The following is a 55969-nucleotide window of genomic DNA, read 5'->3' as shown; positions in this document are numbered from 1 at the left end:
GGGGACTGTGCGGGCCGATAATCCTTCTCTTAATGTGCGGGGTTTCGGCGTTTCACATCAGCCCGTCCGCGTTGTCATCAGTGAGACCCTGCAGGGTATGGCGCATAGCGATGTGCAAAACGGGGGTTGGTTTGTTCACCCGAAAACAGCGGATGTGAATGAGCTGTCGTCGAATGCGCGATCTGTCCCTTATCAAGGCAGCCTGACCGACGCGCTGCGGGCGCTTGCAGCGCAGGGGCTTACGCGTGTTTTTTGTGAAGGGGGCGGCGGACTCGCCGCGTCTTTATTGAGCGAAAACCTCGTGGATGATCTGGTGTGCATGACGGCTGGTGTTGTTATCGGAAGTGACGGATTGGGCGCCGTCGCACCATTTGATCAACGTGTTTTGGCAGATGCCCCGCGCTGGACGCTTGTTGACTGTCGTTCAATTGGCGGTGACGTGTTGCACCGGTGGCGCCGCGCTTAACGCCAAAGATGTGCGTAACTTGAAAGCACGCCTTGTGCTTTAGCCAACAGACGCAAACCCAGTCCACTATAATTGGCTTTAGACATGGCTAAACGGTCAACCGCAACTTCGGCGGGGCAGGGGCAACCTGTCTCAGGGTCGTAATAGCGTGGGTATTCAATCAAAGTTGCATGTGTGAATTGATCAAGGTTTGGGCGTGCGGTGCGGCGGTCAGGGGTGTCTACTATATCAGTTGTCAGCCCCCATCCCGCATAGAACGGCGCCCCTAAGCAGGTGACAGGCACACCGCGCAAAAGCGCCTCAAACCCGAGTGTTGAGGTCATCGTCCAAACACTATCGATGCGGGCGAGTAGGTCCAAAGCATCCGCGTTCGTGGCTATGATATCCGCGACTTCTGCGGCCTCATTACTTAAGCCGCCTTTGCGCAAACCTGCCTCTACGTCGGGGTGCGGTTTGTAGATCAGGATGGCATCGGGGTTTGCGCGGCGTGTCTCAATTAACAAATCGCTGTTGATCTGCCATTTCGACGTGCCAAGCTTGATGGAAGCATGATCTTCCACTTGCCCCGGTACCAAAATGCAATGGCCTTTGGGGAGCGATGGTAAATCAGTTTTGATCCCAAGGTTATATTTGCTCACGCCGCTCTCGATGATTTTTTGGCGTAAGGCTTCGGTCCGAAGTAATGCCGCCGGCTCCAGAGTAAGTGACTGGCCTATTAGCTTTTCAACGCGGCTTTCTCGGGTTGGGTCATAGTAAATACCAAGGTTATCAAGAACCAGCGATAGGGGCGGGACCAAGTTAGCACCAAGGCCCTTTGAACGGAGAAATCCGTCTTCTACGGTTGCTTCATGGCTGTCATGTGCTCCCCACTGCATGACGCGCCGCGTATCTATGTTGCCCCCGAATTTTACAGGTCGTACGCTGCCAAAGAATGCTTGTGTGTGCTTGCGTTTCCATAGGCGCATATCTGGTACAGCCCAGCCATTATGATCTTCACGCCAAGTACGACTAAGCGCTTCGAGGGTGCTGAGCGCCTCTTCAAAGCTACAGAGCGTATCGCGGTAGGGGTCATACCACGTAGGATATAAGATCATCGCACCTGCAAAAAGTTGTGCGCGGGTTAACGTGCGGCTGCGTCGATCAATAGGTGCACGGTCTTCGCTTAGCCCCCAACCGGCATAAAAAGGTTGTCCATACAGGATTGGTTTGTGACCAGCCATTATAGCCTCAAAACACATTTGCGAGCTGACGGCGTAGACTTTAATCGCGCCGTCAAGCAAGCGGTGCGGGTTGGTGCTTTGATCCAACACAACCACGTTGCCACCAATGTCTGCAGGGCCAAAATGACCGCCTTTGCGACCGGTTTGGGTTTCGGGATGTGTCTTCAGCACAATCGTTGCGTGCGGGTTTTCAAGCCGCGCATCCAGTAGCATCTCGCGGAACGTATCTGCATCTGCGCCCGAATGTGTGATGGAGGCATCGCCTGCAGTTTGATCAATCACAAGGACATAACCGGCGTCTGGAATGTCCTTTGGAAAGGGGGCCTCAGGAACGAAGTTATTGTATTTCGAAAGCGCACTTCGCTTCATGCGCGCCATGCCACCGCGTGCACGGTCAAGCAGGGCTGTGTCATCAAGGGGGTGCGTGGCAAGCAGGACCTCAAGGTCACTTGGCGCGCTGCGATCAAATTGTAACCGCGTGTGTCAATGTTGAGCCCCATGGGCAGATCACCGCCGCTGGCAGGATGCACTGACCTCAAAAAGGGGTCTTCTACGCGCAGAAGCTTTGCATTGGTGCGGGCTGCAATCTTTTCGCCGCGGCGCGCGGTTGGTGATTTCCCCCAAACACCGATCAAATCCGCTTCTGACGGCATGCCCAGGCGGATGTCATAGCCTTTTAACGCAAGAATACGGCGCACGCGTTTTTGACGCAAAAACCCACCATTATAGACAAACAGCCGCTGACGGGTTGGGTCAGCGGCCGAAAGTGGAGCCGTCATCAGGCTTAGTTACCGGCCAGTGGGTTCAAGGTATTCACAGAGTTAAGCGATCCTGTGAGTGCCGCGATTGTTTTGTTCCACTGCACGAATGGTGCCTCGGTCACATAGACCGTATCGTCATCACGTACGGCGAAATCACGTGCGTTGAACATGCCATTAGGCTCGGTCAGATCAAGCACATAGGCCACGCGCTGCGCCCCCTGTAGATCATCGCGGCCCATCACTTGATTGGTAATTTCGGCGGGTTCATTGCGGAACACAAAAACGCCCGTTGGATCTGCTACGTTACTGCTTAAGCCGCCCACTTGTGCAAGTGCCTCAATGGCAGAGATCGTGCGTGTGGTGAATTCAACGCGGTTTTGGCTGCCAGTGGCGCCCAAAACGGTATAGGCGCGGGTGTCTCTTTCGACTAAAATGCGGTCTCCGCCGCGCAGGGCGATGTCAAAGCGCGGGTCTTGATAAAGATCTTGGAACCAAACCTGCCCGCGATGTGTACCACGAATAACGGTAATTTGTGCAACTTCTGCTTCAAGTCCCACGCCGCCTGCACGGGCAAGCATCGAAGAAAGCGTGCGGGTCGGTCGCTCAATCGCGTAGACGCCTTGTGCGCCAACCGCGCCAACCACAGTGACTGTGGCGCCATCACCGGCTACGCGGCGAACCTGCACTTGGGGGTCCGGTGTTTGTTCGTTCAGGCGCGTGGTGATCAGACGGCGTAGCGCTTCTGGAGATTTGCCAGATGCCTTCAAAGTGCCGGCGTAGGGAACGAAAATATTGCCGTTTCCGTCTACCTGCACTTCGTCAAGAATGGTGGCGTTTTGCCCCGCACCGGCAAGCAGGCCGTCATCTACGTTTTCCCAGACAGTCAGCCCCAACACATCGCCAGGACGGATCACGTCAGAGCCAACAACACCCGCGTTGATGAACGTATCCGAAAAACCAAACGCAGGCGTTACTGCTGTGGCGCGGGTCACGCGGTCGTTGACAGAGACGATGAATGCATCGCCTTCACGCAAAACGGATCCTTGAAAAATCTCGGCTTTGTTGGGGCCTACACGCGGCAGACCGCATGCAGAAACAGTCGCAACGAGGCTTAGCAAGGCAATGCCTTTTACCACAGGGGACACATTAATTTTCACTGCTCTGGTCCTTTCGACCTTATAGAACTGCCTCAAGTTTTCCTTTTAGCTTACTGGAATCCCTCACAGAAAGCTACCGCTAGGGTTTGTGGTTGTTAGGGAATGACACGCAACTGTCGCCGTGGGGCCGCTTTGCCAACCTCAAGTGCTTCGTAGGGATCGTGGGGGTCTAACATCAGATCAACGACTTGTCGCAAAAGCTGTCTGCGGCCTTTGGCGGCATAAAACCCACCGGCAATCTGGCTGGTCTCAAGCAAGAAGCGCCGGTAATCGCGGTAGGCGGCAGTGTCCGGTGTTGTGGGTAAGCTAAAGAATTCATGGAGCGGCTGAGACGACACAAACTCTGGTTTGTTATAGACCGCCGTGCCAAAAACCTTCAGTGGGATCCCGCGCCAAAGCACTTGTTGCCCGGCGGTTGTATTGACCGTCACCGCACTTCGGGCATGGTCCAAAAGCTGGGCCAGTTTGCCGCCACGTACATAGTGGCACCGCCCCTCAACGCTGTGCTGACGGGCTAGGTTTTTGATCAAACGGCGGATGCTTGTCTGACCGTTTTCAAGCGGGTGCGCCTTTAATACCAGATGGTGATGCGCTGGTGCCCCTTTGGTAAAACCTTCGATGATTACCTCGATGAACTCGTCGATTTTGGTGAACGGAGAGTGGGCTTGAAAGCTGGCGTCATGCTCAAGTTGCAGCAGCGCAATATGGTAGGGATACCCTTCGCGCTTGATGCGCAGTGTGGAAAACACGCGGCTTAGCCAATAAAACGGCATTCCTAAACGGCGCATGAAATACAGAGCAAATTCGGTTTTTACATCAAGGGCGCGGTGGCGTTGCATCTTGCGGTAGTGGCCGTTTCGAAACATCACAAACCAATGATAAAGCGCGCCGTAAAACACGTGCTGGCGCATGTCGCCCCAGTGTGCTGGTGCTTGCGGAATGTCTAAATCGGCGTCTGCCAAAGTCTCGCGCATCTGACCCACGCTAAGCTGTATGAGCGCGGAGTTTCCGTTGGAGCCATCACGCTCGTAGCTGACCCAATAGGGCCGCAGATAACCTTCTTCGAATACATGCGTCCGGATGCCCAACTGCCGCGCCAGTTCTGCCGCTTGGGCGTGAACAGGCCGCGTGTCACCGTATAGCACAATGTCCGTGATTGATTTGGTGTGAAGGGTCTGACGTAGGGCTTCTGCCCAGTCGTCTAGGCTGCCGCGATACCCGATGTAGTTTTTTGGCGAGAACCAAAAGGCGCGATCACCTGCATTGAAACCGACCCGCCAGACCTGTGCGCCAGCGCGCTCTAGCATCTGCCCGAGGCGCCAGAAAAACGGACCATGCGGGCCTTGCAGAAACAGAAAACGCGTATTTTCGCCGGTAATGAGCGCCATTTGACATGCCGTGTGCTTAGGTTTTGCACAGATCAGCGCAGGATCGCGAGTGGGGTAGCCTGAATTATTGGCGAAAATGTGACCTGCATTATGATTGAGGCGATGTGCGAAAAGCTATCACTGGAATGGGCGCCAAAGCCCTTGTCCGGATGGGTGCGCCGTTATAGGTGGTTTGCAACACGAAATTCGGGACGAGATTTATGTTCACTGGGATTATCACAGACGTTGGTCATATCGCGCAACTGGAACAGCGCGGTGATTTGCGGGCGCGCATTTCAACGCGTTACGATATGAGCGGAGTCGATATGGGTGCTTCCATTGCCTGCGACGGTGTTTGCCTGACTGTTGTTGGCAAAGGTCTAGCCGAAGGCGATCAGCTCGGATGGTTTGATGTGGATGTGTCTGCAGAGACCGTCAGCAAGACAAATCTTGATACATGGTCCGCAGGGCGGCGCATCAATCTGGAGCGTGCCTTGAAAGTGGGCGATGAGTTGGGTGGACATATCGTGTCCGGTCACGTCGATGGCTTGGCCAAGATTGTCGCGATGCATGATGAGGGCGATAGCACTCGGGTCACGCTTGAAGCGCCAGAGGCACTTGCAAAGTTCATCGCGCCCAAAGGCTCGGTTACGCTTAATGGCACGTCTTTGACTGTGAATGATGTTGAGGGTACTGCCTTCGGGATCAACTTTATTCCGCACACAAAAAGCGTCACCACATGGGGTGATGCAGCTGTTGGTGACGCGGTGAACCTCGAAATTGATACAATGGCCCGCTACGTGGCCCGATTGCAGGAGTGGGCGTAATGAGCGCTGAAAGCATGTTTGAAAAGCCCGGTCCTGTTGAGGAAAACCTCTCGGATGTGATCAGCCCGATTGAAGACATCATTGATGATGCGCGTAATGGTCGGATGTTTATTCTGGTGGATCACGAAGACCGCGAGAACGAGGGTGATCTTGTTATTCCCGCGCAAATGGCCACGCCTGATGCGATTAACTTTATGGCGACCCACGGGCGTGGCTTGATTTGTCTGACGCTTCCGTCTGACCGGATTGATGCGCTTGGCCTGCCATTGATGGCGACGCAGAACTCATCGCGACATGAGACTGCCTTTACCGTTTCGATTGAGGCGCGCGAAGGCGTTACCACCGGTATTTCGGCGGCTGACCGCGCGCGCACAGTTGCTGTGGCGATTGATAGCAAAGCAACCTCAGCGGATATCGCAACGCCGGGGCATGTTTTCCCACTACGTGCGCGAGACGGCGGTGTGCTGGTACGCGCTGGGCACACTGAGGCGGCCGTTGACGTATCACGGCTTGCGGGCTTGAACCCTTCTGGCGTGATCTGTGAGATCATGAACGACGATGGCACCATGTCACGCTTGCCGGACCTTGTTGGCTTTGCGCAGCTGCACGGGCTTAAAATTGGGACGATTTCTGACCTGATCAAATACCGCCGCCGCCATGACAATTTGGTGCGCGTGCGTAGCACAGACACAATCCAGTCCGAGTTTGGTGGCGAATGGGATATGCGTGTCTACACCGATGAGACCCAAGGCGCAGAGCATATCGTTTTGATCAAAGGCGATATTTCGGGCGATGAGCCTGTGCTTGTTCGTATGCACGCCATGGATCCGATGCTTGACGTGATTGGCACAGGCGGTACGGGTCGTGCTGCGGAATTTGGCGATGCGATGAAGCTGATCGCTGACCACGGGCGCGGTGCGCTGGTGCTGCTGCGTGATCTTACCATGAAAATTGCGCGCGATGATGAGGTCAGCCCGCAGACGCTTCGCCAATACGGTTTGGGCGCACAGATTTTGTCATCTTTGAACCTGTCGAAAATTGTTCTTCTGACCAATTCACCTGCGCCAAAAGTTGTTGGGCTGGACGCGTATGGTCTGGAGATTGTGGACACGATGAAAATTTCGGAGATCGGATAATGGCTGGCGCTTCTCACTACATAATGGATACACCACGCTTCGAGGACGCTCCGAAAATTCTGATTGTGCGGTCCCCGTATTACAAAGACATCGCTGATAATTTAGTTGCCGGTGCCGTTGCCGCTCTTGAGGCAGCTGGTGCAACCCATGAAATGATCGATGTGCCCGGGGCGCTTGAAATACCCACTGCAATTGGCATCGCTGAGCGTATGTCTAATTTCGATGGCTATGTAGCACTGGGCTGCGTGGTGCGCGGCGAGACAACCCACTATGAAACAGTGTGCAACGACAGCAGTCGTGCACTGCAATTACTGGGCCTTCAGGGGCTTTGTATTGGTAACGGTATCCTGACTGTAGAGAACCGCAAACAGGCCGAAGTACGTGCAGATCCTGCAGACCAAAACAAAGGTGGCGGCGCCGCTGCGGCAGCCTTGCACTTGATCGCTATCGCTCGTAAGTGGGGCCGCGCGGATAAGGGCGTTGGATTTACCAGCGACATCCTGCTTGCAGGCGGTACACACAAAGCATGACTGAACTTTCAAATAACCAAAAACGCAAAATGAAATCAGCGGCGCGGCTTTATGCTGTGCAAGCGTTGTTTCAGATGGAACACTCGTCGCAATCAGTCGATGTTGTCATGCGTGAGTTTGAAGACCATCGTTTTGGTGCGACCTATGAGGGGAGTGAAATGATGGAAGGCGATATCGATGTATTCCGCATGCTGGCCCAAGATGCGGTTGAGCATCAGCGCCCCATCGACCAAATGACCGACCGTGCTTTGGTTGTAAAGTGGCCGATCGCGCGCATTGACCCCACTATTCGCGCGCTTTTCCGTGCTGCTGGTGCGGAATTGCTGGGTAAAGTGACGCCGCCCCGCGTTGTCATTAAAGAATTCGTTGACGTTGCTGGCGCGTTTTTCCCTGAGGGTGATGAAACGCATTTTGTGAACGGTGTTCTTGATCATATGGCGCGCGAAGTTCAGCCCGACGCATTCTGATCTGATTTCCCAAAACTACTGTTGGCCTAAACGCTGAACCGAAAGCGGCGTGTCATAACCCGTGGGTTTGCCACGGGAGCATATTGGCTGCACGCCTCAACAGGTCGGCATCTGGAAAAATGGGTGGCGGGCCCGCAGCGACCGTTGGACGATTATTCCCGAGGACCTGTATATACAGGTGGGCGCCAGATAACGCGGCCAGGACCGTGACAGAGCCAACTCCCTCGGATTTGCTTAAGGCCACTGGAATGTATCGACCAGCTTACGTGAAGAGCAGCACCCGCCACTGCATCATCTATGGCGCTTGGTAAGGTCTGACAAGAGCGTTTGCAGGTTTGTTTGAGTTTCCCTTGCCTTTTGTTTCCGTTTTGTTCACTCCTTGCTCATGCAACATAATCCAACGCTACCTTTGCGCGCGGGCGATGTTTTGGCCCGCGGCGTGTGCCGGCATCTTTTGAGCCATAACTTTGTCTCTGTCACAGAACTTGTGCCGACGCGTGGACTGCGCGTTGATGTGATGGCGCTTGGGCCTAAGGGAGAGATTTGGATTGTTGAGTTCAAATCTAGCCGCGAAGATTTTACCTCAGATTAGAAGTGGCAGGGCTATCTTGAGTGGTGTGATCGATATTTTTGGGCGGTGGACGAGACGTTCCCAACTGATCTTTTGCCTGATGAAACGGGTCTCATCATCGCCGATGGATATGATGCAGAGATCATTCGAATGCCGGATGAGGTTCGGTTAGCCGGTGCGCGGCGAAAAGCGATGGTGCAAAAATTTGCCCGCCATGCGGCACTGCGTGCTCATGCAGCGCGCGATCCCGCCGCAACGCAATAATGCTTTCATAAGGTCGTAAGCTGTCGAGGATGCCTTAGCCGATAACTTTGGCCGCCGCCGCAATTTCTTCTGCAATTTCGAGCGCTTCTTCAGGAGTGAAATCCATTGGAATTTCCACGCCATTGGCCTCAACGAAGATGCGCACCATGCCTTGATCGGTTGGGCCGATTTGCAAGTTGGCTTCGATATCGCGCTCGCTGTTGATCCCCATGGGTGCATCCTTTGCTATGACTGTTATGGCAATTACAGGGCAGGGCGCATCAAGACAAGGGGTTGTGGGCGTGGTCGGTTTTCCTTCACAGGCGGTTCGTTTCTTGTCAGACTTTCGAATATATTTGTCCGTGTAAGAGACATTCAACGAGTGTGAGAGTAGTGATGCCCCTACGGCCTATAAGAAACCTAACTAAGAATCCGCATGTGGCGATTTTGGAACGCCTCATGGGTGCAACACCCCACATAATTTGGGTGCGTTCATGACTGTCTAAGCAGAGCATTTGATTGCGCAGCATGAGTTGAATTTTGGTAAGGTTTTCTCTCAGCAATATGTGCTGAGCAAAGAAGCCGGTTTTGCGGTGACTAGCTTTGCACCCCGTACCTTGCAAAACGGTTGGGTGCTTCATGTCGGGCGTGGCTTACAAACGGCGCTGGCAACGGATGGGCGCGCGGGTATTTCTGTGGCCGTACTGGGACTTGCGGTGGATGCAAACGGATTTTTCATCGACACGCCGCATCTACAGTTGCTGCTGGACCGCGCAAAAAGCCGCGGCGCACTTGCTGATACGCTTGAGATGGCTGCGGGACGCTATATCTTTGTGATCACCGCGCCTGATTTCAACCGCGTCTACCTTGATCCAAGTGCGATGATCCCCGCTGTTTACAATCGTGAAACAGGGCGCGTTGCGACCAGACTCTATCTGGCCATTGATGATGCTCCGGTTATTGAGCGTGAGTATTCGCTGGCAGAAAATGCGGGCTCTGGCGGTGGTGCGCGCTTGGCGTTCGGGTATACGCCTGATGCCCGTGTGCGCCGTGTGATGGCCAATCACTACTTTGATCTTGATGCACAGCAAACGGTTCGGCACTGGCCAAAAGCGGATTGCGACTGGCGTATAGAGGTGACGGAGCACGGGATACGCGAACGATTGGACCGCGTTGTGCAGCGCCATAGGCAAGTGATGAAGCCGCTTATATCACGGCAAAGCCCCAGTACTTTGCCCATTACAGGTGGTGCGGATTCACGTTTGTTGCTGGCTTTTGCGAAAGAACTTTGGGGCGATATTGATCTGTTTTGCGTGCACGCGAACAATGCCAACACCTGCCGTGATAGTGGCATCGCAGCTCAGCTCGCTGATATCGCTGGCCTTGATTTGGTCCGCTATAACCTGCCCAAAGACAAATCGTTACAAAAACGCCCCAAGTTGATCCGGCGGGTAGATATTTCAGAACGGATAGCAGAGGGCATGATCGGTGATCCCGAGCCGCAGGTACCTTTGAAAATACTCGAGCGGCTTGCACTGCCTGCTGGTGGGGTCCTCATTCGCGGACAGGTGACGTCCATTAGCAAAGCGGTGTGGTGGCGCCAGATTGGCATCAACGAATTCAAGCGGACACAAGGCACCGAACAATCCGCAAAGATTGGTGTGAAACTTCTGATGCTGAATAACCCGCCGATGACGTCGGACCCGTTTTATCTCGATCATTACGATGAGTGGGTGCAGACAATTCCCGCAGGCGCACGGTGCAGGGCGCTTGATTTGATGGGGTTGGAGCATTTTTATTCACACGGCACCGGTCCGCTCTTCAGTGGTTTTTATCACAATTTTTATATGTCACCCAGTTGTGACCGGCTGATCATTGAAAACCTGTCGCAAATACCCCCGCAACTTCGGGCGGATTTCTACGTAAATGACCTTTTGATGGAGGCGACTGCGCCGGAATTGCGAGATGTTGAGTACACCCGCGCTATCGATAACGAGATACGCATGAGGCGCGCGCCGCTTGCCGAAGCGATGGCGCAGCTCAAAGGCCCTCAATAATCGCGCATTTACAGACAAAAGAGGCTTGCAATGCCGGTCGCGCTTTCGTAAGCCGAGCTTGTTGCCGCCTTAGCTCAGCTGGTTAGAGCGCTGGTTTGTGGTACCAGAGGTCGGTGGTTCGAACCCACCAGGCGGTACCATCCTTGGTATCAACCCACATCGTTAGCAGTGATTGCCGTACCGGTGCTATCTGGCGCTATTTTAAGGTTATGCGTTTGATCATCTGACCGGTGGTTCGGTTATACACCAAGATTTCGTTTTCTTCGGTCACAATCGCGAAATATTCTGCCGTTTGGGTGAAGGCGGTAGCTGTAGCGCCATCAGGAAGTGTGATTGCGTCAGGGAACGTGACACTCGGTGCCTGTAAGCGCATGACAAGCAATGTAATGATCGTTATCAGGCCGATAATCATTGTGGCCGTCAACACGGTTACGAGCAATCTCAGGAACCTCAAGTTAGCGGGTTCTGGTACTTGATCCGGGGGATTTTGGTCCATGTCAGCCGTCACTTTTTCTATCGCGGAAGCCCCGCCGTCGCGCCTTGATAAGGCCTTGGCCCGCGATGTGCCAGTCACCGCGAACCTTTCACGCTCGCGGCTTGGCAAATTGATTGCACAAGGCGCGGTTGAGGTGGATGGGACTGTCGTGACAGACATCAAGGCGCGTGCGGCCGAGGGAATGCAGATAAGCATCACTGTGCCCGAAGCCACCGAAAGCCATATGTTGCCAGAAGACATTCCGCTGAATGTGATTTTTGAAGATGATGATTTGATCGTGATCAACAAGCCTGTGGGCATGGTCGTACATCCTGCGCCGGGCACGCCATCTGGCACGTTGGTCAATGCGTTGATGCACCACTGCGGTGAAAGCCTGTCCGGTGTGGGCGGTGAAAAGCGCCCCGGAATTGTCCATCGTATCGACAAAGACACATCGGGAATTTTGGTGGTTGCTAAGTCTGATCAGGCGCACCACGGGCTTGCGGCGCAATTTGAGGCCCATACGGTTGAGCGGTATTACCGCGCCGTCTGTTATGGTGTGCCGGACGCGAACGATCCCCGCCTGCGCGGTATTCGCGGTACGTCCTTTGAGCCGGGTAATATTTTGAAGCTTAATACTCACCTTGCCCGCCACAAAACGGACAGACAGCGTCAAGCCGTGCTGTTTGACGGTGGCCGTCACGCTGTAACGCGCGCGCGGTTGGTCGAGCGTTTTGGCCAGCCCGAGACCCTCGCCCTTATTGAATGTTGGCTTGAAACCGGTCGGACGCACCAAATCCGCGTGCACTTGGCCCATGTGGGTCATGGTTTGGTGGGGGATCCAACTTACGGTGGGCGGCGCAAACTGCCCCCCAAAGCGCTGAGTGCCGGTGCCCATGCAGCAGTGGCTGCGTTTAATCGACAGGCGTTGCATGCGGCGGTTTTGGGGTTTGAGCATCCTGTTAGCGGCGAAATGATGCGTTTTGAGGCCCCGTTGCCGGAAGATATGGCAACGATGATCCAAGCGTTGCGCGGATAATTATTCTATTCATGAGTTGGTAACAGTTTCGCGAGGATGCCCTTGCGAGGGCGCATTCGCGCACCCATATTTATTTCAACGCGGGCAACTCCGCTGACTTTGAGCACGAGGGGCTTACAATGGCGAACTACACAACTCTGCCTGCACCCACACCCGAGGGCGGGCTTAACCGTTACATGCAAGAAATCCGGAAGTTTCCGATGTTGGAGCCGGAAGAAGAATACATGCTGGCCAAGCGTTATTTGGACCACGATGACAGCGGTGCGGCCCATAAGCTCGTGACATCGCACCTGCGTTTGGCGGCTAAGATTGCCATGGGATATCGCGGCTATGGCCTGCCGCAAGCCGAAGTAATTTCAGAAGCTAACGTGGGCCTGATGCAGGCTGTGAAGCGATTTGATCCTGAAAAAGGGTTTCGCTTGGCGACCTATGCGATGTGGTGGATCCGCGCGTCCATTCAGGAATACGTTCTGCGGTCATGGAGCCTTGTGAAGCTGGGCACGACATCCGCGCAAAAGAAATTGTTCTTCAACTTGCGAAAAGCCAAGAAGAAGATTGGTGCGCTTGAAGATGGCGATCTGCGTCCTGAAAACGTCGCACGGATCGCACAAGAACTCAGCGTGACAGAGGACGAAGTTGTGTCCATGAACCGCCGTTTGTCGGGTGGAGATGCATCGCTAAACGCGATGGTGTCTAACGACGGTGAAGGCGCGATGGAATGGCAAGATTGGCTTGAGGATGAAGATGCAACCCAAGCGGATGACTACGCCGAAAAGGACGAGTTGGATACGCGCCGCGCGTTGTTGAGCGAGGCAATGGTGGTGCTGAACGATCGCGAGAAAGATATCTTGACGCAGCGCCGGTTGGCCGAAAAGCCAGCCACGCTTGAAGATTTGAGCGGTCAGTATTCTGTTAGCCGCGAGCGGATCAGGCAGATTGAAGTGCGCGCGTTTGAGAAGCTGCAGAACAAAATGCGCGAACTTGCTGGTGCCAAGGGTTTGTTGGAAGAGGCGTGAGCCAGAGGAAAACGTGTGATTTGAAGCCAAGTAATACGTTGATTATCCCCGTCGGTGCCTCCGGCGGGGATATTTTTTAACAAAAGAAGAGTTTAGGATTTATATTTTGTAAGCCAGCCAAGTGTGGGTGGCGTTGGACCATTGGGCTTATATTCTGCGCCAAGCGGGGCGTCATAACCAAGTGACGTCAAATGCGCGAAGATGTGGTCATAGGACAGCTCACCACGGTCCGGCGTGTTGCGGTCTGGCACAGAAGCGAACTGAATGTGGCCAATGATGCTTTGCAGCTTTGTCAGGCGGTTGGTGACATCGCCTTCCATCAGTTGCACGTGATAGCAGTCGAACATCAGCTTTAGATTGGGCGCACCTACTTCAGTGATGATTTTCTGTGCTTGGGATGTGGTCGACAAAAAATATCCCGGTGCATCGTAGTGATTAAGCGGTTCAATTACGATCCCAATGCCGTGCGGGGCAGCTTTTGCGCAGGCGTATTTCAGATTTTCACAAAACACATCGTGCGCCTCAGCACCTTGGGCAAACCCGGCCATTGTATGGATATTTTCAGTGCTGGTGATGCGTGCATACTCAATAGCTTGGTCGATCGCAGCGCGCGCCTCAGTCATTCGGTTGGGCAGGGCATTTAGACCGTTTTCCCCCTTTGAAAGATCACCGCGGATAGTGTTGAGGCCCAGCATGTTGAGCCCTGTGTCTGTCAGTGCCTGCGCAACATCTTCGGCGGGTGTGTCGTATGGCCAGTGGCATTCGACCGCATCAAAGCCGGCCACTTTCGCGGCGTGGATGGCATCTGTCAGGGGCAACTCGCTCCATAAAAAGCCCAGGTTGGCCGAAAACTTCACGACGGCGTTCCCTTTGGCAGGGTTAGCCCCGCTTGGGCGGCGTAGACTTTTGCGACGGCTGCATCGTCTTCAAGCCCTAAACCTGCTTCAACTGCTTTTGCATATTGTGCCAGCGCCGTTTTGGTTATGGGAGCGTCAAAATCTGCCTGATCCGCAATATCCAGAACAATGCCGAGGTCTTTGGGCCAGATGTTAACCGATGAGCGCGGCGTGTAATCGCCGTCTGCAATATGCGGTGCGCGGTTTTCCAGCATCCAAGACGTGCCGGCACATTTTGAGATAACATCGATGAACGACGTAGGGCTAACACCTTGGGTCATGCCGAAGGTGATGGCTTCGGCCATGGCTGCAATATGGACGCCTGCCAACATCTGGTTCACGGCTTTCATTGCTGATCCCGCACCGGCTTTATCACCCAATGGAAAAACCGTTTCGGCAATGCTGTCCATAACGTCTTTCGCCCCTTCAAATGCGTCTGCGCTGCCCGATGCCATGACGGAAAGCGCGCCGTTTGCGGCTTTTGCGGCCCCACCCGAAATTGGCGCGTCTAAATAATGCAACCCGAGCGTTTGAGCGCGGGCTTCCATGTCGCGGGCAAACTCCGGTGGCACAGTAGCGCAAGCAATGACGGTAGCACCCTTGCGCATTTGCGCTGCAATACCGTTTTGGCCGAACAGAACATCCTCTGTTTGCGCCGCGTTCAGAACAACCAACACTGCCACATCAATGTCAGCGTAATTGGGCAGACTTGCCTGACCACCTTCCGTGATGAATTTGGCTGTGGTGGCCTCAACGACGTCACGCCCCCACACTTTATGACCACCGCGCAGGGCAGATTGTGCGATGCCGTATCCCATTGAACCAAGGCCGATAACGGCAACATTCTTGGCGCTCATATTAGGCGTCCTCCATCGCTTCAAGCTCGTCGATCATTGCGCTGATCATCGACAGGCCCTTATCCCAGAACGCCGGATCAGATGCATCAAGGCCAAATGGGGCAAGCAATTCTTTGTGGTGCTTTGATCCGCCCGCGCGCAGCATATCGAAGTATTTGTCCTGAAACTCTGCGCCACTTTCCTCAAAGACCGCATAGAGTGCGTTCACCAGGCCGTCGCCGAAGGCGTATGCATAGACGTAGAAAGGCGAGTGAACGAAGTGCGGAATATAGGCCCAAAATGTCTCGTAGCCGTCTTGAAATTCAAACACGGGTCCAAGTGAGGCCGCTTGCACGGACATCCAAAGCGCGTTGATGTCATCTGGCGTCAATTCGCCTTCGGCGCGGGCAGCGTGCAGCTTGCACTCAAAGTCGTAGAACGCAATTTGCCGCACAACGGTGTTGATCATGTCTTCGACTTTGCCCGCCAGCAAGGTTTTGCGCTCGGCTTGGGTTTTCGCCGCGTCTAGCAATTTACGGAATGTGAGCATTTCGCCGAACACAGAGGCAGTCTCGGCTAGCGTAAGCGGCGTCGAGGATAGTAGCTCGCCTTGCTCTGCCGCAAGAAGTTGGTGAACACCGTGCCCTAGCTCATGGGCGAGGGTCATGACATCGCGCGGTTTACCAAGGTAGTTCAGCATTACATATGGGTGCGCATCAGTAACCGTTGGGTGAGCAAAAGCACCGGGTGCTTTTCCCGGCTTCACGGCCGCATCAATCCACCCTTTTGTAAAGAACGGCTCAGCCATATCAGCCATGCGCGGGTCAAAATCAGCATAGGCTTCCATGACGGTTCGCTGTGCTGTTTCCCAGTTAACCGGTGTTGGATCATCTTGGGGCAGGGGTGCGTTTCGGTCCCATGTTTGCATTTTTTCAAGCCCAAGCCACTTGGCTTTCAAGGCATAGTAGCGGTGGCTCAGTTTGGGATAGGCGGCAACAACCGCATCGCGAAGGGCTTCCACCACTTCGGGTTCCACGTGGTTTGATAGATGGCGTCCGGTTTGCGGCGTCTCCATCCCGCGCCACTTATCCTCGACCGATTTTTCTTTGGCCAATGTGTTGTGGATGCGCGCGAAGGTGCGAATGTTTTTGTCAAATACGCGGGCAAGTTCGCGGGAGGCCGCTTCGCGTTTCGCGCCGTCTGGGTCGGTCAACAGGTTCAACGCGCTTTCGATGTTGACGGTTTCGCCCTCTATTTCGAATTCCAAACCTGCGATGGTTTCATCAAACAACCGGTTCCATGCGGCAGACCCCACAACGGACTGATCGTGTAGAAACTTCTCCAACTCGTCTGACAGCTGGTAGGGCTTCATCGCGCGCATGCGGTCAAAGACTGGTTTATAGCGCGCCAAGTCAGCGTTTTGTGCAATCAAGCCTGCAAGATGTGCATCATCAAGGCGATTAAACTCAAGACCATAAAACACCAGCGGTGTGGTGAAGTTGGTGATGCTGTCTTGGCAGTTTGACATAAACTGCGCGCGTTCACCGTCTGTGGTGTTTTGGTAATAGCGCAACCCAGCGAACGACATGATGCGGCCTGCGATCATGTCAATCTTCTCATAGCGACGCACGGCATTTAGCAATTCAGCTGCGCTTAAGTCAGCCAACTTGCCTTCATAGCTTGTGGCGAAATCAGCGCATTCGGCTTCAAGCCAAGCCATGTCTTTGTGCAACTGATCCGCGTCAGAGCTTTCATAGAGATCAGACAAATCCCAGTTGGGCAGGTCACCGAAATCGGTTTGGGTCGTTGGTGCATCAAGCATGTCGGCGTCCTTTTGTGATTTGTTATAGCGAACTTATGGCCGCAGGGGGCGGGTTGAAAGAGCACGCAGATGGAATTTTGAAAAAACAAAGCCTATCCGAATTGGCGCAGCATTTCTTGGAGGTCCTCAAGTGTGTTGATCTCGTCCAGCGGCTTGTCCTGGCGCCACCGCAGCATGCGCGGGAAGCGAAGCGCGATCCCCGATTTATGGCGCGGCGAGGCTTGGATGCCTTCAAAAGCGATCTCAAACACATGTTGCGGTGTGACTTGGCGCACAGGTCCAAAACGTTGCAATGTGTTCTTCTTGACCCATGATGTGATCTGTTTGAATTCCGCATCCGTCAGGCCCGAATAGGCTTTGGTGAAAGGCACTAATTCGTTGCCGCTTTTGACCGCAAATGTGTAGTCCGTAAACAAGGTGGCGCGGCGTCCGTGACCCGCTTGGGCATAGATCATTACGGCATCAATCGTGAGCGGGTCGACTTTCCATTTCCACCAATTGCCCTTTTTGCGCCCTGCCAGATAAGGGCTTGAAAGACGTTTCAGCATCAACCCTTCGGCATTCACCTCTCGTGCGGTTTCACGGGCCTCTGCCAGCGTATCCCATAAAATTGCAGGTACCTGTTTAGACAGTGTAATTGGTAAATCTGTTGGAAGATTTTCAATCAAGCTTGCGAGTAAATGCCGCCGCTCTGACAAGGGTTTCTCACGAATATCAGTGCCGTGCCATTCCAGTAGATCATAGGCTTGCAAAATTACGGGTGCCTCGATCAGCATCTTTTTGGGCACCGTTTTGCGACCAATCCGTTTTTGCAAAACGTTGAACGACAACGGCACGCCGTTTTGAAAAGCTAGGACTTCACCGTCGATAACAGTACCGTCGGGAAGAAAATCGCGCAGCTGTGCAAACTCTGGGAAGCGATCTGTCATCAACTCTTCCCCGCGCGACCAAAGGTGATGTGCACCGCCGCGTTTGATAAGTTGCCCACGGATGCCGTCCCACTTTAGCTCTGCGCACCAATCACTTACGGGTCCAAGCTGATCTATGTCATCAACTCCGTGGGCTAAGTAAAACGGGTAGGGTTTGGATAAATCTGCCTCTGGGTCGTCTTGCAGAACCAGTTGGTCAAATGTGATGCTGTCAGGTGTCCAACTGCCCATTAACTTATGGGTAAGGGCGGCTTCATCTTGGTCAGTGCATTGCGCAAGCGCGCGGGTCACCAGCTTTTGTGATACGCCTACCCGAAAGCCGCCCGTCAGTAGTTTGTTGAACAAAAAGCGTTCAGTCGTATTGAGCCGGTCCCACGCGTCCAGAATGATTTTTTTGCGTGCAGCCTCTTCAAGGGAGGCGATTGACTGTACGGTTTTAATCCAATGGGTCAACGGCTGATCATCGTGTTGCTTTGCAGGGGGCAGGACGAGGGCGATGGTTTCCGCCAAGTCGCCCACGATCGGGTAGCATTCCTCAAAAAGCCAAAGGGGGATGCCCGCAAGCTCTGCGGCCCATTCCCGCAGCAGGGTTGTTGTGACTGCACGTTTAGGGCGACGACCTGAAAACAGTGCGATGCACCAGAGTTTGTCGCTGTCTAAGGCCGCCTCGAAAAAAGCGCGCAGGGCTGCCACTTTGCTTGTAGTTTTGGTGGTTTGGTCGAGGGTGGTGAAAAGCGTCGCGAAATCCTGCATTAGACTGCCGCACCCGCGTCGTGAGTATCCCGTTGCGGGGCGTCACTGTCATCTGCCTCATCGCCGCCGTAGTCTGTGCTGACTACATGGGCATCATAACCTTGATCGCGTAGCCAGTTGGTGAACACGGAGGTATAGCCGTGGGTGACGAAAATGCGCTCGGCGCCTGTTTCAGCGATGGCGCTGTTCAGTTCGGTCCAATCGGCGTGATCAGATATGATGAAGCCTCTTTCGGCGGCGCGGCGGCGCTTAACCCCGCGAAGGGCCATCCAGCCGCTTGCGAAGGCTTGCGATTGGGGGCCGAATTTCTTGGACCATGGGCCAAACGCAGAAGGGGGGCAGATGACCAGTGCGCCGGGGTATTTCTTGAGGTCCGTCTCGGCTGTAACACGCACCGTGTCGGGTAGGTGCAATGCTTGGGCGCGCAGAATATCGTTGGTGTTTTCGATCGATGCATGGGTCAAGATAGGCCCGATTGAGGCGTCAACACAGGACATCAAACGCTGTGCTTTGCCTAATGCATAAGCGCCAAGAATGGACGCTTTACCTTCGGCGCGGTTTGCGACCCACCACGCGTTGATCTGATCGGCCACCACTTGTTGTGGCTGCCATTTGAAAATGGGCAGCCCAAATGTGCTTTCAGTAATGAATGCATGGCAGCGCACAGGCTCAAAGGGTTCAGAAAAGCCGTCATTCGTTGTTTTGTAGTCCCCCGAGGCGACCCAGACTTCGCCGGCCACTTCTACCCTGATCTGGGCCGATCCAGGTACGTGTCCTGCGGGATGAAAACTGACCCGCGCGTCGCCAATCCGTACGGTCTCTGCGTAGTTCACTGTGTCAATCGACACATCCCCCAGCCTGTGTTGCATTACCGGAGCAGCGGCCTTGGTGGCCAGATAACTACCCATGCCCCAGCGGGCGTGATCCGAGTGCCCATGGGTGATCAAGGCGCGCTCAACACGGCCCCAAGGGTCAATATAAAAGTCGCCCGCCGGACAGTAGATGCCCTTATCAGTAAATGTTAGCACGTTGCTCATGGGCTAAAGTGTAGTGCGGGTTGCGCAGGGTGCAATTTGTGTATTTGTCTGTTGGCATATTTATCTCATTCAACGCGGAGAGCCGACACATGGGCATTGCAGATTTCAAACAAAGAATGGCGTCTGGCGTGCCTTTGGCGGGTACGTTCTTGAAAACCGCAAGCCACGAGTTGGTCGAGATTTTTGCGCGCTCAGAGTTGGATTTCATCTGCCTTGATGCAGAGCATGCCCCGTTTGATCGCGCACGAATGGATGCCTGCATGGCCGTGTCCCGCGCGTTGGATTTCCCAGTATTGGTGCGTGTGGCCGACGGCAGTGCCAAAGAGATTTTACAAGCGCTTGATATGGGTGCAGCGGGCATCGTTTGCCCACATGTAGACAGTGTGCAAAAGGCGCAAGAGTTGGCGAAGCACTGTCACTTTGGCTTGGGTGGCCGCGGATTTGCCGGATCAACCCGCTGGGCGGGATTTGCAACGCGGCCCATGCCCGATGTATTGGCGCTGACAGATCAAACAGTTGTTATTGCCCAAATCGAAGAACCCGCCGGTGTGGAAGATATTGAGGGCATTGCCGCAGTTGAGGGCGTTGACGGTATCTTTATTGGTCCGGCGGATTTGTCTGTTGGCTACGGATATAACCACCAAACAAGTGATGAGCTTTTTGCCGCGTTCGAACGTTGCGGCGCCGCGGCCAAAGCTAACGGCAAAACCTACATGAGCTGGGTCCCCAACGGCGCCAAGGCGAAGGAGTGGTCAAAATACGGGATGAGCATGTTCTTCATTGGGTCCGAGCACAGCTGGATGCTGCGGGGCGCAAACGCAGATGCCGCAGGCGTGCACGAGATTTAAGCGGCGCTATCTGTTGGCGTCGAAGTGATCAGCGCAGGCCGCAAGGAAAGCGGTGCGCGTTGCTTCGACTTCCATCAGAACTTCATGCTCGCCCTCTGTGTATTCAATCAGTGTTCCGTTTGGCCAGTTGGCCATGCGGTGATGAATGCGAGATGGGTCAACGATCTTCTCGGCGTCCCCAAGTCCGCAAATGATTGGCACGGCGGGGCTGGGCATCTTTGATAAGGTGCGCATTTCGCGCAGTGCCTCGTTCAGCCAAGCAAGTGTCGGACCGCCCAAAGCAATTTCTGGAATACCTGCGAGGTGGCTGCGCATATACGCATACATCTCAGGGTCGCGGGTCAGTTTGTTCTCATCAAAGCTGCTGGCTGTTACGACAGGCTCAGCGCTGGTGCCGGGAGCAAGCATCGTGAGAAGGGGCGTGGGCTTCAGCAGGCTTGAGATAATCCACGCAAGGGGGCGCATATGCGAGGCAAGCTCAATCCCCCACATCGGCGCAGAGAACGCAGCCGCCTTTACGTCGAGCCCGTTCATTAAGGCGCGTAGCCCGATGCAGCCTCCCATTGAGTGACCGATCAAGTAATAGGGTTTTGGCAGGTTCAGGTCTTCTACGGCTTTAAGAAACGCGCGAACATCGCGCTGATAGTCAGAGAATTTCTTGACGTGGCCTTTTAGCGGATCATCGATAAGGCGATCTGCAAGACCTTGGCCCCGCCAGTCAACGCTTGCTAAAGCATAGCCGCGCGCCGCAAATGAAACTGCTGTTAACCCATATTTTTCGATATACTCCGTACGCCCGGGAAACAGTAAAACTGTTCCTTGGTGGGCGCTTTCCGTTCCCCAATGGCCTACGCGAATACGCACGCCATCATCTGTTTGGATCCAAAACGCACCGCCGCCATATGGCCCCAGAGCCAAATCATTGTGAAACGGTGCGCTTTTCATATCGTTCAGCCCAATACGGACGACAGGGCCATTGCTTTGCCCATGTCCCCGTCCACGCTCAGCTTGCCTGTCATGAAGGCTGCGGTTGGGTTCAAGGATCCGTCGAGGATGGATTTGAATGTGTCCGTATCCGCGGTCAGGGTCACGTCTGCGTCGTCATCAGCGGCCCGTGCGCCATCAGCGTCAATGATAATCGCGCCTTCGCCTTCGATCACAAATTTCGCAATACCTGCAAAGCCGTCTCCCCCCATTTTTTCGTTCAGGGCTGCTACTGCGATTTCGATTACGTCACTCATCTTGAGGCTCCTTAAGTCAAATATTGCCCCAAAGACCGGTGATCGCAGGCATGTTGCCAAGTTTGATCTAGCCAACGGGGGGCTGTGCGCTAAACTCAGCTTCATGGGAGAGCATAGAAGACGCAACCACTTATCTGCTGTGACGCTAGGTTCATTTCTGGGCCTTCAACTCTTTGTCGCAAACATTGCAATAGCGGGGCCTGCAGCAGAAATTGTTGAGCGGCTCAAGAACGCCACACCTGACAGCTATGCCGTAATTGAACGTGAGCTGGAAAATGCGTGGTCGCGCTCAGGCTCTGCAAGCGTTGATCTGTTATTGAAGCGGGGGCGCGACGCGATGGAGTCGGGTGAGTTCAAAGTGGCAATTGGGCATCTGACTGCACTTGTTGATCACGCGCCAGAATTTGCAGAAGGCTGGAACGCGCGGGCAACTGCGTACTTCAACCTTGAAATGTATGGCCCCGCTCTTGATGATATTAGACAGACACTTGTGCTGAACCCTAACCATTATAAAGCCATGAGCGGTTTTGGCATCATCCTTGAGCGTAGCGGCAATTTGCAGGCGGCACTGGATGCTTTTCGCAAGGCGGCCTCTATACATCCAAACCGCGAGGACATAGCAACAGCCATAGAGCGACTTGAGCGCGAAGTGGGCGGCCAGCAGGCCTGACTGCGGCAGGTTCAAAGCAACATCTGAGGGGCAGGTCACGTGGCAATTACCGCCGTTCTAGGGCCAACAAACACTGGTAAAACGCACTACGCGATTGAGCGCATGTTGGCGCATCGCACGGGTGTGATTGGACTTCCGCTACGTCTTTTGGCGCGCGAGGTGTATGATCGGCTTGTTAAGCTGCGCGGTCCCAATGTTGTTGCATTAATCACTGGCGAAGAACGTATTGTTCCTGATCGTGCTGCTTTTTGGGTGTGTACAGTTGAGGCGATGCCTGTGGGCATTGGCGCAGATTTTGTGGCTGTTGATGAGATACAGCTCTGTGCCGATCTGGACCGTGGGCATGTTTTCACAGATCGCTTGCTGCACGCGCGTGGCACCCGTGAGACACTCTTTATGGGTGCTGAAACAATGAAACCCGCCATTGCCGCGTTGGTGCCCAAAGTGCAATTTCTCAAGCGCGAGCGGTTTTCGGCGCTGACGTACACAGGCTCCAAAAAGATCAGCCGCATGCAAAACCGAAGTGCGATTGTCGGTTTCTCGGTCGATAACGTCTATGCCATTGCAGAGGTGCTGCGCCGGCAAAAAGGCGGTGCTGCTGTGGTCATGGGGGCGCTCAGCCCGCGGACGCGCAACGCGCAAGTTGAGCTTTATCAAAACGGCGATGTTGATTTTCTGGTGGCCACGGACGCCATCGGGATGGGGCTGAACCTTGATGTGAAACATGTCTCCTTTTCGAGCCTAACCAAATTTGACGGCCGACGCATGCGCCAACTTCAGCCTAATGAACTGGCGCAGATTGCGGGACGGGCAGGGCGTTACCTTGATAATGGTACTTTTGGCGTGACCGGTGAGGCACCCGCCCTTCACGACGAGGTGGTCGAGATGATTACCGAGTCGCGTTTTCCGCCCGTGGCCAAATTGCAGTGGCGTAATTCTGCGTTGCGATACGGCTCGATCAAATCTCTACTGGCGTCGTTGCAGGACAAGACCAACAATGACTGGCTGACGCGGGTGCGTGACGCGGATGATCTGGTGGCGCTGAAGGCGCTGTCTGGTGAGGCGGAAGTGGTTGCGCGTGCAAGCGACGGCCCTTCGGTCAAGCTCTTGTGGGACGTCTGCTGCATTCCTGACTTTCGCGGCATAAGTAACGCCGAACACGCCCACATGTTGTTGCAGATTTACACCTTTTTGCATCAATCGGGCAAAATACCCGCTGATTGGATGGCTAGACAGGTTAATCGCCTCGACCGAGTGGAAGGTGACATTGACACCGTGTCGAAACGTCTGGCTTACATTCGCACGTGGACGTATGTGGCCCAACGTAAAGGTTGGCTTGATGATAACGACCATTGGCGCGGGGAAACCCGTGTTGTAGAAGACCGCCTGTCAGATGCTCTGCACGAGCGTTTGACCCAAAGATTTGTGGATCGCCGCACCAGTGTTTTGTTGCGGCGGCTCAAGCAGAAGGAGGCCCTTGTGGCTGATATTAACGACACCGGTGAAGTCACCGTAGAGGGCCAGTTCGTGGGCCGTATTGAAGCATTCCGTTTCCAGCAGGACACAAGTGCTACCCCTGACGAGGCAAAGACCCTTCGCCAAGCAGCGCTTGCTGTTTTGGCACCTGAATTCCATCTGCGCGCAGATCGTTTTTATAATGCCCCTGACACCGAGATTGATTTTACAGAACAAGGTGGATTGATATGGGGCAGCAGTGCCGTTGGCAAGTTGGTCGCAGGAAGCGATCCGATGAAGCCCGTTGTGAAGGCATTCGTTGATGAAGAGGCAGGCCCAGATGTGGCCGCCAAAGTCCAGCGCCGCTTGCAACACTTTATTGACCGCAAGATCGCGACGCTTTTTGAGCCACTGACTAACTTGCAGGGCGATGACGCGCTCAACGGGTTGGCGAAAGGCTTTGCGTTCCGAATGGTCGAGGCCTTGGGCGTAGTGCCCCGTGGTGAGGTCGCTGACGATGTAAAAGCACTTGATCAAGAAGCACGTGGCGCGCTGCGCAAACACGGCATTCGCTTTGGCCAGTTCACCATTTTCATGCCGCTCTTGTTGAAGCCCGCACCTACGCGTTTGCGTTTGGTTTTTTGGTCTTTGGCGCAATCGCTCGATGATTTCCCGGAAGCCCCCCCCGCGGGTTTGGTCACTGTTCCAGCAGTACGCGGCCGTCCACGTGGATATCATTCAATGGCGGGCTACCGCGCAGCGGGTGAGCGCGCGATCCGCATCGATATGCTTGAGCGTTTGGCCGATATGTTGCGCGATCAAGACACCCGTGGTGGCTTTGAGGCGACGCCGGACATGCTGTCTATAACAGGTATGACTCTTGAGCAATTTGCTGATCTGATGGCCGGCCTTGGATATAAAGCCGACAAAGGTGAGCGTGTTAAGGTAAAGCAAGCTGCACCTACAGAGGCAAAGCCGAGTGAGGCTGCTGAAACTGCGGATGTGCCGTCTGAGGTTACGGCTGAAGCTAATCCGGCAGCTGAGCAGCAGGATGCACCTACTGATGAGGTGCCGGCGACTGACGCGCCAGCTGAGGAAACTGCCCCAGAAATGGAAGTGTTTTATACTTTTGCTTGGGGTGGCCGTGCCGTTGCCAAACAAGGTGCACGGGGCGGGGATCGCAATGGCGGTCAAAACCGTAACGCCAACAAAGCGCGCAAAGGCGGCAAGCCGAACGCGGGCAAAGGTGGCGATAAACAGCGCGCTCAAAAGTTCAGCGCAAAGCCCGAGAAGAAAGACAAAATCGATCCTGATAACCCCTTTGCTGCTGCGCTGATGGGGCTCAATAAAGGGTGAATAGACCGTGACTGCTGAGGGGCCAGTTCCAAGTCAACGCCTTGATAAATGGCTTTGGCACGCGCGTTTCTTCAAGACGCGCACATTGGCCGCTCGGGTTGTGTCGGAAGGAAAGGTACGCGTTGATGGTGCGCCCGTGTCAAAGCCGGCGCGCCAGATCAGCCCAGGTGTTACACTGACGTTTAGCAAAGACGATCGCGTGCGTGTTATTCACGTCCTGGGTATTGGTGACAGGCGCGGCCCTGCGCCTGAGGCCCAAGCGCTCTACGATGATCAAAGCCCCGCGCCAGCGTCAGTTAACCCTGCCGCACGTGGGGCAAATCCGCGCTTTGAGGGCGGCAAACATGGAACCGGTCGGCCGACAAAACGGGACCGGCGGCAAATGGACCGCTTTGATGGTCTTGAATGATAGCGAGTGCTGGATTAGTGAACGTTCACGCTCAGAAAACGGATTACCAATATGACCTATATCGTCACTGATAACTGTATCGCCTGCAAATACACCGACTGCGTGGAAGTCTGCCCCGTCGATTGCTTTTACGAGGGTGAGAACATGCTGGTCATTCATCCTGATGAGTGCATTGATTGTGGTGTTTGCGAGCCTGAGTGCCCCGCCGATGCGATCCGCCCTGATACGGAGCCGGAGATGGAAAAATGGGTTGAGTTTAACCGCAAGTATTCCGAAAGCTGGCCTGTGATCATCACCAAAAAGGATCAGCTTCCAGACGCAGAGGCGCTGGACGGTGTGGCCAATAAGCTTGAGACGCATTTCAGTGAACAACCGGGCGAGGGTGGTTGATTCGCCGCGCCGTTAGGTATTTATGAAGAACACACGATAGCCTCATGTTTTCATGGGGCTTTTGTGTTTTTGGCAGGTCTTTCGATAAACTCGATTTTATGATATGACCTACCTGTGTTTATGCTCGTTTCCACTACCCATCTGATCGCTTGGACCGGAATAGCGGATCGCCATAAGGCGCTTTAACACACATATTTAGCACCCTGTCACGTCGTTGCTTTGCACCGGCATGTGCAGTGGTTTTGTCGCCTTGCGGGGCGGCTTGGAACAAAGGAACAACAAGAATGAGTAAGTCTAAAAAGCTCGACTTCAGCCCCAATCAATACGTGGTGTATCCTGCACATGGCGTTGGCAAGATCGTCAACGTGGAAGAGCAAGAAGTGGCAGGCCTGACGCTCGAGCTGTTTGTTGTTGCGTTTGAGAAAGACAAAATGACCCTGCGCGTGCCAACCCACAAAGCAGTTGATGTGGGCATGCGTAGCTTGTCCACGGGTGATGAAATCGCCCACGCGATGAAGATTTTGAAGGGTAAAGCGAAAGTGAAGCGCGCAATGTGGTCACGCCGTGCGCAGGAATATGAGCAAAAGATCAACTCGGGTGATCTGATTGCGATCGCCGAAGTTGTGCGCGACTTGCACCGCAACGATGACCAGCGTGAGCAAAGCTATTCAGAGCGTCAGCTTTATGAGGCAGCTCTTGAACGCCTGACACGTGAAGTTGCCGTGGTCAGCAGCGAAGATGAGCGGCAAGCAGGCTCAAAAATTGAAGACGTATTGAACAGCCGCGCACCGGCTGCTGCATAAATTTGACCTGCTAAATGGGGTTAGCCTGCGAGTACGATCAGTAGGCTAATTTCTGTAAGTTGTTGAGTGGCACCCAGGACATCTCCTGTGGTGCCATTTATTTTGCGCATTGCAATCAACGCCACAGCGCAGGTCACCAGGCCGGCAGCGATCATCATCATGATTGGGCTCGGCGCAAAAACTACGGACACAAACATTCCGATCAGAGCGGCGGCCCCCACATGGATTGGCTCTGGCTTTCCAACGGACGCGGCCAGCCCACTGGGACGTGCGTTTGGCAGAGCATACATCAGTGCAACCATGCCAACGCGCGACAAAGCCGCAGTCGCTACCAAGAAAAGCGGGCCAAAGGTGGCAAGCGCAAGCCCAAGCGCCCCCCACCGCAAGCCTGTGCTCATGATCAACGCGAGGGTGCCGTAGCTGCCGATCTGGCTATCTTTCATGATCTCAAGGCGTCGCTCAATGGTGTAGCCGCCCCAAAATCCGTCTGCGCAATCAGCCAGCCCATCTTCGTGCAGCGCGCCGGTCATGATCATGCCGGCAGCAAGAATAAGCCCGGCGACCAACGGCACAGGCACGCCAAGCCATATCAATATGGCCGCCAAAGTTGCTTGAAGCCCACCGATGACCAGCCCCACAATGGGATATGACCATGTTGTAAAAGCTGCGCGCGCCATAGCGTGATCCGCATCAACGCGAACCGGCAGGCGTGACAGCAATCCGACCGCTGCGAGGATATCGCGCAAATCAAACAGATCAGGTTGGTTTCGTTCGTTGCCCTTCATGCTGGGATGGGTAAACAAGGGCACAACAAACTGCAATGAGGCCTGATGATGACTGTAACTTTTAACACCCTTGATGGGTTCCGTGCGCTTTTGAAAACGGCGCCCCATGCAGATCAAAAAGCCCTGTCGGAGGCTGCTGATCGTAATGGTCAGTTGACCAAGCCCCCGGGCGCGCTTGGCCGACTTGAGGATGTGGCGCTTTGGTATGCCAGCTGGCGCGGTGAGGCAGCTCCGCAAATCAGTGCTCCGCAGGTTATCATTTTTGCAGGTAACCACGGCGTAACAGCACAAGGCGTGTCCGCGTTTCCGGCTGAAGTAACCGCGCAAATGGTCATGAACTTTGAGCACGGTGGTGCTGCGATCAACCAGTTGGCCAAAACTTTTGGTGCTGCGTTGAATGTACGTGCGCTCGACCTTGATCTCCCCACGGCTGATTTCACCGAAGGCCCAGCCATGACCGAGGCCGAGGTTGTGACAGCGCTACAAACAGGTTGGAACGCCGTCGACGCAAACGCGGATGTGTTGGTGACTGGTGAAATGGGCATCGGTAACACGACATCTGCTGCGGCCATTGGCGCGGCTCTGTTTGGCGGTTCGGCCGCTGATTGGACAGGGCGTGGCACCGGTGTTGACGATGCGGGCCTTGCCAACAAGACCCGCGTAGTGGAACAGGGGCTTGCCGTAAACGCGGGACGTGACGGGCTTGAGGTTCTGCGCACATTGGGTGGGCGTGAATTAGCGGCGATGGTCGGTGCAATTGCGCGGGCGCGGTTTGAGCAGATACCGGTCATCTTGGATGGCTTTATCTGCAGTGCTGCTGCGGCGTGTTTGGAAAAGGCAGAGCCAGGCGCCCTTGATCACTGCGTAGCTGGCCATCTGAGTGCCGAAGGTGCCCATGAAAAACTGTTGGCAGGCATTGGCAAAGAGCCACTTTTGTCCCTCGGTCTTCGCCTTGGCGAAGGCTCTGGTGCAGCTTTGGCCTTGGGCGTTCTTAAAGCCGCTTTGGCGTGCCATTCTGGCATGGCGACTTTTGCCGAAGCGGGTGTCTCAGACGCGTAAATCTATTCAATGTTATCTGTTGTCGTGTGCTCTTTGAGGGGGCGCGCGGCCTCAAGGCTTTCAAGGATTGCCGTCTCAAAATCTTTGTTTAGGGCGCGGGATTTCTCAATGTAGGCCGTATTTTTCTGCACTAGTTGGCTGGGGTCCCAAAGCTCGGCCAATTCTCGCAATGCGGCACGGTCAAGTTTGTAGAACGTCTTTTGCGCCTCGGCGGCCTCAAATTCGGTCAGCCCCATGTTTTCAAGCGCGTACCGGCCCGCACGAAGCGAGCTGTCAAACATCTCACGAACAATGTCATTGGCGCCCGCTTGATAAAGCGCATACACATGAACGCGGTCATAGGCCCGCGCGATGATGTGCAAATCGGGGCGCTCTTTGCGGGCATACCTGACCAGCTTTATCGTGGCGTCTTTGTCATCAAGTGCCACAACCAAAATTTTGGCGTGCTGCAGCCCTGCTGCATGCAGTGTTTCAGGGCGGGTTGGGTCACCGAAAAAGCCTTTGAACCCAAAGGTGCGCATCAGCTGGATTGTTTGCAGATCGTTATCCAGTACGACAGTTTTGAAACCAGCCATTTGCACAAGACGGTTGATCACTTGTCCGAAACGCCCGATCCCGGCGATCAGGATGTGCCCTTGTTCCTTATCGATATCGTCGGGGTTTTGCGTGTCTTTGCTTGCATCCATAAGATGCTGGAAACGGTCATATGCGATAAAGAGCAGCGGTGTAATCAGCATCGATAGGGCTACGACAAACAGCAGCTTATCTGCCAGTTGCGTTTGCAGGACGTGTGTCTGCAGCGCAAAGCTGATCAGGACAAATCCGAATTCACCTGCTTGCGCTAAACCAAGTGTGAACAGCCATCGGTCGCGGCCTTCCACGTGAAAAATGATCGATAGCCCGTAAAGGACGGCCGCCTTTATCACCATCACGGCTAAGGTCAGTCCAATCAGACTGAAGGGGGATTTGTAGAAAGTCGCAAAATCAATACTGGCACCGACAGTGATGAAAAACAGCCCAAGCAGCAGGCCTTTGAACGGCTCCAGATCGCTTTCCAGTTCATGACGAAACTCGGAGTTGGCCAGCACTACACCCGCAAGAAAAGCGCCCAAAGCAGGTGACAGGCCAACAAGGCTCATCAAAACGGCCGTACCTACAACAAGCAAAAGCGCCAGCGCCGTGTACATCTCACGAAGGTGCGCGTGATGGATATAGCGAAACACCGGACGAACCAGATACACACCGATCAGAATGACCAAGCCAACGGCGACGATGGTTACCAAAGTGACGCCCCATCCGGGTAAGCCATCGACCAGAGACATGGAGTGATGGGCGTCTTCTTCAGGCTTCATTCGGATTGAGCCATCTAGCCCCAGAGACGGCACAAATTGCAGAGCAAGCAGTGGCAAAAACGCCAACATCGGGATGACGGCGATGTCTTGGGTTAACAAAACCGAAAAGATGTTTCGCCCACCGCCTGTTTGGGTCAATCCCTTTTCGGAAAGCGTCTGTAGAACGATGGCAGTCGACGAGAGTGAGAAGATCAGTCCAATTGCCAAAGCAGTATTCACGGGCTGGCCCAAAATCATCGCGCCGCCCATGATCAACAGCGTCGTCACACCAATTTGCAGACCGCCGAGGCCGATCAGCCTGTCACGCATATCCCAAAGGGCGCGTGGCTCAAGCTCGAGCCCAATCAGGAAGAGCATCATAACGATGCCGAACTCTGCAAAATGCTGAAGCTCTTTGGTCTCGGCGCCAACAAGCCCAAGCAGCGGGCCAATGACAATACCCGCCCCGAGGTACCCCAGAACAGAACCAAGACCCAATCGGGCAGCTAGAGGTACAGCAATCACTGCGGCTGCAAGATAAATGCTGGCTTGAAATAAAATGCTGTCCATGTCGTCTCTTAGCCGGAAGGTATTTCCAGTTTAACCTGTCTGCCGGACTTTGAATACCGCAGATCAGAGCGGCCAATTGCAGTCACACGTCCACCGTCCAAACGGTCGCCGACACTGACTTTGCGGTAGCGCCCGTTTTTCAGACGGACCAATGCATTGCGCGCATTTCGTTTGCCGGATACGCCGATCAGGTTGATCCGGTTGAAGCGGATTGCATTGCGCAGTGTTGCGTTACGCGCAACTGTTGAATTTACCGTACCATTTGGGCGCTGAGTGACGGGTGCAGCTGTTGCGGCTTGGGATGTTTGGGGCACCAAAGCGGCTGTCTGTGTTGTTTCCAAATCGCGCGGACGCAGGTTGGGCTTTGGTGATACGCGGACCGCCTGTGCAGTGCCTTGTGGGATTTGCGCCGCAGCGGTCGCCAGCGCACTTGCCACTGCAGTGTCGACTTGCGCTTGATCCAGCGGCACGAGCGATGGGTTGTTTGGGCGCGCCGCAACAACCGGTGTTGGCGCCAGATCAGAGGGGCGCAATTTTGGACGCAAGGCCGCTAGTTCAGCGCGTGAATACCCGCCCAATGTTTCACGTTCATTCGCGTCTGACAGCGATTGCGGGCGCAGCCGTGGCCTGAACGTTGCAAGCGGGTTATCGGTCTCTGCGATCTCTGGCAACGGCTCTGGAACGATAACTTCGCGCACTGGTGGGACCACGGGCGGCTGGCCTGCAAAAACAGTGATGCCATCTGGCGTTGCGGCGCCGTTTGCAGTTGGTTTCACCAGACCATTTTCGTCAAAATCGAATGTCTGCCCCGCTGCTGCTGGACTGCCGATACGCGGCACCGGTGCGTCTTGGCGCAGTAGCCGCTCTGACGGCAGTGCGACGGCGTCAGAGAAATTGGTAAGCGGGTCGAGCGAAGCAAAGTAAGTTGCCTCAAGGTCTGGGGCGGGCAAAAGAGCCGCCGGCTCTACACCACGCTGCCAGATGCCTGAACGCTCAAACAACGCCTGCGCGTCGTTGACGGTCATGGTTTCGACGGGTGCAGGTAACACCCGGCGCACGCTCAACCTGTCGGGATCAAGCGGTTCAACGGGTAGGGTGGCGATACCTTCGAAATCTTCGCTTGCCGCATCGTCGATTTCATCGGCGGTCGGGAAAGCGGAGAATGGTCCGGGAAGTAGGCCGTTTTCGTCACGCTGGGGGCCCTGCTCATCAGGAGCGGGGACACTGTCGGAGGGTGCTGCTATCTGTGTCGCGCTTTGCTTATCTCCGAACATCCAAGAGATTGCCGAGTTTTCGGAATTGCCCCAAATTAGTGCCGCCGCAAACAAGGCGGCCAACAAAACACCTTTGAGGATCAGCCCCAGAAAGCGTGATTTGCTCGGCGTGTCTGCTGTTTTGCGGGCACTGGAAAACGTAAGCGCTTCGGCTTCGGGCAGGTCTGTTGTCTCGGCTAGCGGCTGCGTTGAGGGGGCAAGGCTGGCCTTTTGCGGCAACGGCGTTTCAGTTTGGCTTAGCGGTGGCGTTGCGTCCTCCGGGGTTGCCTTCGTTGCTGCGCCCAAAGCAGGCGCGGCCCCAAGTTGATCTGTTGGGACAGTCCGGCGGGTAAAAAATTTTACAGGCGCATCTGATGTGCCTTTTTCGGGCTTCTGCGTTGGTTCAAGTGATGGCAGCGGCTCGCTTTGCGGCGCGTCTTCCCAAGGTCCGATGTTGGTGGCCAGACCCGTTTCCCGGTCAATGCGTTGTTGCGCATCCAGCAGATTAGCGGCGGCTTTCACGGTGCCAAAATAGGGTTCTATGCTAAGATCGGCTGTCCCTAAGTTACCGGTTTCTGGTAGCCCGACAAAGCAAATGGGGTTCAGCCCGTATTGGGTTGCAAATGCTTCTGCCTCGGTCAGGGTTTCAACAGCGACGGCGGCGATGTTGGTCGTGGTGCCGGTTGTGGTCCAATCATACCGCAACTCATTAATGGGATAGGGAGTTTGCCCTTCCAAAGCCTGTGCGCAGGCGGTTTGCCCAGCACTAATTTTTTCCGGAACGGCATCTATTTCAAGAAAACGAATTTGATCGTTGGGGATGATGAGTTTGCTGCGCATCGGTGCGCCCAAGATGGCTTCGGCGCGCAGGCGCAACGCCTCAAGCGATCCGGTCAGGTCCGGGTCATCAAGTGGAACTTGGCCGATGCTGCGCCAACCGTCATCGGCCTTCAGCAGGGCCGTTATTCCGTCAACGCTTAGCGAGATGGCAGCATTTGGAAACATACGGAATGAGGCCTTTTAAACAGTGTACGCCACAGATTTACCGTGTCTGTCCCCCAAGGGAAAGGAAAAGCCAAGCATTAGGCGGCAGTTTGCGTCATAGTTGGTAAAGTAATTGGTCGCTTTGGTGAAAACGAGGTTGGTAATGGGACGAGTGATAGATGTTTGCGCCGCGTTGGTGCTTTGTGCGTTTGGGGTTGTAGCGCCTGTATCCGCGCAAGAGTTGATGACGGGCGCTGATGATCAAAGAACAATCACAGTTAGCGGGCAGGGGCACGTTAGTGCTGTGCCTGATATGGCAGAGATCAGCGTGGGCGTGTTGGGACGGGCGATAAACGCGCGAGATGCATTCGGCACTGTGAGCAACACCATGCAAGCGGTATTGGGGCGCATTGCCGATTTGGGGATTGAGCCGCGCGATATTCAAACCCGTGATTTACGTGTGCAGCCTGAGTATGCACGTGAGCCGTCTGCCACGCGCGAGATCATCGGTTATATGGCGCGCAATACTGCTGTGGTGCTCGTCAGAAACACCGGTCTTCTGGGCGCTATGATAGATGCAGCTATGGGCGCAGAGGCGAATGAGTTTTTCGGCATTCAATTTTCACTTCAAAACCCAAAGCCGCTCGAAGACCAAGCGCGGATTGAGGCGGTCATGCAGGCCCGTTCCAAAGCGCGCGTTTATGCTGAAGCTGCGGGTGTGACATTGGGTGCGGTATTGTCGATCCGCGAGGGCGGCACGTCTGTGCAAAGACCAAACCAATTTGCACTTGCGCGCAGTGCTGAAGCAATTGCCACGGGTGAGGTCGGGGTGTCAGCGGGCGTAACGTTGGTCTTCGCCATTGAGTAGGTCGCTCGTTCGGTATGAGATGAAGGACATAAAAAAGCCTCCGCCGGCGATGTGCAGGCGGAGGCTTTAGGTAGTTTCGACTGCGATTACGCGCTGGATTTGCTCAAGGCCTGATCCAGATCGGCGATCAGGTCATTCACATCTTCAAGGCCGATTGATACGCGCACCACATTTGGCCCTGCGCCAGCGGCCTCTTGCTGTTCAGCGGTAAGCTGGCGGTGGGTTGTACTGGCTGAGTGGATGATCAAGCTGCGTGTGTCGCCGAGGTTGGCCACGTGGCTGAAAATCTCGAGGCTATCGACCAGCTTAACGCAGGCCTCATAGCCACCCTTGACCGCAAAAGTGAACAGCGCGCTGGCACCCTTGGGGCAAATCTTTGATACCAAATGGTTATACGGTGATGACTTCAAACCGGCGTAGGTGACGTAGTCGACGCGGTCATCTGCCTCAAGCCATTGCGCGATTTTCTCCGCGTTGGCGACGTGACGGTCCATACGAAGCGAGAGGGTCTCTGTGCCCATCAACGTGTAGTGCGCAGCTTGGGGGTTCATGGTCATGCCAAGGTCGCGCAAACCAATCGCGATACCGTGGAAGGTGAATGCCATTGGGCCAAATGTGTCGGCAAAAATTGTGCCGTGATATGCGGGTTCCGGCTGGCTGAGTGATGGGAATTTGTCATTCGCTTTCCAGTCAAACTTGCCGCTGTCTACAACGCACCCGCCTGTGACTGAGCCGTTACCTGTAAGGTATTTTGTGGTCGAGTGCACAACCAACGTCGCGCCATGCTCAATTGGGCGGCACAGGTAGGGGGTTGCGGTTGTGTTGTCCACGATCAACGGAATACCGGCTGCATCTGACACCGCCGAGATGGCGTCGAGATCTGTGATGTGACCACCGGGGTTGGCGACGGCCTCGCAGAAAACCGCACGTGTGTCTTCATCGATTGCGGCTGCAACGGCTTTGGGATCATCAAAGTCAACAAATTTGGCGGACCAGCCAAAGCGTTTGATTGTCTGGCTGAACTGGGTGACCGTGCCGCCGTAAAGACGTGTTGATACGACAACATTGCGCCCAGGCTGCATGATCGGGAACAGCGCCATGATTTGTGCTGCGTGACCAGACGAGCAGCACACCGCGCCGACGCCGCCTTCCAGCGTCGCTATGCGTTCTTGCAATACTGCCACTGTCGGGTTCGTCAGTCGCGAGTAGATGTAGCCCACTTCTTCAAGGTTGAAGAGTTTCGCCGCGTGATCTGCGTCGCGGAAAACATATGCAGTGCTTTGGTAGATTGGTGTGTTGCGCGCACCTGTTGCGGGATCTGGGCGGGCGCCTGCGTGGATTTGCAGGGTATCAAAGCCGTAGGTCGTGTCAGTCATGGGGTCGTCCCTTTCTCTTTACGTTGAGACAATAGCTACGCTACGAAGGCGGCAGGCTCAACAGGAGGACGCTATGCTGTGCCCATTTCATTTGGCCATAAATGTGCATGATCTTGACGAGGCGCGTTCGTTTTACGGTGGTGTGCTTGGCTGTACTGAAGGGCGCTCTACACAGACATGGGTCGATTATGACTTCTTTGGCCATCAGCTAAGCCTGCATCTTGGCCCGATTTTGAAAACGGAAAACACTGGGCACGTTGGCGAACATCTTGTCCCGATGCCACATTTTGGTCTGGCGCTTCCTCTGACTGATTGGACCGCACTGGCGGGACGACTTGAGGAGGTCGCGACCGATTTTGTGCTGTCGCCTCAGGTTCGTTTTAAAGGAGAGCCGGGCGAGCAATGGACGATGTTTTTCCGTGACCCAAGCGGAAATCCGATCGAGGTAAAGGGCTTTCCTGAAATGAGTGGCGTTTTCGCCAGCTAAGCGCGCTTACGATGGTTTCGGACAGGTCCGCGTATAGTAATGCAGCCAAGGTCCAGCGGTCTCTAACGTCGTGTTGTAAAGCCCTAAGACCGGTGTGGTATCAATTTCATGAGTGACCAGTTGGTAACATTCAGAAAACTCAGGCTCGTCCACAAGCTCAAAATCCATTCGAAACACAGGAGTTTGCGCGGTGAAGTCAGTTGCAGGGCCATAAACAATGATGTCGGGCGCGCGGCGCAAAACATATTGAGCATCGCCTTTTGCGTGCGCAGGAATTTCTTGCGCAAACCCAAGGGGCGGGCCAACGGGATGCTTGGCGATATGCGCGTCATTTAAGCCAAGCGTGTCGATAAACGTATGGTGTGCTGCGATAAATGGCGTGGCACCAGCGGTAGCCACAGCAATTGTGAGTGGCTCGGGATATTTGTTGGCTAAATGCTTTCCCATGATGGCGCCAAAAACAGCAGCATTATCTGCGTGAAGCCGCTCAAGCATAGCTGCGGTTAGGGCACTCGCTGCAATCAACGCGACCGCCGTGGCCGTGCGCATTATTGGTGTCATCATGGCCATGATTGAGACAGCGATGATGACCAAGAGCGGCGTGAGGGGCACGAAGAACCGCGCGTTTGGCATATGATCACCACCGGCCCATGTGATGTAGCAAAGCGAAATTAGGGCCAGGAGAGATGCCGCCAAAAAAGCACGCTTTGCTTCGGGGTTGTCAGTTGAGCGCAGCAAAAGCGCACCGACAGGTAGCAAGAATAATGCGGGCAGCAGAGGCAGGCTTTGGCGCATATATTCCAACCCAAGCATCAAACGCGTGCCTGTAGAAACGCCGACTTTGGCATAAAACGTAAGGGGGAGGAGTTCGCCGTAAATTGCGTGTCGCGCAATAATATGCCCGCATAGGATCAGCGCTGATACGCTGCCGATTGTGACAAAGTGAACAATCCGTCTGCGAGTGGGCAAATTTGCAAACGCCAACAAAGCCAACCCCATCGCAAAATTGCCGATTAATGCATCCGGACGGGCAAGATAAGCAGCGGCAAACAGTCCCGAGGCTGCCAGTGATAACAGCAGGTTGTCATCGCCTTGCAATACTCGGAACGCCAAAACGTAGGCGCCCGCCACCAGTGCCGCCACAAGCACCGGCTCCAACCCGCCAAACACCCACGTGAGAACTGGCGCGCTGATCACGGCGCACATCGCGGCTAATTTTGAACCCATTGGCAGGGCAAAGCTTTGCGCCAATCTCCAAGCGATCACAACAAGGATTAAAAATGCTGTGGCGTTAATAAATTGTGCGGCCAACATAGGGCCGATACCGGCCATGATGAGCGGGGTCACCAACAAGATGTGCAACAAGTTGGTGTATCCTTCGGCGTATTCGCCCAAGTTCCAGACCAGTTGGCCGTGCTCTGCCAAATTGCGTGCATATCTAAGTGAGATCAGCGCGTCATCGTGAAAAAAGCTACGTATTTTCCAAAGCAAAATCGCAAAGATGGTGAGCAGGGCGATAATTGCGGTCGTTGAATAAGTAATGCCGAAACCACGGACCGTTTTGATTGCCGCGTCGCTGGAATTTGTGGGTGGCTGTGGCGTTTCAGACGCGCTCATCGCATCCAAAACCCTTCACGTTTGAGCGTGTTGCGGATGGCTTGCTCGCGGCGGGGTAGATCATTTCGGTCAAATAAGGCGCGGGCTTTCTGGCCGCGTCCTTGGTAAATCATGCGCAACATTGGCTCGTACTCTTTAAGGACTTTTTTGATTTTGTTGGGAGCGGTTATCGCTTCAAGCGTTTCAACGACATGGTCGTTCTCACGCGCATAGAGCAGGGGAAGCAGCCGGTAATGGCAACTTGTCTTTCCGTCGAGAAATCCCGTTGGCAATGCGTCGCGCTTGCTTCCAAGACTGTGGATCACAAGAGGCAGGGCGACCTGATCAAGCCATGGGTCGAGTTCTTGCAAAACCAGCTCGTCGGGGCGGTCATCGCGAATAGCTAAGGCATACTCTAAAAACTGTTCACCGAATATTTTGGGACATTTATAATAGAAAAAGCCCGCGTTGAAATAAAGATGCCGCCGCCAGAACTCGGCCGGCTCATTCAGATCAAGGCTGCTTTCGTAATCAAGCCCGAACTTGTCATAAAGGGATTTCCAAGTGGCCGTATAGCCTGGCCAGTACAAATCTTCTTTAGGCCAAGTGCCAGTAACGCGGGCTAATGCAGACGGCACGTCGAAATCAAATGGCACATCGGTCAGCTCACCTGTGATTGATGTGTCAGTGTCAAAAAAGACAAAGGGCTCGCCGGCGGGCAAAATGCTAAGCGCCTCAATTTTGTTTTCGTAGGGATAAGTCTGCCCAAAGTGCTTGCTCTCAAACGGAATAATTTCTGCGCGGAGGTTCAAAAGGAGGGCTCTAACCTCAGACGAGTTGATGGTGGGGTCTTTACGCCACAACGCCCCTACTTGGGGTTCGGCCACAATCAATTGTCCGGAAAACTTTGGGCTTTTTGCCCGCAATGAGGCCACGAAAACAATGGCTTCATACATCAGCCTTCCATTTTGACCGCCGATCACGATGTTGAAATCAGCGCGAGGCTGCTGGTTATGTGTGCGCGGGGCCATGTATGCTGATCTTTGTCAGGTTTGCTCAGCGAGACGATATTGAGGCTTTATCAAAATATCATTCAGAAATATCGATTGATATTAATGACCGGTTAAGACGACCACGGGACACACCACGAGTGCTGCAATACGCACATCTAATCGCGGATTTAACGACTATTAATTTTTGGGTTTAAGTGGTGGGCGACCCTGGAATCGAACCAGGCGTGCGTCTCCGCGAGGGAGTTACAGTCCCCTGCCACACCTTGCGGCCTGTCGCCCACTGGTGGGTCGGATACCGTGGCATATCTGGGGCGTCAATAATGAAAATTCGCGTTTGCGACGGTTTATTTCACTTTATCAGTTTTTATGAAGAAAAGATGCTCACTGGTTTTTTCTGAGCCAAAGGATTAGGTGGCTGGTAACCAAAGATTGGATGGATTGAGATGAAAAAGCCGAAGTGGGTCGTCAAAAAAGAACAAGACAAACGCGCCGCTGCGAATGAGACTGTGTGGCTCTTTGGCCTGCACGCTGTGCGCGATGCGCTGATGAACCCCGAGCGGCAGAAATTGCGTTTGATTGTGACGCGTAATGCTGCGGATCGGCTGGGTGAGGCAATGGCCCATTTTGAAGGTGAGCCGGAGATGTGCGATGCGCGTAAATTCACAGCGCCTCTTGATCCGCAATCCGTGCACCAAGGCGCTGCTTTGGAAGTGAAGCCGCTGAATTGGGGCAAGCTGGATGAGGTCGTCATTGGCGGTGATCCGGATGCAGGTGCGCTGCGTGTGGTTCTTTTGGACCGCGTAACGGACCCCCATAACGTTGGCGCAATTTTGCGATCAGCCGAGGTTTTTGGCACACGTGCTGTGATCGGAACCCACCGCGGATCTGCACCTGAAACTGGTGCTTTGGCAAAAACCGCAAGTGGCGCGCTTGAGCGGCAGCCTTATCTGCGGGTGCGCAATCTGGCCGAAACAATCGAAGCGATGCAATCGATGGGCTATCTTGTGCTGGGTCTTGATGGCGAAGCAGAGATGAGCATTGAGCAGGCTTTAGAAGGCAAGCGGACGCAGCCCGTTGCGTTGGTGATGGGCGCAGAGGGGCCTGGCTTGCGCGAAAAGACCAAAGAAACGGTGGATCAGTTGGTGAAGATTGATTTTGCTGGCGCATTTGGCTCGCTCAACGTGTCAAATGCTGCTGCTGTGGCGCTTTACGCGGCACGCGGGTAACGCATTGGCCGCGCAGAAGCTTGCCACGTGTTGTTATTGCGGTACCCGTGCGGCGCTGGTGCTGCGCGGTGATGTACGCCACGAGTTGTCATGCGTAAGCTGTGGCGCGCCTTTGCATAACCTTAAATTGATGCCGGTCAGCGCCCTTGCGGCGCGTGCCGTTTAGGCCGCCGTGAAGAAACCCGCGGGGTCTGCTCAAAAAGCAAAGCGGAACAAAGAGCAGAAAGTGGTCCAACCTAAAAAGGGCAAACGGCGTAAATTTGGCGTGAAACTGGGGCGAAAGTTAAGGGTATCTCGGTTCGTGTCAAAAGTATGGGACGAGATTGAAGATGTGGTTGAGGACATCTTTGACTGAGTGCTGTAACACAGTCTGACAATACCGTGTGTGGGCTGGTGTAAGCGACTGGCTGGGCGCATTCTGAGGCCAAATATTAGTTGGTAAAGGACACCCCATGAATTCGTATATTTTAAAACGTCGCGCGCTTTTGTCTGCCGCTGTTGCAGCTCCTGTTTTGCCGCTGCTTGCAGGGATTGCACATGCAGCCAAGCCCACTGTCTTCACGGACGAAGGCGTAGCCATTCGCGGTTACGATCCGGTTGCATACTTCACTCAAAGCGCGCCCGTTGTGGGCGATGCCGCCTATAGCGCGGAGTACAATGGCGCTACATGGCTCTTCGCGAGCGCAGAAAATCAAGCCATGTTTGAGGCGCAACCAGAAGCTTTTGCGCCCCAATACGGCGGCTATTGCGCTTATGCGGTCTCCAAAGGTGGTACAGCGACCACATCACCTGACGCGTGGACCATCGTAGACAATAAGCTCTATTTGAACTTCAACAAAGTTGTTCGCGGCATTTGGTCGAACGACATCCCGGGCAACATCGCCAAGGCTGATGCAAACTGGCCAAGCGTTTTGGCTTGATATAGGGATTAATCTTCTGTTCACATTTTTGCGACAGGCTCTGAATTTCTAGAGCGCAGCGCTTATGTGTTGTTGTGGGCAGGGGATGGAACACACCCTGTCCACGTTTACTGTCCCTCGTTCCGCACCTTGCGCCCTTGGTTACTTGACCTTGGGCGCATTTTCTTTTGGGCGGTGTGGCCAAATATGTCTTGTGATGAGAATGTAGTGTATGCCCGCCGTGATGTAAAGCGGCACGCTTAGTGCTGCGTCTCTACACTGTGATCCGGGGCACCGGTTTGTCGCATCTAAAAGCGCGATGATCGCTAAAACAAACGCGGTGACTGCAAAACAGCGCCAAGGCGGGCGGGCATTTTGCAAAAGGCGTTCACGTATTTGAGGGCCGGTTTGCTTTTTCGGTCAGGCCTGATTGCCCTTGTCGGCGTGACAACTCATCCAGAACATCGCCAAGCGCCACATCGCGCGACGCCAACATCACAAGCAGATGGTATAGCACATCAGCAGCTTCGCCAGTAAGACCTTGCTTGTCATTCTTCACAGCCTCGATGATCGCCTCAACGGCCTCTTCGCCAAATTTTTCAGCGCATTTTTCGGGACCTTTTGACAGCAGTTTTGCGGTCCATGAGCTGTCAGGATCTGCCGTCTTGCGGGCTTGGATGATGTCGTAAAGATCTTCTAAAGTCATGAGAGCCTCATCGGTATACCAGCGGCGGCCATGTGGGCTTTTGCTTCGGCGATTGTATACGTGCCAAAGTGGAAAATTGAGGCAGCCAAAACGGCAGAGGCCCCACCTTCCGTGACGCCCTCGACCAAGTGATCCAAGGTGCCCACACCACCTGATGCAATCACAGGTACGTTCACCGCGTCAGAAATTGCGCGGATCAGGGGCAGGTTAAAGCCTTGTTTTGTGCCATCGCGATCCATTGAGGTCAGCAGGATTTCCCCTGCACCTTTTGCAACAACCGTTTTTGCAAATTCCAGCGCATCGATGCCCGTTCCTTTGCGCCCGCCGTGAGTGAATATTTCCCATTTTCCGGGGCTAACGGTTTTTGCGTCGATGGCCACAACGATGCACTGGCTCCCGAAACGGTTGGCGGCTTCGGACACTACATCGGGGTCCGCCACAGCGGCTGAGTTGAAGCTGACTTTATCAGCACCTGCGAGTAGCAGTTTACGTACGTCATGATGGGTGCGCACACCGCCACCAACGGTCAGCGGCATAAAGCAGTGTTCAGCAGTGCGGCGAGCCAAATCATAAAGCGTGCCGCGGTTTTCATGGGTGGCTTTGATGTCAAGAAAACACAATTCATCTGCGCCAGCCGCATCATAGGCTTTGGCTTGTTCAACAGGATCGCCTGCATCAATCAGATCAACAAAGTTGACACCTTTGACCGTGCGGCCCTCGGCAACGTCAAGGCAGGGGATGATGCGGGTTTTTAACATGTTATGTGTCTACTGGGTTGGGGCGTGAAACAGAAGTTATGATTTGAGCGCTGCAAGGGCTGCAGAAAGATCAATCGCACCATCATAAAGCGCACGGCCTGAAATAGCGCCCGAGATGACGCCAGTGTCCTTCAAGGCGGTGAGATCGGCCATGGATGATACGCCGCCGGATGCGATGACTGGAATATCTACGGCGCGGGCCAATGCGGCGGTTGCGTCGATGTTGGGACCTTTCATGGCACCATCGCGCATGATGTCGGTGTAGATGATCGCGGCGATGCCTGCGTCTTCGAACTTTTTGGCCAGATCGACCACTTGGATGTCTGTTTCCTCAGCCCATCCGCGCGTGGCCACAAAGCCGTTGCGCGCATCAAGTCCCACGGCCACTTTGCCAGGAAAAGCACGTGCAGCCTGCCGAACAAGATCGGGGTTTTCCACGGCAACTGTGCCCAAAATTACCCGCGCAAGCCCTTTGTCGAGCCAGCGTTCAATGGTTACCATGTCGCGGATACCGCCGCCCAACTGGGCAGGCACGTTTGTCTGGCTCAAGATCGCTTCAACCGGGGCGGCGTTCACCGGTTCCCCCTCGAAAGCGCCGTTCAAATCCACAAGGTGCAACCATTCGCACCCCGCATCAACAAACGAGAGTGCCTGCGCCGCAGGATTGTCATTAAAAACCGTCGTTTGCTTCATGTCGCCGTGCACAAGGCGAACGGCTTGGCCATCTTTAAGGTCGATTGCAGGATAGAGGATCATGAGGCATCTCTTTGTTAAACGGTGTTGGCGCGGTTATAGGCATTCGGCCCCGCAACGCAACGTCAGGCTTGTCCGCGCGCGCATCGCGGTTGCAGGATGGCGTAATTTAGGGAGGAACTTGGTATGAAAAAGGTGATTGGCGCCGCTGTTGCGTTCGTGATGGGGGCAGGCTTTGCCGCAGCGGACCCTGTGTTGGGGACGTGGAAAACAGAAGTGGACGATGGCAACTACGCCCATGTTGAAATGAGTACCTGCGGCGACAAGATTTGTGGCGTGATCGCTCAGGCATTTAACGCGCAAGGCCCGTGGGCATCCGATAACCAAGGTAAAAAGCTTGTCTGGGATATGGTTGCGCGCGGCGGTGGGTCTTACAAGTCCGGCAAAATCTGGCAGCCATCCACAGAAAAGGTCTTCAACTCGAAGATGTCACTGTCTGGTGATATTTTGAACGTCTCAGGCTGCGTTGCGATTATCTGCAAAAAGCAGGTCTGGACACGCGTAAATTAAATTTGGTCACTCGATCAAAAACACCAAAGCCCAAAGGTTGATCCAAACCTTTGGGCTTTTCTACTTTCAGCAACTGGATCTTTTGATTGGCTTACGGGGCCAAGGCTACGGAGCCCACGTCAAAAAGTTACCGATCATGCGCAGACCCGCGCTTTGTGATTTCTCGGGGTGAAATTGCACGCCGAGACGGTTTTGCGTGCCCACAACGGCCGTTACATCACCGCCGTATTCCACATGGGCCAGACGTTCGCCCATGCTGTGCATCTCCATTTGATAGCTGTGCACAAAATAGGCATGGTCGCCGCTTGTGACACCATCCAAAACGGGGTGGGGGGTATCGATGATTAATTCGTTCCAACCCATGTGCGGGATCTTTAGGTTGGGATCTGTTGGAGCGATGCGTTTCACATCACCGTTGATCCAACCAAAACCGTCTACTTCTTCGTATTCAAAGCCGCGGTTCGCCATCAGCTGCATGCCGACGCAAATGCCCATAAACGGGCGAGCTTTTTGCGTGACAACCTCGTTGAGCGCCTCAAACAAATCAGAGCGTTCAAAAAGCTGGCTGCGACAAGCGGGAAAAGCGCCGTCACCGGGTAGGACAATGCGGTCTGCACTGGCTACATCTTCAGCGCGGTCACTGACAATTACTTCGCCTGCGTCACGCTCCAGCGCCATGCGCTGAAACGCTTTTTGTGCCGAATGAAGATTGCCGCTGTCGTAGTCGATCAGGACAGTGCGCATTTATAGAATACCCTTGGTTGAAGGGATCGCATCCGCTTTGCGGGGGTCTTGTTCCATGGCGCTGCGCAGGGCGCGGGCCACTGCTTTGAACGCGGCCTCGGCAATGTGGTGGCTGTTAAAGCCGTGCACTTGATCGATGTGCAACGTGATGCCGCCATGGGTCGAAAGCGCTTGGAAAAACTCGCGCACCAGTTCGGTGTCAAACGTGCCAATTTTCTGTGTGGGCATATCGAGATTGCAGATCAAGAAGGGGCGGCCAGACAGATCAAGCGCGCAGCGTACTTGGGCATCATCCATGGCAAGCGCGCATTCACCGTAACGGTTGATGCCACGCTTGTCGCGCAACGCCTCATTCAGGGCTTGTCCAATTGCGATCCCCACGTCTTCAACTGTGTGGTGGTCATCAATATGCAAATCACCAGAACAGCGCACAGTCATGTCCATCAAGGCGTGACGCGCAAGCTGATCCAGCATGTGGTCAAAAAAGCCAACGCCAGTCTGGTTGTCATAGGTGCCAGTGCCGTCGAGGGTCAGTTCAACAGAAATATCCGTTTCAGCTGTTTTACGGGCAACTTTACTTGTGCGCATCATTTCATCTCCGCTGTGATGGTGTGAAAGGCTCTAGGCGGTTTTGGCACAGCGCGAAAGATCAGCGTTACTGATTTTTACGAGGTGCGACTTTGGGGTTTCAGCGGGTACCAATTACGATCAGCCAAATACTGCCCAGTAGAAACACAAAAGGCCGCCGATTAAAGCGACCTTTGTTCGTGTCCGGCTTGGGTAAAACCGGCTAGCTGGAGCGGGCGAGGCGATTCGAACGCCCGACCCTAACCTTGGCAAGGTTATGCTCTACCCCTGAGCTACGCCCGCATCCGTTAGTGCGCCTGACTTAGGATTTTCACGGGGTGGCTGCAAGGCGAAAATTACTAAATATGACATTTTTTTGTAAATGCTTTTGCGAAGGGTGTTGCCTGCAGTCATGGCGCAGCAAAAAGCCGCACAAAACAAAGGTTTGCGGGGCTTTGGCTGTGGGTTGGTACGTTGAGGTGGCGGGTTATTCGAACTCAACCAGAAGGTCTTTGGCGTCAATTTGACCCCCAGCAGTGACGTGAACAGCCTTGATGACCGCGTCGCGCTCGGTGTGGATGCCTGTTTCCATCTTCATTGCTTCGATTGTCAGAAGCAAATCGCCCTCACTGACTTTTTGGCCAACGGTTACGCCGACGCTTGCGACAACTCCGGGCATGGGGGCGCCGATGTGGTCCGCGTTGCCCAACTCTGCTTTGGGGCGGGCGGAGGTGGTCGCTTTGATGGCGCGGTTTGGCACGCGAATGTTGCGCGGCTGGCCGTTTAGCTCAAAGAATACTTTTACTTCACCGTCTTCGTTGGTGTCGCCGATCGCCTGCAGGCGGATCTCCAGAGTTTTGCCTGGGTCAATCTCTGCTGTGATTTCATCGCCTACGTCCATGCCGTAGAAAAACACCGGCGTCGGCAGGGCGCGAACGGGACCGTACATATCGTGGCGTGTCGCGTAATCTGTGTAGACTTTTGGATACATCAGATACCCCGCAAGGTCTTCGTCATCGATACTGCTGCCACCACAGGCCGTGCTTGCTGACGTGCGTTCTGCTTCAAGATCGGCAGGCGCGAGGTGTTTGCCGGGGCGTTCAAGGTTCGGGCTGTCGCCTTTGAGCGCTTTGGAAACGATTAGATCAGGGAAGCCACCTTTGGGTTGTCCCAAGTTACCCTTCATCATGTCGATCACACTGTCGGGGAATGAGACATCCTTTTTAGGGTTTTCCACATCTGCGCGGCTAAGCCCTTGGGAGACCATCATCAGAGCCATGTCGCCGACCACCTTAGAGGACGGTGTGACTTTAACGATGTCGCCGAACATCTGGTTCACGTCTGCATACATTTGCGCCACTTCGTGCCAGCGTTCTTCAAGGCCCAAGCTGCGGGCTTGTGCTTTGAGGTTGGTGAACTGACCGCCGGGCATTTCGTGCAGATATACCTCGGATGCTGGTGCTTGGAGGCCGCTTTCAAATGCTGCGTATTGTCCGCGCACGGCTTCAAAATAATCGCTGATCTGGCGGATCGCTTTGATATCAAGGCCTGTGTCGCGATCTGTGTTGCGCAACGCTTCAACGACTGATCCCAATGTTGCTTGGGATGTGTTGCCTGAGAAACTGTCCATCGCACAATCAACGGCGTCTACACCCGCTTCGGCGGCTGCAAGAATTGTCGCAGTTGCCATGCCTGCAGTGTCATGGGTGTGGAAGTGTATCGGAAGGCCGACTTCTTCTTTGAGCGCTTTGATCAAGATACGCGCTGATGCGGGCTTCATAAGCCCTGCCATATCTTTCAGACCCAGCACGTGCGCGCCTGCGGCCTTCAGCTCTTGGCCCATATCAACGTAATACTTCAGATCGTATTTGCTGCGCTCTGGGTTCAGCAAGTCGCCTGTGTAGCAAATAGTGCCTTCGCACACTTTGCCCGCATCAATAACCGCGTCCATCGCGACGCGCATGTTTTCGACCCAGTTTAGGCTGTCAAAGACGCGGAATACATCAACACCAGAGGCGGCGGCGCGTTTGACGAAGAATTCAACCACGTTGTCGGGGTAGTTTGTGTAGCCGACACCGTTCGAGGCGCGCAGCAACATTTGTGTCATGACATTTGGAAGCTGTGCGCGGATGTCACGCAAACGCTGCCATGGGCATTCCTGCAAGAAACGATAGGCCACGTCAAAAGTCGCACCGCCCCAACATTCAACTGAGAAAAGCCCGGATAGGTTTTGCGCATAGGCTGGTGCCGCTTTGATCATATCAATTGAGCGCATGCGTGTTGCCAGCAAAGACTGGTGCCCATCCCGCATGGTCGTGTCTGTAATCAGCAAGTTCTTCTGTGCCGCCATCCAATCAGCCACGGCTTGCGGGCCTTGGGCATCCAGAATTGTGCGTGTGCCATCCGGTGTGTTTGTCGCAATACGCACTGGTGGTTTGGGCGCGCGCGCTTCTGCTGCGGGCAGCGGGCGGTCAACTGTCTCGGGGTGTCCGTTAACAGTGATGTCCGCAATATATGTCAGCAGTTTCGTCGCGCGGTCACGGCGCTTTTTGAAATCAAACAGCGCAGGCGTGTCATCGATAAACTTAGTGGTGTACTCATTGCTGAGGAACGTCGGGTGCTTGAGCAGGTTCTCAACAAAGGCAATGTTGGTTGAGACGCCGCGGATACGGAACTCACGCAGGGCACGGTCCATCCGCGCAATGGCAGCTTCCGGCGTTGGGGCCCAAGCGGTGACTTTTTCCAACAGGCTGTCGTAATATCGTGTAATGACCGCGCCAGAATAAGCTGTGCCGCCATCAAGCCGAATGCCCATGCCCGTCGCACCGCGGTAAGCTGTGATCCGGCCATAGTCGGGAATGAAGTTGTTTTGTGGGTCTTCGGTGGTGACGCGACATTGAATGGCGTGACCGTCAAGTTTGACATCATACTGGGTGGACACGCCTGTCGCCTCAACAAGGGATTTACCCTCTGCGATCAAGATCTGCGCGCGCACAATATCGATGCCTGTGACCTCTTCGGTAACTGTGTGCTCAACTTGGACGCGTGGGTTCACCTCAATGAAGTAAAACTCGCCGCTGTCCATATCCATCAAGAACTCAACAGTGCCGGCACATTCATAATTGACGTGCTGACAGATCTTTTTGCCCAAGTTGCAGATTTGCTCGCGTTGGGTGCCACTTAGATAGGGGGCAGGGGCGCGCTCAACGACTTTTTGGTTGCGGCGTTGGACAGAACAGTCGCGCTCGTAAAGGTGGTACATCTCACCGTGGCTGTCGCCCAACACTTGTACTTCAACGTGGCGCGCTCGGGTGATCATCTTTTCAAGATAACCTTCGCCGTTGCCAAACGCGGCTTCAGCTTCACGGCGGCCTTCGAGGACTTTTTCCTCAAGCTCATCTTCGTTAAAGATTGGGCGCATCCCGCGGCCGCCGCCACCCCATGACGCCTTAAGCATCAGCGGATAGCCCACCTCAGCCGCTTGTTTTTTGATCTCTGCCATATCATCGCCCAGCACCTCGGTGGCGGGGATCACAGGAACATTGGCGTCAATGGCGACGCGGCGGGCGCTTGCCTTGTCACCCAAAGCGCGCATCGTGTCAGCCTTGGGGCCAATGAATTTAATGCCGTTTGCAGCGCATGCATCCACGAACTCAGGGTTTTCCGACAACAACCCATAGCCTGGGTGGATTGCATCTGCGCCCGCCTCAAGAGCAACGCGGATCATTTCGTCAATGCTCAGATAGGCTGCAACGGGGCCAAGACCCTCGCCGATGCGGTATGCTTCATCCGCCTTAAAACGGTGCAACCCCAGTTTGTCTTCTTCAGCAAATACCGCCACCGTTTTTTTGCCAAGCTCGTTTGCGGCGCGCATAATTCGGATCGCGATCTCCCCGCGGTTGGCAATAAGAATCTTGTTGAAATCAGCCATGGGATCGTCCTTGTGTAGTCATGTTGCAGTGCAGCAATTTGAGTACCTTCTATGACGTTTTTGTAAATCCGTAAACATCGTAGAATTGGGTATGCGTCTGTACGGCGAACAATGAGCGAACATGGGTTTTCACCGCAGCGCAACCGCGCTACATAATTACCCATGAGCGATTTTTCCGAAGATGACGCCTTCGAGGCGGCAAGCATCCCGCTAAGTCAACGTGCCATGCAGGCGCGCCCTGCGCCCTATTTGGACAGCTTGAACCCCGCGCAACGTCAGGCCGTGGAGACCCTTGATGGCCCCGTTTTGATGTTGGCGGGTGCCGGTACAGGTAAAACCAAAGCGCTGACCTGTCGGATCGCACATCTTTTAACGACTGGCCGCGCCCGCCCGAACGAGGTGTTGGCGGTGACGTTCACCAACAAAGCCGCGCGCGAGATGAAAGACCGTGTTGGCGCATTAATGGGCTCAACGGTTGAGGGAATGCCGTGGCTTGGCACGTTCCACGCGATTTGTGTGAAGTTGTTGCGCAGACATGCTGAGCTTGCAGGATTAAAGTCCAACTTCACCATTCTGGACCGTGACGATCAGAACCGCCTGCTAAAGCAACTTATTGTGGCGGATGGCTTGGATGAAAAGCGCTGGCCTGCACGGGCGCTTGCGACGGTGATTGACGGTTGGAAAAACCGTGCGCTAACGCCTGAGAACGTGCCCGTTGCCGATAGCAGTGCCTTTGATGGGCGGGGCGTTGAGATTTATGCGCAATACCAAGCGCGCCTCAAAACACTTAACGCCTGTGATTTTGGTGATCTGTTGTTGCACGTGGTAAGCATTTTCCAAACCCACTCAGATGTGCTGGCACAGTATCAAAGGTGGTTCAAATACATCCTTGTGGACGAATACCAAGATACGAACGTGGCGCAATATATGTGGCTGCGATTGTTGGCGGCAGGGCACAAAAACATCTGCTGCGTGGGCGATGATGATCAATCGATCTACGGCTGGCGGGGCGCAGAAGTTGGCAATATTTTGCGCTTTGAAAAAGACTTCGAGAACGCGCATGTGGTCAAGCTTGAGCAAAACTATCGCTCGACCCATCACATTCTAGGGGCAGCATCTGGTGTTATCGCGGGCAACAAGGGACGTCTTGGAAAGACCCTTTGGACCGAACGCGATGAGGGCGACAAAGTACGCCTTATTGGTCATTGGGACGGGGATGAAGAAGCCCGTTGGATTGGTGAAGAAGTTGAGGCCATGCAACGCGGTACGCGCGGGCAGGCCCCGATCAGCCTTGATGATATGGCGATCCTTGTGCGCGGGTCGCATCAAATGCGGGGTTTTGAAGACCGCTTTTTGACCATTGGACTGCCATACCGCGTGATTGGGGGGGCGCGTTTCTACGAGCGGATGGAAATCCGCGATGCGATGGCTTACTTCCGCCTTGCGATCAGCCCGACGGATGATCTGGCATTTGAGCGGATCATCAATACGCCCAAGCGCGGCCTTGGTGACAAAGCCCAACAGAAAATCCAAGTGGCGGCGCGGAGTAATGGCGTTTCGCTTATTGAAGGCGCGCGTTTACTAGTCGCCGCTAAGGAGATCACGGGCAAAGGGTTCAAGGAACTTGAAAAGTTCGTAGCGGGCTTTGACCGCTGGCACAGTTGGATATCTGAGGCACGCCGCAGCCACATTGAAGTGGCAGAGCTTATCTTAGAAGAGTCTGGCTACATCGAGATGTGGCAAAACGACAAAACACCCGAGGGGCCGGGGCGGCTTGAAAACCTTAAGGAACTTGTGAAGGCGCTGGAAGGCTTTGAGAACCTGCAAGGGTTTCTTGAGCATGTCAGTCTGATCATGGACAACGAAAGCGAACAAGACGGCGAGAAAGTCAGCATCATGACTTTGCACGGCGCAAAGGGGCTGGAGTTCCCAGCGGTGTTCTTGCCTGGTTGGGAAGACGGCTTGTTCCCGTCACAGCGGTCCATGGATGAAAGCGGTGTGAAGGGCCTCGAGGAAGAGCGGCGCTTGGCCTATGTCGGCATCACGCGAGCAGAGGCGATTTGCACGATCTCATTTGCTGCTAACCGTAGGCTTTATGGTCAATGGCAATCGGCGATGCCCTCGCGCTTCATTGACGAGCTGCCCGAAGAACACGTTGATGTGTTGACCCCGCCTGGTCTTTACGGCGGTGGTTTTGGTGCCGCAGCCGCACCGCAATCAACATTGCATGAAGAAGCGGCCTCAGCCAATGTCTACAACTCACCGGGGTGGCGGCGGCTTCAATCACGCGCAGCGCAGCGCGGAATGACCCAACCTGCAGAGGCAAAAAACATCACGATCGATGCGACAGCGGTCAGCGCGCATACTGCTGGTGACCGTGTGTTCCACACCAAATTTGGCTACGGTACAGTAATGGGCATTGAAGGCGACAAACTTGATATCGAGTTTGATAAAGCGGGTGCTAAGAAAGTCGTTGCGCGCTTTATTGTGGCAGAGGACCAAGCGGGGGACGTGCCTTTTTGAGCGGATACTGCGGGCTAAACCGGCACACCTGCACGCAAAATAGGCAAGATTGAGGCGATTAGCATGAGTGCCATCGTGATGTTGAATGCCCGCAATCTGCGCGGCGCATTTAGCCAGCGTTTCGTTTTTGAGCCAAGCACGGCCCAGACGGTGACACATGGTGTGTTGATCAGCGGAATGATGATGATCACAGTGAGGAACCCAAGCCAGCCAGCTTCTGGAGGTGCGAAAAGTGTCCGCGCGTTGAGATGCATCGCCCAGGCTTTGGGATTTACCCACTGAAACGCGGCAGCCTGCCATAACGTCAGCGGCGTAGCAGTGCTTGCCACGCGGCTTGGGAGTGCAGCAGTTGCGATTTTATACGCCAAATACGTCATATAAATTGCGGAACAGATTTTGAGCACCGTATGCGCTGTAGGCATCACCGCCAAGATTTGTGCCAGCCAAAGACCCAAGCCGCCAATCATAATCACATGGCCCAGACTGATGCCAAAGATGTGCTTTATGCTGCGGCGAAGGCCAAAATTGGCGCCTGATGCAAAGAGCATGAGGTTGTTTGGGCCGGGCGTGATTGTGCTGGCGACAGCATAGGTGATCAGAAGCCAAAGCAACGCTGAAACCTAGAGGGTGAAATCAGCTGTGAGCATCGGATAGAGTGTGGCGATCAAAATGCCTGCCATAGCGTAATTGAAAACCCGCAAGCGCCGCGGTGTGCTTAGCAGGGATTTGATCTGCACCCCCATATACCCCCAAATGGATACAGCAGGAAAATTTGCGGCCATGAACAGGAAGGCAATTGCGATCGGTCCCCAGATGGCAAGTTCGGGCTGGGCGTATTGTGATTGCGCTGTAATGGCCATGAACAGCGCCTTTGGATTGACCCATTGAAAGGCCGCCGCTTGTAAGAATGTAAAAGGCTTGCTGTCAGGTTTCGCATCTGCTGGTGGGGCGGCATTTGCGATTTTGTAGGCCAGATACAAAAGATACGCGGCGCTGAGAACTTTCATCACAATGAAACTGGCAGGATATGCGTTGAACAGCTGCAAAAGCCCAAGCCCGATCAGCGCCACCTGAAACGAGTGCCCAATTGAAATGCCTAACATATGCGGAAGAGTTCGCAGAAAACCAAAGTTTGCGCCAGATGCCAACAGCATCACGTTGTTGGGGCCTGGGGTGGCAGAGCTGACGAAGGCGAAGGCCAAGAAAGGCAGAATAAAACTATACATTTGCGGCACATTAGCGACAGCGCTTCAGAAGGAAATGGCAAAATCACCTGCGTAAAAAAACAAACAGGCAAAAAAATAGCGGCGATACCAGGGAGGATGGTATCGCCGCCTCTTTACAGAACAACCCCGGGAGGAGGAAAGGGCGTCCTGATCTCGTATCAGCGCTTAGGCGCCGTATGCAGCCTCAAGGGCGATGCGTTTGATGTCGCAGCGGCAAATTCCGAGGTCTGCCAGCTCGCGGTTTGAAAGTACCGCAAGCTCGTTGAAAGTTGCTTTGTACATGCGGCGCTGAGCGATCGCTGTTTTTACGTCGTCGAATTTTGCGCGCAGGATGTCTGCGAAAGTTGGGCGGAAGATCGATGGTGTGCTAACTGTAAAAGCCATTGCTTTTGTCCTTGTAAGTTTTGCCGGCGTCTTGTCCGCCGAGCCATGCTTCGAATGTCTTGTCCCCTAGATACGGGCCATGCTGCGTTCGCACAACGCATAATGCTGCATTGCAGCTATGCGTCTTTTGCAATGCCTCGTCGGAGGTCTTTTGCCACGTGCCGTTAGCGCTAGCTGAAAATCAGGAGAAATGGGGCGGTGGATATGGCTTGTGATCTTTGCAGAACGGGTTATTTGCCGAAGGGAACGCGCAATGAGCCGATGCCAAAGGAAGGTCCACTGATGTCCAGTAAAGAAGAAGTCCTAAAAGCCCTGTCATCTCTTACGCTGCCTGATGGGGGTGATTTGGTGTCGCGCGATATGATCCGCGCTTTAAGTGTTGAGGGAGGGACCGTTCGGTTCGTAATCGAAGTCCCCGATCCTGAAGCCGCTGCGCGCATGGACGGTGTGCGCCGCGCGGCCGAGGCGGTGGTTGGTAAAGTTGATGGTATAAGTAGTGTAAGCGCCGCGCTGACAGCCCACGGGCCATCTAAGCCCGCCGCCAAATCACAAGCTGCACCTTCCGCGCCTCCCAGTCTGAAAATTGGCGGACACCCGACAAAGCAAGAGGGCGGTCCGAAGCCTGTCTCCGGCGTTGATCGCATCTTGGCGATTGGGTCGGGCAAAGGCGGCGTTGGAAAATCGACAGTGTCATCAAATCTGGCGGTCGCACTGGCCAAACAGGGACGTAAAGTTGGGCTGCTTGATGCAGATATTTATGGTCCCAGTCAGCCGCGTATGCTGGGTGTCTCAAAACGCCCTGCCAGCCCAGATGGCAAAACAATCATCCCGCTGCACGCCCACGGTGTCACAATGATGTCCATCGGTCTGATGCTTGACCCCGACAAAGCGGTTGTATGGCGGGGGCCAATGCTAATGGGCGCACTCCAGCAGATGTTGGGGCAGGTTGAGTGGGGCAAGCTTGACGTATTGATCGTTGATCTTCCACCGGGCACAGGTGATGTGCAGCTGACGCTTTGCCAGCGCGCGGCAGTGACAGGGGCAATCGTTGTGAGCACCCCTCAAGATGTGGCGCTTTTGGATGCAAGACGTGCGCTTGATATGTTTGATAATCTGCGCACACCGGTTTTAGGTCTGATTGAGAATATGAGTACGTATATCTGCCCTGAGTGTGGCCATGAGGCGTATCTGTTCGGACATGGGGGCGTTGAGGCTGAGGCTGCGAAAATTGGCGCACCTTTCCTTGGGTCGTTACCGCTTGATCTGGATACGCGGCTTGCCGGGGATGCTGGTACGCCCATCGCGGCTGGTGACAGCCCTATGGCGCAGGCTTATGCCCAATTGGCTGAACGCCTTGTCGAAGGCGGTATGGCTTAGGCAAACACTTCAATTGGATTGAAGTTTAAGGCGCTCCTTCGGGGCGCCTTTTTGCTGCGTGTGGTAACGTTGTGTGGGAAATCATGGGAGCGATAGGGTGTTTGGTGTTTGAATAGCGCAAGTTTTATATAGTAATCGTTCAAATTAGGTGCAGTAGAGCGGGTTTTCTTAGCTAAAGTGACAAAGTTTGGGATTTTTTGGTAATTATTCAAATTATAATGCTGCTACCACATTTAGTGTTAATATGTAGCTGATTCTACACGATGATGTCGTTGGCGCTGCCTAGATCATAGTTTGCTTTATGTTTTGTTAGGTTTTTAAGGCTTTTAGCTCAAAAAAAGTTGTTGCGTCCCATAAATTCCCATGTATTCCTAGTTTTATCGAAGCGGTGAGTAAACATTCAAGGGGCGTCTTAAGAACCCCACCCGGCGACCGAAAAGGTTTCATACAGGCCTCACTTCTTCGATCAATGAGATCCGGCGCGTGAGCGAGCAGACATCCCCCCCCAGGTGGCGCGCGCAGTCGGACTTCCCCGCAAAGGGGCACAGGCGGGTTGATCAGTGGCAGCAGATCGGCCCGCCTTTTTAATTAAAGGGCCGCGCATTTCAGTGTGTGGGTCGCAAGGTAGCAACAGGAGCCGGTTCCTCGATGGTCCGTGCGTTCAGAGGCGAATACCACCAGAAGGTGGATGCAAAGGGCAGGGTCTCAATTCCCGCGCCCTTTCGGCGTGTCTTGGAGGCAGGTGATCCCGCGTGGGAAAATGGCAAGTTGCCAGAGTTTGTCCTAGTTTACGGCGATGATCGGCGCGCCTTCCTTGAAGGGTTTACTTTGGATGGTATGACTTCAGTTGATGCTAAAATTCGCAAATTACCGCGTGGCTCCAAAAAGCGTCATGCTTTGTCGCGCCTTTACAGTGGGCGCTCGGTAACGCTTAGCGTTGATGAGACGGGGCGGTTTGTTTTGTCCCCCAAGCTGCGCGAAAAGTTAGGCATTACCAACGAGGCCTACTTCATCGCCAACAACGACACATTTGAAATTTGGATGCCCGAGACATTCGCAGCTGAGAATAGCCTCGCTTTGGACGACGAGGATTTTGATCCAGATTTGGACCCGTCCGTTTATCTTGATGGGGATGAGGAATAATCAATGGGCGCCGCTTCTACACCGTCCGCTGACCCGCATATTCCTGTTCTCTTGCGTCCTTTGTTGGGGGCTGTAGCGCCTGTCGGTGGTGTCTGGCTTGATGGTACACTGGGGGCCGGTGGTTACACGCGCGGGCTCCTTGAGGTGGGTGCAGAGCAGGTGATTGGCGTTGATCAAGATCCGCTGGCTCTTGAGATGGCAAAATCGTGGGCTGATGATCGCGTGACACTGGTTGCTGGAAATTTCGCCAAACTTGATACTTATGCGGAAAATCTAGACGGCATTGTTTTGGACCTCGGGGTCAGTTCGATGCAGCTTGATCAGGCTGAACGTGGCTTTTCGTTCATGAAGGACGGCCCCCTTGATATGCGGATGGCCCAAGATGGACCTTCGGCAGCTGATCTAATTGCGACATGGTCTGAAGCTGAAATAGCGAATGTTTTGTTTCTGTATGGTGAAGAACGCGCCTCTCGCCGGATTGCAAAGGCGATCGTGAAGGCACGCGCTGTGGCGCCCATTACGACAACTCTTGAGCTTGCCGACTTGATTGCAGGTCAGCTGCCGCGCTCAAAGCCGGGCCAAAGCCATCCTGCGACCCGCAGCTTTCAAGCGATCCGCATCGCGGTGAACGGTGAATATGACGCGCTTTACCATGGTCTTATGGCCTCTGAACGGGCGTTGAAGCCCGGTGGTAAATTGGCGGTGGTCACGTTTCACTCCACCGAAGATCGGATGGTGAAGCGCTTTTTGCAAATGCGTGCGGGCACGACGGGTAATGCAAACCGCTATGCACCTGAGGCTGAACAAGAAACCCCTGCGTTTACCCTGAAGTCCCGCAAAGCAATCGGACCAGATGCGCAGGAGCTTGAGGAAAATCCCCGCTCACGCAGTGCAAAGCTACGTGTTGCGATCCGTAGCGATGCTCCGGCTTATCTGGTGGGCGAAACACTGGCGCCGCGCGATATTGGCATGCCGACATTGGGAAGGGGCTAAGCAATGCGCACGGTGCTTTATATCAGCGCGGCACTTGCGGTCATGGGGCTGGCTTTTTGGGCCTACCAAGAAAATTATCGGACGAAAGACGCCTTGGCAGAGGTTCGGGTCCTACAGCATGACATCGCTG

Annotated in this window: 52 protein-coding genes, 3 tRNA genes and 2 pseudogenes (1 of these 57 cut by a window edge); 28 read left to right on the top strand and 29 right to left on the bottom strand. The window is 54.4% G+C overall.

The features are described from left to right. A protein-coding gene (gene ribD, locus ACTF5M_RS00285) for a bifunctional diaminohydroxyphosphoribosylaminopyrimidine deaminase/5-amino-6-(5-phosphoribosylamino)uracil reductase RibD (RefSeq protein WP_438959122.1) crosses the window boundary here: on the top strand, positions 1–466 show its 3' end. The gene continues 563 nt to the left of window position 1, outside the view; the window shows 466 of its 1029 coding nt (coding positions 564–1029); its start codon lies off the left edge, out of view; it ends in the stop codon at positions 464–466. Here ribD and ACTF5M_RS00280 read toward each other — a convergent pair. From ACTF5M_RS00280 to ACTF5M_RS00270, 3 genes and pseudogenes are all read right to left on the bottom strand, one after another. After that, a pseudogene (locus ACTF5M_RS00280) lies at positions 463–2465 on the bottom strand (capsular polysaccharide biosynthesis protein). The gene ribD and the pseudogene ACTF5M_RS00280 overlap by 4 nt on opposite strands. 5 nt (positions 2466–2470) lie before the next feature. Beyond that, complete coding sequence (locus ACTF5M_RS00275) at positions 2471–3604, bottom strand: polysaccharide biosynthesis/export family protein (RefSeq protein ID WP_438959121.1); 1134 nt, start codon at positions 3602–3604, stop codon at positions 2471–2473. A 95-nt stretch (positions 3605–3699) separates the two neighbouring features. Further along, complete coding sequence (locus ACTF5M_RS00270) at positions 3700–4992, bottom strand: capsule biosynthesis protein (RefSeq protein ID WP_438959120.1); 1293 nt, start codon at positions 4990–4992, stop codon at positions 3700–3702. Positions 4993–5192: 200 nt separating this feature from the next. On the opposite strand from ACTF5M_RS00270, the gene ACTF5M_RS00265 reads away from it, so the two are divergent. The 5 genes and pseudogenes from ACTF5M_RS00265 to ACTF5M_RS00245 all read left to right on the top strand — a co-directional run bounded on the left by ACTF5M_RS00265 (position 5193) and on the right by ACTF5M_RS00245 (position 8766). Next, the gene (locus tag ACTF5M_RS00265; protein WP_438959119.1) at positions 5193–5798 is read left to right on the top strand and encodes a riboflavin synthase; all 606 of its coding nucleotides are present in this window, start codon (positions 5193–5195) and stop codon (positions 5796–5798) included. Next, entirely contained in the window at positions 5798–6934 is a 1137-nt protein-coding gene (gene ribB / locus ACTF5M_RS00260) for a 3,4-dihydroxy-2-butanone-4-phosphate synthase (protein WP_438959118.1), read from the top strand. The genes ACTF5M_RS00265 and ribB overlap by 1 nt, the downstream gene beginning before the upstream one ends. Further along, the gene (locus ACTF5M_RS00255; protein ID WP_438959117.1) at positions 6934–7464 is read left to right on the top strand and encodes a 6,7-dimethyl-8-ribityllumazine synthase; all 531 of its coding nucleotides are present in this window, start codon (positions 6934–6936) and stop codon (positions 7462–7464) included. The genes ribB and ACTF5M_RS00255 overlap by 1 nt, the downstream gene beginning before the upstream one ends. After that, positions 7461–7931: a transcription antitermination factor NusB gene (nusB, locus tag ACTF5M_RS00250; RefSeq protein WP_438959116.1), complete on the top strand. Its 471-nt coding sequence runs from the start codon at positions 7461–7463 to the stop codon at positions 7929–7931. Before ACTF5M_RS00255 ends, nusB begins: the two co-directional genes overlap by 4 nt. A gap of 385 nt (positions 7932–8316) precedes the next feature. Then, positions 8317–8766, top strand: a pseudogene (locus tag ACTF5M_RS00245) (MmcB family DNA repair protein). A gap of 34 nt (positions 8767–8800) precedes the next feature. Here ACTF5M_RS00245 and ACTF5M_RS00240 read toward each other — a convergent pair. Next, complete coding sequence (locus tag ACTF5M_RS00240; RefSeq protein WP_341245911.1) at positions 8801–8977, bottom strand: DUF6324 family protein; 177 nt, start codon at positions 8975–8977, stop codon at positions 8801–8803. A 283-nt stretch (positions 8978–9260) separates the two neighbouring features. Between ACTF5M_RS00240 and ACTF5M_RS00235 the strand changes: the two genes are divergently transcribed. Then, the gene (locus tag ACTF5M_RS00235) at positions 9261–10802 is read left to right on the top strand and encodes a hypothetical protein (protein WP_438959115.1); all 1542 of its coding nucleotides are present in this window, start codon (positions 9261–9263) and stop codon (positions 10800–10802) included. Positions 10803–10865: 63 nt separating this feature from the next. Beyond that, positions 10866–10942: transfer RNA gene (locus tag ACTF5M_RS00230), tRNA-His, on the top strand. A 56-nt stretch (positions 10943–10998) separates the two neighbouring features. On the opposite strand, the gene ACTF5M_RS00225 is transcribed toward ACTF5M_RS00230, so the two are convergent. Then, positions 10999–11298, bottom strand: coding sequence for a DUF6476 family protein (locus ACTF5M_RS00225; RefSeq protein ID WP_438959114.1), 300 nt, complete (start codon positions 11296–11298; stop codon positions 10999–11001). On the opposite strand from ACTF5M_RS00225, the gene ACTF5M_RS00220 reads away from it, so the two are divergent. After that, positions 11297–12316 carry an RluA family pseudouridine synthase gene (locus ACTF5M_RS00220; RefSeq protein ID WP_438959113.1) on the top strand — a complete coding sequence of 340 codons (1020 nt, stop codon included), beginning with the start codon at positions 11297–11299 and terminating at the stop codon, positions 12314–12316. The two genes, ACTF5M_RS00225 and ACTF5M_RS00220, sit on opposite strands and share 2 nt — an antisense overlap. Before the next feature lie 119 nt (positions 12317–12435). Continuing rightward, on the top strand, positions 12436–13332 hold the full coding sequence (gene rpoH / locus ACTF5M_RS00215; protein WP_438959112.1) for an RNA polymerase sigma factor RpoH: 897 nt from the start codon (positions 12436–12438) through the stop codon (positions 13330–13332). 92 nt (positions 13333–13424) lie between these two features. Here the strand turns inward: rpoH and ACTF5M_RS00210 are convergent, their stop codons facing one another. The 5 genes from ACTF5M_RS00210 to ACTF5M_RS00190 form a co-directional block, all read right to left on the bottom strand. Further along, positions 13425–14189, bottom strand: coding sequence for a hydroxypyruvate isomerase family protein (locus ACTF5M_RS00210; RefSeq protein ID WP_438959111.1), 765 nt, complete (start codon positions 14187–14189; stop codon positions 13425–13427). Beyond that, positions 14186–15085: an L-threonate dehydrogenase gene (gene ltnD, locus ACTF5M_RS00205; protein ID WP_438959110.1), complete on the bottom strand. Its 900-nt coding sequence runs from the start codon at positions 15083–15085 to the stop codon at positions 14186–14188. The genes ACTF5M_RS00210 and ltnD overlap by 4 nt, the downstream gene beginning before the upstream one ends. A 1-nt stretch (position 15086) precedes the next feature. Further along, entirely contained in the window at positions 15087–16886 is a 1800-nt protein-coding gene (locus tag ACTF5M_RS00200; RefSeq protein WP_438959109.1) for a M3 family oligoendopeptidase, read from the bottom strand. A 92-nt stretch (positions 16887–16978) separates the two neighbouring features. Beyond that, a complete protein-coding gene (locus ACTF5M_RS00195; protein ID WP_438959108.1) occupies positions 16979–18568 on the bottom strand; it encodes an ATP-dependent DNA ligase in 1590 nt (529 codons plus the stop codon). Next, positions 18568–19605, bottom strand: a complete 1038-nt coding sequence (locus tag ACTF5M_RS00190; protein ID WP_438959107.1) for a ligase-associated DNA damage response exonuclease — start codon at positions 19603–19605, stop codon at positions 18568–18570. The genes ACTF5M_RS00195 and ACTF5M_RS00190 overlap by 1 nt, the downstream gene beginning before the upstream one ends. 89 nt (positions 19606–19694) lie before the next feature. On the opposite strand from ACTF5M_RS00190, the gene ACTF5M_RS00185 reads away from it, so the two are divergent. After that, positions 19695–20453, top strand: coding sequence for an HpcH/HpaI aldolase family protein (locus ACTF5M_RS00185; RefSeq protein WP_438959106.1), 759 nt, complete (start codon positions 19695–19697; stop codon positions 20451–20453). A gap of 6 nt (positions 20454–20459) precedes the next feature. Here ACTF5M_RS00185 and ACTF5M_RS00180 read toward each other — a convergent pair whose 3' ends face one another. Then, positions 20460–21398, bottom strand: a complete 939-nt coding sequence (locus ACTF5M_RS00180) for an alpha/beta fold hydrolase (RefSeq protein ID WP_438959105.1) — start codon at positions 21396–21398, stop codon at positions 20460–20462. Between the two features lie 5 nt (positions 21399–21403). Next, positions 21404–21694 carry an SCP2 sterol-binding domain-containing protein gene (locus tag ACTF5M_RS00175; RefSeq protein ID WP_341245901.1) on the bottom strand — a complete coding sequence of 97 codons (291 nt, stop codon included), beginning with the start codon at positions 21692–21694 and terminating at the stop codon, positions 21404–21406. 103 nt (positions 21695–21797) lie between these two features. Here ACTF5M_RS00175 and ACTF5M_RS00170 point away from each other — a divergent pair, with 103 nt between their 5' ends. The 5 genes from ACTF5M_RS00170 (at position 21798) to ACTF5M_RS00150 (ending at position 26777) form a co-directional block, all read left to right on the top strand. Further along, entirely contained in the window at positions 21798–22364 is a 567-nt protein-coding gene (locus ACTF5M_RS00170) for a tetratricopeptide repeat protein (protein ID WP_438959104.1), read from the top strand. A gap of 102 nt (positions 22365–22466) precedes the next feature. Next, positions 22467–25175: a helicase-related protein gene (locus ACTF5M_RS00165; protein ID WP_438959209.1), complete on the top strand. Its 2709-nt coding sequence runs from the start codon at positions 22467–22469 to the stop codon at positions 25173–25175. Positions 25176–25182: 7 nt separating this feature from the next. Then, complete coding sequence (locus ACTF5M_RS00160; RefSeq protein ID WP_438959103.1) at positions 25183–25584, top strand: RNA-binding S4 domain-containing protein; 402 nt, start codon at positions 25183–25185, stop codon at positions 25582–25584. Positions 25585–25635: 51 nt separating this feature from the next. Beyond that, entirely contained in the window at positions 25636–25974 is a 339-nt protein-coding gene (fdxA, locus tag ACTF5M_RS00155; protein WP_438959102.1) for a ferredoxin FdxA, read from the top strand. 284 nt (positions 25975–26258) lie between these two features. Then, a complete protein-coding gene (locus tag ACTF5M_RS00150; protein ID WP_438959101.1) occupies positions 26259–26777 on the top strand; it encodes a CarD family transcriptional regulator in 519 nt (172 codons plus the stop codon). 20 nt (positions 26778–26797) lie between these two features. Here ACTF5M_RS00150 and ACTF5M_RS00145 read toward each other — a convergent pair whose 3' ends face one another. Then, on the bottom strand, positions 26798–27562 hold the full coding sequence (locus ACTF5M_RS00145) for an adenosylcobinamide-GDP ribazoletransferase (protein ID WP_438959100.1): 765 nt from the start codon (positions 27560–27562) through the stop codon (positions 26798–26800). A 48-nt stretch (positions 27563–27610) separates the two neighbouring features. Here ACTF5M_RS00145 and cobT point away from each other — a divergent pair, with 48 nt between their 5' ends. After that, positions 27611–28621, top strand: coding sequence for a nicotinate-nucleotide--dimethylbenzimidazole phosphoribosyltransferase (cobT, locus tag ACTF5M_RS00140; protein ID WP_438959208.1), 1011 nt, complete (start codon positions 27611–27613; stop codon positions 28619–28621). A gap of 2 nt (positions 28622–28623) precedes the next feature. Here cobT and ACTF5M_RS00135 read toward each other — a convergent pair whose 3' ends face one another. Together ACTF5M_RS00135 and ACTF5M_RS00130 are read right to left on the bottom strand one after the other, a co-directional pair. Continuing rightward, positions 28624–30522 carry a monovalent cation:proton antiporter-2 (CPA2) family protein gene (locus tag ACTF5M_RS00135; protein WP_438959099.1) on the bottom strand — a complete coding sequence of 633 codons (1899 nt, stop codon included), beginning with the start codon at positions 30520–30522 and terminating at the stop codon, positions 28624–28626. A gap of 8 nt (positions 30523–30530) precedes the next feature. Continuing rightward, on the bottom strand, positions 30531–32780 hold the full coding sequence (locus ACTF5M_RS00130) for a hypothetical protein (RefSeq protein WP_438959098.1): 2250 nt from the start codon (positions 32778–32780) through the stop codon (positions 30531–30533). 142 nt (positions 32781–32922) lie between these two features. Here ACTF5M_RS00130 and ACTF5M_RS00125 point away from each other — a divergent pair, with 142 nt between their 5' ends. Next, a complete protein-coding gene (locus ACTF5M_RS00125) occupies positions 32923–33627 on the top strand; it encodes an SIMPL domain-containing protein (protein ID WP_438959097.1) in 705 nt (234 codons plus the stop codon). A gap of 86 nt (positions 33628–33713) precedes the next feature. On the opposite strand, the gene ACTF5M_RS00120 is transcribed toward ACTF5M_RS00125, so the two are convergent. Next, the gene (locus tag ACTF5M_RS00120; protein ID WP_438959096.1) at positions 33714–35003 is read right to left on the bottom strand and encodes an O-acetylhomoserine aminocarboxypropyltransferase/cysteine synthase family protein; all 1290 of its coding nucleotides are present in this window, start codon (positions 35001–35003) and stop codon (positions 33714–33716) included. 73 nt (positions 35004–35076) lie between these two features. Between ACTF5M_RS00120 and ACTF5M_RS00115 the strand changes: the two genes are divergently transcribed. Beyond that, positions 35077–35490: a VOC family protein gene (locus tag ACTF5M_RS00115; RefSeq protein WP_438959095.1), complete on the top strand. Its 414-nt coding sequence runs from the start codon at positions 35077–35079 to the stop codon at positions 35488–35490. Between the two features lie 6 nt (positions 35491–35496). Here the strand turns inward: ACTF5M_RS00115 and ACTF5M_RS00110 are convergent, their stop codons facing one another. The 3 genes from ACTF5M_RS00110 to ACTF5M_RS00100 form a co-directional block, all read right to left on the bottom strand. Further along, the gene (locus tag ACTF5M_RS00110; RefSeq protein ID WP_438959094.1) at positions 35497–37107 is read right to left on the bottom strand and encodes a hypothetical protein; all 1611 of its coding nucleotides are present in this window, start codon (positions 37105–37107) and stop codon (positions 35497–35499) included. Further along, complete coding sequence (locus ACTF5M_RS00105; protein WP_438959093.1) at positions 37104–38117, bottom strand: hypothetical protein; 1014 nt, start codon at positions 38115–38117, stop codon at positions 37104–37106. The genes ACTF5M_RS00110 and ACTF5M_RS00105 overlap by 4 nt, the downstream gene beginning before the upstream one ends. 177 nt (positions 38118–38294) lie before the next feature. Then, positions 38295–38378 (bottom strand) — tRNA-Tyr (locus tag ACTF5M_RS00100). 164 nt (positions 38379–38542) lie between these two features. Between ACTF5M_RS00100 and rlmB the strand changes: the two genes are divergently transcribed. The 4 genes from rlmB to ACTF5M_RS00080 all read left to right on the top strand — a co-directional run bounded on the left by rlmB (position 38543) and on the right by ACTF5M_RS00080 (position 40245). Continuing rightward, entirely contained in the window at positions 38543–39325 is a 783-nt protein-coding gene (gene rlmB, locus ACTF5M_RS00095) for a 23S rRNA (guanosine(2251)-2'-O)-methyltransferase RlmB (protein ID WP_438959092.1), read from the top strand. Further along, positions 39288–39491, top strand: coding sequence for a hypothetical protein (locus ACTF5M_RS00090; RefSeq protein ID WP_438959091.1), 204 nt, complete (start codon positions 39288–39290; stop codon positions 39489–39491). The genes rlmB and ACTF5M_RS00090 overlap by 38 nt, the downstream gene beginning before the upstream one ends. Positions 39492–39551: 60 nt before the next feature. Next, complete coding sequence (locus ACTF5M_RS00085; protein WP_438959090.1) at positions 39552–39680, top strand: hypothetical protein; 129 nt, start codon at positions 39552–39554, stop codon at positions 39678–39680. A gap of 97 nt (positions 39681–39777) precedes the next feature. Then, positions 39778–40245, top strand: coding sequence for a YHS domain-containing (seleno)protein (locus tag ACTF5M_RS00080; RefSeq protein WP_438959089.1), 468 nt, complete (start codon positions 39778–39780; stop codon positions 40243–40245). Positions 40246–40612: 367 nt separating this feature from the next. On the opposite strand, the gene ACTF5M_RS00075 is transcribed toward ACTF5M_RS00080, so the two are convergent. Genes ACTF5M_RS00075 through hisA form a run of 3 tightly spaced genes read right to left on the bottom strand, consistent with a single transcriptional unit; the run spans position 40613 to position 42444 of the window. Then, positions 40613–40930, bottom strand: a complete 318-nt coding sequence (locus ACTF5M_RS00075; RefSeq protein WP_438959088.1) for a phosphoribosyl-ATP diphosphatase — start codon at positions 40928–40930, stop codon at positions 40613–40615. Further along, positions 40927–41688 carry an imidazole glycerol phosphate synthase subunit HisF gene (hisF, locus tag ACTF5M_RS00070; RefSeq protein ID WP_438959087.1) on the bottom strand — a complete coding sequence of 254 codons (762 nt, stop codon included), beginning with the start codon at positions 41686–41688 and terminating at the stop codon, positions 40927–40929. Before hisF ends, ACTF5M_RS00075 begins: the two co-directional genes overlap by 4 nt. 36 nt (positions 41689–41724) lie before the next feature. After that, positions 41725–42444 carry a 1-(5-phosphoribosyl)-5-[(5-phosphoribosylamino)methylideneamino]imidazole-4-carboxamide isomerase gene (gene hisA, locus ACTF5M_RS00065; protein ID WP_438959086.1) on the bottom strand — a complete coding sequence of 240 codons (720 nt, stop codon included), beginning with the start codon at positions 42442–42444 and terminating at the stop codon, positions 41725–41727. Positions 42445–42567: 123 nt separating this feature from the next. On the opposite strand from hisA, the gene ACTF5M_RS00060 reads away from it, so the two are divergent. Beyond that, positions 42568–42951 carry a DUF2147 domain-containing protein gene (locus ACTF5M_RS00060; RefSeq protein ID WP_438959085.1) on the top strand — a complete coding sequence of 128 codons (384 nt, stop codon included), beginning with the start codon at positions 42568–42570 and terminating at the stop codon, positions 42949–42951. A 105-nt stretch (positions 42952–43056) separates the two neighbouring features. Here the strand turns inward: ACTF5M_RS00060 and hisH are convergent, their stop codons facing one another. From hisH to ACTF5M_RS00040, 4 genes are all read right to left on the bottom strand, one after another. Then, a complete protein-coding gene (gene hisH, locus ACTF5M_RS00055; RefSeq protein ID WP_438959084.1) occupies positions 43057–43695 on the bottom strand; it encodes an imidazole glycerol phosphate synthase subunit HisH in 639 nt (212 codons plus the stop codon). Beyond that, positions 43696–44283 (bottom strand): imidazoleglycerol-phosphate dehydratase HisB, encoded by a 588-nt coding sequence (gene hisB / locus ACTF5M_RS00050; protein ID WP_438959207.1) that lies wholly within the window; start codon positions 44281–44283, stop codon positions 43696–43698. It abuts the gene before it with no gap. A 207-nt stretch (positions 44284–44490) separates the two neighbouring features. Continuing rightward, a tRNA-Gly gene (locus tag ACTF5M_RS00045) sits at positions 44491–44565 on the bottom strand. 184 nt (positions 44566–44749) lie between these two features. Continuing rightward, complete coding sequence (locus ACTF5M_RS00040) at positions 44750–48193, bottom strand: pyruvate carboxylase (protein ID WP_438959083.1); 3444 nt, start codon at positions 48191–48193, stop codon at positions 44750–44752. Positions 48194–48355: 162 nt separating this feature from the next. Here ACTF5M_RS00040 and ACTF5M_RS00035 point away from each other — a divergent pair, with 162 nt between their 5' ends. After that, the gene (locus ACTF5M_RS00035) at positions 48356–50716 is read left to right on the top strand and encodes an ATP-dependent helicase (protein WP_438959082.1); all 2361 of its coding nucleotides are present in this window, start codon (positions 48356–48358) and stop codon (positions 50714–50716) included. Positions 50717–50730: 14 nt separating this feature from the next. On the opposite strand, the gene ACTF5M_RS00030 is transcribed toward ACTF5M_RS00035, so the two are convergent. The 3 genes from ACTF5M_RS00030 to ACTF5M_RS00020 form a co-directional block, all read right to left on the bottom strand. Then, on the bottom strand, positions 50731–51327 hold the full coding sequence (locus ACTF5M_RS00030; protein ID WP_438959081.1) for a LysE family translocator: 597 nt from the start codon (positions 51325–51327) through the stop codon (positions 50731–50733). A 9-nt stretch (positions 51328–51336) separates the two neighbouring features. Further along, entirely contained in the window at positions 51337–51942 is a 606-nt protein-coding gene (locus ACTF5M_RS00025) for a LysE family translocator (protein WP_438959080.1), read from the bottom strand. 165 nt (positions 51943–52107) lie between these two features. After that, positions 52108–52326 (bottom strand): DUF1127 domain-containing protein, encoded by a 219-nt coding sequence (locus ACTF5M_RS00020; RefSeq protein WP_438959079.1) that lies wholly within the window; start codon positions 52324–52326, stop codon positions 52108–52110. A gap of 282 nt (positions 52327–52608) precedes the next feature. On the opposite strand from ACTF5M_RS00020, the gene ACTF5M_RS00015 reads away from it, so the two are divergent. The 3 genes from ACTF5M_RS00015 (at position 52609) to rsmH (ending at position 55839) form a co-directional block, all read left to right on the top strand. Continuing rightward, a complete protein-coding gene (locus ACTF5M_RS00015; RefSeq protein ID WP_438959078.1) occupies positions 52609–53703 on the top strand; it encodes an Mrp/NBP35 family ATP-binding protein in 1095 nt (364 codons plus the stop codon). A 648-nt stretch (positions 53704–54351) separates the two neighbouring features. Beyond that, on the top strand, positions 54352–54846 hold the full coding sequence (mraZ, locus tag ACTF5M_RS00010) for a division/cell wall cluster transcriptional repressor MraZ (protein ID WP_438959077.1): 495 nt from the start codon (positions 54352–54354) through the stop codon (positions 54844–54846). 3 nt (positions 54847–54849) lie between these two features. Continuing rightward, a complete protein-coding gene (gene rsmH / locus ACTF5M_RS00005; protein ID WP_438959076.1) occupies positions 54850–55839 on the top strand; it encodes a 16S rRNA (cytosine(1402)-N(4))-methyltransferase RsmH in 990 nt (329 codons plus the stop codon). Positions 55840–55969 lie beyond the last annotated feature (130 nt).

The organism is Nereida sp. (assembly GCF_965655635.1).
GTDB lineage: Bacteria > Pseudomonadota > Alphaproteobacteria > Rhodobacterales > Rhodobacteraceae > Nereida.
Note: the sequence above shows the minus strand (reverse complement) of the source record. Positions and strands in the feature narration are given on the sequence as shown.

Bases quoted from the DNA above. Each gene is read 5' to 3' on its own strand.
- ACTF5M_RS00075 (WP_438959088.1), bottom strand. From the start codon at position 40,930: ATGACTTTAGAAGATCTTTACGACATCATCCAAGCCCGCAAGACGGCA.
- ACTF5M_RS00130 (WP_438959098.1), bottom strand. From the start codon at position 32,780: ATGTTTCCAAATGCTGCCATCTCGCTAAGCGTTGACGGAATAACGGCC.
- ACTF5M_RS00115 (WP_438959095.1), top strand. From the start codon at position 35,077: ATGCTGTGCCCATTTCATTTGGCCATAAATGTGCATGATCTTGACGAG.
- ACTF5M_RS00145 (WP_438959100.1), bottom strand. From the start codon at position 27,562: ATGAAGGGCAACGAACGAAACCAACCTGATCTGTTTGATTTGCGCGAT.
- ACTF5M_RS00185 (WP_438959106.1), top strand. From the start codon at position 19,695: ATGGGCATTGCAGATTTCAAACAAAGAATGGCGTCTGGCGTGCCTTTG.
- ACTF5M_RS00080 (WP_438959089.1), top strand. From the start codon at position 39,778: ATGAATTCGTATATTTTAAAACGTCGCGCGCTTTTGTCTGCCGCTGTT.
- ACTF5M_RS00240 (WP_341245911.1), bottom strand. From the start codon at position 8,977: ATGGGGATCAACAGCGAGCGCGATATCGAAGCCAACTTGCAAATCGGC.
- cobT (WP_438959208.1), top strand. From the start codon at position 27,611: ATGACTGTAACTTTTAACACCCTTGATGGGTTCCGTGCGCTTTTGAAA.
- ACTF5M_RS00090 (WP_438959091.1), top strand. From the start codon at position 39,288: ATGCTGCTGCTGTGGCGCTTTACGCGGCACGCGGGTAACGCATTGGCC.
- ACTF5M_RS00015 (WP_438959078.1), top strand. From the start codon at position 52,609: ATGTCCAGTAAAGAAGAAGTCCTAAAAGCCCTGTCATCTCTTACGCTG.
- ACTF5M_RS00265 (WP_438959119.1), top strand. From the start codon at position 5,193: ATGTTCACTGGGATTATCACAGACGTTGGTCATATCGCGCAACTGGAA.
- hisF (WP_438959087.1), bottom strand. From the start codon at position 41,688: ATGTTAAAAACCCGCATCATCCCCTGCCTTGACGTTGCCGAGGGCCGC.
- hisH (WP_438959084.1), bottom strand. From the start codon at position 43,695: ATGCGCACTGTCCTGATCGACTACGACAGCGGCAATCTTCATTCGGCA.
- ACTF5M_RS00225 (WP_438959114.1), bottom strand. From the start codon at position 11,298: ATGGACCAAAATCCCCCGGATCAAGTACCAGAACCCGCTAACTTGAGG.
- rpoH (WP_438959112.1), top strand. From the start codon at position 12,436: ATGGCGAACTACACAACTCTGCCTGCACCCACACCCGAGGGCGGGCTT.
- ACTF5M_RS00110 (WP_438959094.1), bottom strand. From the start codon at position 37,107: ATGAGCGCGTCTGAAACGCCACAGCCACCCACAAATTCCAGCGACGCG.
- ACTF5M_RS00125 (WP_438959097.1), top strand. From the start codon at position 32,923: ATGGGACGAGTGATAGATGTTTGCGCCGCGTTGGTGCTTTGTGCGTTT.
- ACTF5M_RS00195 (WP_438959108.1), bottom strand. From the start codon at position 18,568: ATGCAGGATTTCGCGACGCTTTTCACCACCCTCGACCAAACCACCAAA.
- ACTF5M_RS00135 (WP_438959099.1), bottom strand. From the start codon at position 30,522: ATGGACAGCATTTTATTTCAAGCCAGCATTTATCTTGCAGCCGCAGTG.
- ACTF5M_RS00105 (WP_438959093.1), bottom strand. From the start codon at position 38,117: ATGGCCCCGCGCACACATAACCAGCAGCCTCGCGCTGATTTCAACATC.
- ribB (WP_438959118.1), top strand. From the start codon at position 5,798: ATGAGCGCTGAAAGCATGTTTGAAAAGCCCGGTCCTGTTGAGGAAAAC.
- ACTF5M_RS00060 (WP_438959085.1), top strand. From the start codon at position 42,568: ATGAAAAAGGTGATTGGCGCCGCTGTTGCGTTCGTGATGGGGGCAGGC.
- rsmH (WP_438959076.1), top strand. From the start codon at position 54,850: ATGGGCGCCGCTTCTACACCGTCCGCTGACCCGCATATTCCTGTTCTC.
- ACTF5M_RS00170 (WP_438959104.1), top strand. From the start codon at position 21,798: ATGGGAGAGCATAGAAGACGCAACCACTTATCTGCTGTGACGCTAGGT.
- ACTF5M_RS00270 (WP_438959120.1), bottom strand. From the start codon at position 4,992: ATGGCGCTCATTACCGGCGAAAATACGCGTTTTCTGTTTCTGCAAGGC.
- hisA (WP_438959086.1), bottom strand. From the start codon at position 42,444: ATGATCCTCTATCCTGCAATCGACCTTAAAGATGGCCAAGCCGTTCGC.
- fdxA (WP_438959102.1), top strand. From the start codon at position 25,636: ATGACCTATATCGTCACTGATAACTGTATCGCCTGCAAATACACCGAC.
- ACTF5M_RS00040 (WP_438959083.1), bottom strand. From the start codon at position 48,193: ATGGCTGATTTCAACAAGATTCTTATTGCCAACCGCGGGGAGATCGCG.
- hisB (WP_438959207.1), bottom strand. From the start codon at position 44,283: ATGCGCACAAGTAAAGTTGCCCGTAAAACAGCTGAAACGGATATTTCT.
- ACTF5M_RS00255 (WP_438959117.1), top strand. From the start codon at position 6,934: ATGGCTGGCGCTTCTCACTACATAATGGATACACCACGCTTCGAGGAC.
- ltnD (WP_438959110.1), bottom strand. From the start codon at position 15,085: ATGAGCGCCAAGAATGTTGCCGTTATCGGCCTTGGTTCAATGGGATAC.
- ACTF5M_RS00120 (WP_438959096.1), bottom strand. From the start codon at position 35,003: ATGACTGACACGACCTACGGCTTTGATACCCTGCAAATCCACGCAGGC.
- ACTF5M_RS00200 (WP_438959109.1), bottom strand. From the start codon at position 16,886: ATGCTTGATGCACCAACGACCCAAACCGATTTCGGTGACCTGCCCAAC.
- ACTF5M_RS00165 (WP_438959209.1), top strand. From the start codon at position 22,467: ATGTTGGCGCATCGCACGGGTGTGATTGGACTTCCGCTACGTCTTTTG.
- ACTF5M_RS00220 (WP_438959113.1), top strand. From the start codon at position 11,297: ATGTCAGCCGTCACTTTTTCTATCGCGGAAGCCCCGCCGTCGCGCCTT.
- ACTF5M_RS00150 (WP_438959101.1), top strand. From the start codon at position 26,259: ATGAGTAAGTCTAAAAAGCTCGACTTCAGCCCCAATCAATACGTGGTG.
- mraZ (WP_438959077.1), top strand. From the start codon at position 54,352: ATGGTCCGTGCGTTCAGAGGCGAATACCACCAGAAGGTGGATGCAAAG.
- ACTF5M_RS00175 (WP_341245901.1), bottom strand. From the start codon at position 21,694: ATGAGTGACGTAATCGAAATCGCAGTAGCAGCCCTGAACGAAAAAATG.
- rlmB (WP_438959092.1), top strand. From the start codon at position 38,543: ATGAAAAAGCCGAAGTGGGTCGTCAAAAAAGAACAAGACAAACGCGCC.
- ACTF5M_RS00035 (WP_438959082.1), top strand. From the start codon at position 48,356: ATGAGCGATTTTTCCGAAGATGACGCCTTCGAGGCGGCAAGCATCCCG.
- ACTF5M_RS00190 (WP_438959107.1), bottom strand. From the start codon at position 19,605: ATGAGCAACGTGCTAACATTTACTGATAAGGGCATCTACTGTCCGGCG.
- ACTF5M_RS00180 (WP_438959105.1), bottom strand. From the start codon at position 21,398: ATGAAAAGCGCACCGTTTCACAATGATTTGGCTCTGGGGCCATATGGC.
- nusB (WP_438959116.1), top strand. From the start codon at position 7,461: ATGACTGAACTTTCAAATAACCAAAAACGCAAAATGAAATCAGCGGCG.
- ACTF5M_RS00025 (WP_438959080.1), bottom strand. From the start codon at position 51,942: ATGTATAGTTTTATTCTGCCTTTCTTGGCCTTCGCCTTCGTCAGCTCT.
- ACTF5M_RS00020 (WP_438959079.1), bottom strand. From the start codon at position 52,326: ATGGCTTTTACAGTTAGCACACCATCGATCTTCCGCCCAACTTTCGCA.